Origin of the sequence: Rahnella selenatireducens, from assembly GCF_046449555.1 — a bacterium.
Lineage (GTDB): Bacteria > Pseudomonadota > Gammaproteobacteria > Enterobacterales > Enterobacteriaceae > Rahnella > Rahnella selenatireducens.
Map to the genome: position 1 here is coordinate 573,848 of NZ_JBKEZJ010000001.1, position 57,671 is coordinate 631,518.

The following is a 57,671-nucleotide window of genomic DNA, read 5'->3' on the forward strand; positions in this document are numbered from 1 at the left end:
CAGGTCAAGGTGCCGTCTTCTTCGTTGCGGGTTTCGACTTCAACCGGCAGCGCAATGTGGTCGGAATATTTGCTGATGATAGAACGCACGCGCCAGTCATCCAGGAACTCGTCCTGATCTTCACGCAGGTGCAGGGTGATTTCGGTCCCGCGATCGGCTTTTTCGATATCAGCCAGGGTGTATTCGCCTTCTCCGGCGGATTCCCAAAACACGCCTTCATCTGCGCTGGCGCCTGCCGCACGGGTGCGCACGGTCACTTTGTCTGCCACGATGAAGGCAGAGTAGAAGCCCACACCAAACTGGCCGATCAGCTGGCTGTCTTTAGCCTGTTCTGAACCGACAGATTGCAGGAAAGCCTTGGTGCCGGATTTCGCGATAGTCCCGAGGTTGTCGATGACTTCATCGCGAGTCATCCCGATGCCGTTATCGCTCAGCGTCAGGGTGCGTTTTTCTTTATCAAACGCCAGACGCACATGCAGCTCGCCGTCGCCTTCATACAGTTCAGGCGTAGACAGCGCGCGAAAGCGCAGTTTGTCCGCGGCATCAGAGGCGTTAGAGATTAACTCGCGCAGGAAAATTTCTTTGTTTGAATACAGAGAATGGATCATCAGATGAAGCAGTTGTTTTACTTCAGACTGGAACCCGCGTGTCTCTTGTCCTTTCATACTCATCAAATTACCTCAATCCAGATACTGTTAGTGACCAAATCAGACGTTGAGGAGTAAGTGGGGTTATGCGCAGAGGTTTTCAAGCACAAGGAAAAATTTTTAAGAAGAAATGCAGAGGGATAGCAGAAATAATGCCGGGCGCAGCAAGGTGCGCCCGGCAATAACAGTCAGAACTTGAAAGGATTACGCCCGGCAAGGGAATGCGACAGCGTGGTGCCGTCAACCATATCCAGCTCGCCACCGACCGGCACACCGTGCGCAATACGGCTCGCCAGCACGCCATACTGGCCGCACATTTCTGCGATGTAGTTCGCGGTCGCTTCACCTTCAACTGTCGGGTTAGTCGCCAGAATCACTTCCTGGATGTTTTCACTCTCCAGACGCTCTTCCAGACGGCCTAAACCAATATCGTCCGGCCCGATGCCATCCAGCGGTGACAGGTGACCCATCAGCACAAAATAGCGACCGGAAAACTGACCGGTTTGTTCTATCGCGTGAATGTCCGCCGGGCTTTCGACCACGCAAATCTGACCGTTCTCTTTACGCCGTGGATTGGCGCAAATCGTACAGATTTCCTGCTCGGTAAAAGTACGGCAATCGGCACAGTGACCAATTTCAGACATGGCGCGCGTTAAAGACTGCGCCAGCCGCATTCCGCCGCTGCGATCGCGTTGCAGCAGCTGGAATGCCATACGCTGCGCTGACTTCGGGCCAACGCCCGGCAGGCAACGCAACGCCTCCATTAAAGATTCAAGGAGAGGGCTGGTTTGCATCAGAATGGCATCTTAAAGCCTGGTGGCAATTGCATGCCGCCAGAAACGGCTGCCATTTTTTCTTTCTGAGTTTCGTCGATACGACGGGCGGCATCGTTGAACGCCGCAGCGATCAGATCTTCCAGCATGTCTTTATCGTCTTCCAGCAGGCTTGGATCGATCTCAACGCGACGCACGTTGTGCGCACCGTTGATGGTGATTTTGACCAGGCCAGCGCCTGATTCACCGGTGACTTCCAGCTGAGCGATTTCCGCCTGAGCTTGTTGCATTTTTTCCTGCATTTGCTGGGCCTGTTTCATCAGGTTACCAATGCCGCCTTTTCCAAACATAGTCTTCTCTCTCAGCAATGGCCGCGTCACAACCGCGGCGTTTAAATAGGGCGAATACTTTCTTCATCCAGCTCAGCATCGAAGAAACGACGCAAAGTCTGAATGTTGTTATCCGCAATAATAGACTGACGCGCCTGCGCCAGCTTTTCTTCATAAATGGCCTGACGCCATTCCAGCGGCGTTTTCACCGCCAGATTATCATCTTCCACCACGGTCAGTTCAACCGGAGTCTGATGCTGTGCCGATAAGGCATCCGTCAGTACTTTCTGCGCCGACGGCGAATTCAGGTGCTTTTGCGATGAACGCAGATGCAGGCAAATTTTGCCCGGCTCAGGTTGCTCACAAAATGCATTCAGTGCCAGTTGTTGTACCAGCTTTGGCATTGGCATCTGGCTAATCTGAGCGGCCCATGCGTCACGCTCAATGGCTTCTTCGGCGAGACGTGAAGCCAGTTCCGGCGATTTCTCATGTTCCAGCGCGGCACGTAATGCTTTTGGCGTGGCGACCGGTTCCGGCGCTTCTTCCGGCTCGTTCTGCGCAACCCAGCGGTACGCTTCTTCTTTTACCGGCGCAGCGGGTTCTTTCTTCACGCTGGCCATTGTCTGCGCACGTTCAGTCACCGAAGCGAGGCGCTCCAGTGCTGAATTTGCCGGCCGCGCTTTTCCTGGCGCTGCCGGCTCAGCTTTTTTTGGGGTGGTACTCCCCTGCCTGAGCAACTGGGTTCGCGCCTGCAAAAGCTGGGCCGTGGTGTCCGGCATCTGCGCCGGTTCAGCATTGCCCTGCTGTGGCGGTGACGAATAATTCTGTGGAGCTTGCGGCGCCGGTGCCTGTGGTGGAGCGTACGCAGGTGCCGCCACCTGCTGAGGCGCCGGTTCTGCAATAATCACTTTCGGATGGAAGGCCAGCGCGCGCAGCAACGTCATTTCAACGCCCATGCGTTTGTCCGGTGCGTACGCCAGCTCTTTGCGGCCAATCAGTAATGTCTGGTAGTAAAGCTGGACGTCAGCTGGAGGAATCACCCGCGCCAGCTCACGCAAACGTTGTTCGATCGCGGCGTAATGATTATCGAGGACGGAAGGTAACAACTGAACCATCGCAATGCGGTGCAGCAATGCCAGCGTTTCCACCAGCAGATTTTCCCAGTCCACGCCACGCGATGCGGCCTGTTCCACCTGCGCCATCATCTGGCCGCCGTCCGCACTGACCAGCGCTTCAAGCATGGCCAGCGGCTGTTCGTCGTCAAGCGTACCGAGCATCTGCGCCACGGTTTCTGTCGTCACCGCGCCCTGCCCCATGGCGATCGCCTGGTCGGTAAGGCTCAGCGCATCACGCATACTGCCGTCCGCCGCGCGGGAAAGCAGCTGAAGCGCACGCGGTTCAGTCGTGATGGTTTCTTCAGTTAAAACGTGTTCGAGCTGTTTGCGGATCTGTTCAGCGTCCAGCGCCTTCAGATGGAACTGCAAACAACGCGATAAAATTGTGACCGGTAATTTTTGCGGATCCGTGGTCGCCAGCAGGAATTTAACATGCTCCGGCGGCTCTTCCAGCGTTTTCAACAGCGCATTAAAGCTGTGGCGCGAGAGCATGTGAACTTCATCAATCAGATAAACTTTGAAGCGGCCACGTGCCGGCGCGTATTGCACGTTATCGAGCAATTCGCGGGTATCTTCAACTTTGGTGCGGGAAGCGGCGTCGATTTCGATCAGATCAACAAAACGGCCCTGCTCAATTTCGCGGCAGTTATCACAAACGCCACAAGGTGTGGATGTGATGCCGGTTTCGCAGTTAAGCCCTTTCGCCAGCAAGCGGGCAATGGTGGTTTTCCCCACGCCGCGGGTACCGGAAAACAGGTAAGCGTGATGGATGCGCCCGAGCGACAGGCCATTAGCCAGTGCGGTCAGCACATGTTCCTGTCCGACGACGTCGGCAAAAGTTTGGGGGCGCCACTTACGGGCAAGAACCTGATAGCTCATTAATACCGGGAAAGTCAGGGGATCATGAAGGCAATGCTATCACAGCCTCGCCTGAGCAGGCGAGGCTTGTCTGGATCAATGCCCGTCGAAAGAAACCAGGCTGTAGCAGTTGATGCTTAAATCGTTGAGGCGTTTTTCACCGCCGAGTTCCGGCAGGTTGATGATGAACGCGGCGTCGGTCACTTCCCCACCCAAACGGCGGATCAGTTTCGCAGTGGCTTCAATCGTGCCACCCGTTGCCAGCAAATCGTCGATCACCAGGATTTTTTCGCCAGGTTGAATAGCATCAACGTGGATTTCAAGGCTGTCAGTACCGTATTCAAGATCATACGTTTCGCTTATAGTTTCACGCGGTAATTTGCCTGGCTTGCGAACGGGGACAAAACCCACGCCCAGAACCAAGGCAACCGGTGCGCCAAACAGGAAACCCCGTGCTTCAGTGCCGACCACTTTGGTCACACCGGCGTCGCGGTAACGATCGGCCAGTAACTGAATGCTTGCAGCATAAGCTTTCGGGTCTTCCAGCAAGCTGGTGACGTCACGGAACAGTATGCCCGGCTTAGGATAGTCAGGGATGGTCTTAATACTGTCTTTAATAAACTGTAGCTGCTGTGCGGTAGCGGTCATAATGTTAATTGCCTGATAAAGCTGCTGTTCATACTTAAACGCGGGCGGTCAAATGTCCCCCGTCACGCTCATATAAAGCATGCCGTTTAAGGAAGGAAATTGGGAGCGCACCGACGTACGAGATGCCCAAATCTATGCAAAGCTGCTTTAAAAAGCAACCCGCAGCCGGACATGATCACCTTTTTTATTGCTCAAGGTCAACCACTGGTAATCGCCACATCATGATCAGCAACATAAACATCATGCAGACCAATAGAATACGTACCCATAATAGCGGGACAAAATAAATCGAAATGGCGAAAGTCACTGCGATCAGGATCACTGCTTTGGGTTTTGCCCCTTTTGGCAACGCACGATGTTGCTGCCAGTGGCGAAGGTAACCGCCAAACCATGAACGATGGAGTAACCATTGGTGGAAACGCGGCGATGAACGGGCAAAACACCAGGCGGCGAGCAGCAAAAAAGGCGTCGTTGGTAGCAACGGCAGGACGACACCCAGCGTGGCCAGCACGACGCATATCCAGCCAGCGATAATCAACAGAACACGTTTCATGGAGAGGTTCAGGTTTCAGGATGAGGAAAGATGTGTCCCAGTGTAAACAAGTGTGAGATTGCTGTCATATCCGGATGAGGCTTGTATCGCAGGGGGTTACAGGTAAGCTAGGCGCGTCACCCAAGGAGAGTCGCCGTGAGCACAGAACGAATTTTACATGTCCTTGATCAGCAAATAGAAACGCTGGCGCGGGAAATTGAGCCGATTGGCCACGTTTCGGCCTCTCAGGCACGCTTTGATGTCGCCCTGTTTTCAACCAAAGGCACCCGTCTGCGGGATTATCTGGCTGAAATCAAAATCAATTTGCAGCAACTGAATCAGGAAGTTGTCGAAAAGCGTTCGGCGCAGGTGGCTTTTATTGCCGAACGACTGGTGGCGCAAATTACCGCCATGCAGCGCGAACTGGCGACGCAAACATTACGGAAAACGCACCAGACGACGGAACGCAAAAGCCATGATAACTATACGCGACTGGCGGAAACTCAGCAGTTTGAGCGCCGTCTGGTGGCAATGATTGAAGACAGGGAAACGACGCTCGGACAACTGGCTACTTTCGCCGATCAGCAGCGGGTACAGAAAGAACTGGCTGCGCTGGAAGGCCGTCTGATGCGTTGTCGTCAGGCGCTGGCTAAAATTGAGAGACAAATCGAGCGTCAGGAAAAAGGTTTTTGAATCTTTGTCACATTTTTTGAATCCGGCGTTCAGAGCCCGCCTTTTCTTATCTATAATGATAAGTCCAAAACCTGCTTCTAATAATGTTGGCTAATATGTCAGTAGAAAATGCGCCCCCCGAACTTCAGCTTGCTGTCGATCTGATTTACCTGCTTGAATGCAATGAAATTGCGCCCGAGACGGCTCTTGCAGCACTGGAAATCGTTCAGCGCGATTATCAGGAAAAGCTGAAAAACAGCAAAAACACGCTTTCTATCAGTTATCTTTAAGCCGTCCGGCTGCCTGCTTCAGGGGAACCCGTGGCTTTCCCCTGGATTGTCCGGCGGTAATTAGCTCTACGGCAGCGCGTCCGGTTCGTCTCCCGGCTGTTTCAGCGACCGCTTCACTTCCTGCACTTCGTTCCCGTCCTGGTTATGCAGATACACTTCCAGCTGATTGAAGGCGATATTAATGTCGTTTTCGCGGCAAAGTTTATCAATGCTGCGATTAAGCTCATCGACGGTATAGCTGCGATCCCCCAGTTCACGCACATAAACTCGCAGTTCGTGATCCAGCGTGCTGGCACCGAAATTCAGGAAGAACACCAGCGGCGAAGGATCGTTCATCACGCGCGGATTTTCATGTGCCGCCTGAAATAAGATCTCTTTCACTTTGTCGAGATCCGATCCGTAAGCCACACCGATTTTGATCAGCACGCGGGTCACTGTGTCGCTCAGCGACCAGTTAATCAGCCGCTCAGTAACGAACGCTTTGTTCGGGATGATCACTTCTTTGCGGTCGAAATCGATAATGGTAGTCGCGCGAATACGAATGCGGCTGACCGTTCCCGAGAACGTACCGATGGTGACGGTATCGCCGATACGCACCGGACGCTCGAACAATATAATCAGACCCGATACGAAGTTGGCAAAAATTTCCTGCAAACCAAAGCCCAGCCCGACCGACAGCGCCGCCACCAGCCACTGCAATTTGTCCCACGAAACACCCAGCGATCCGAGTGCAGTTATCGCGCCAATCACCGTAATCGAATAGGTCAGGATCGTGGTGATGGCGTACGACGTCCCCTGCCGCAGTTGCAGGCGCGAAAGCACCACGACTTCCAGCAATCCCGGCAAGTTGCGTGTTAAAACATACGCTACAATCACCGCCAGGAATCCAAGCAGCAAATTTCCAAGCGTGACCGTCTGTTGCGTCACGGTTCCGGCCACTGTGCCGGAGTAATGCCACAGCGAAATGCTGTCGAGGTATGAAATCACCGTCAGCAAATCGGACCAAATCCAGTAAAACACGGTGGCAAAGATGAAGAACAACACCATGGTGGTCAGCCGCAAAGACTGCTGGTTAATCTGATCTAACCCCAGCGGCGGTTCTTCTTCTACCGGCTCATTCCCTTCCGCGCCCTCTTTCGCAACGGCGGTCTGTCGCCTTGCCAGCGCACGCCGATAAGCCAGCCGTCGCGCCGCCACGCTCAGTCCGCGCAGCGCCGTGAGGTAGATAATGTTCCAGAAAATCAACAGATAAAGGCTGTCAATCCAGCGTCCCGCCAGACGCAGCGTGGTGTAAAAGTAACCGGTAACCACCAGCCCGGTCAGGAAAATCGGTGCCAGCGCGATAGCCGTGACCATCACGAGACGAATGCTGTGAGAGTCTTTTTCCCGCCAGCCGTCACGGGCAATCGGGAAGACCAGCACGCTCAGCGCCAGTAAGGTCAGGAATATCACTATCTGCCCGATGATGTCGTCCACCAGCCCCAGCGGCGCTTTTTCACCCCGTACCGACCAGAAGATCAGCGGTAACATTACCAGACTCAGGCGGATCACCGAACGTCGGTAATGTGCGCACGTGGCAACCGGCGTATTAAAGTGGCGCTCATTAATTCCGCCCGGTTTGAGCATCCGGTAACAGAAGCCCATCACAAACTGGAAGACGGCCAGACGCTGCGCCAGCGTCCATAAAAAATCACTCGAATCGATATCGCATTGTGAAAGCCAGTAGCCGACACCCAGCGTCAGAAACACCCCCGGCAGCACATTGAGCGCCAGAAGGATCAGCGCCTGGGGCGTGTGCAGCTGGCTGTCGCGCTTGAGCTGACCGACATCGTTGCTCAGTGATTCGATGCGCTGGTTGATGTATTTCCTTCGCAAGAGCAAAAGTAAAATAACCAGTAAAACCGGGATCGTGGCGGGCAACGAATGCAGCGCGCCCATCATCAGTTCGCCGCGCGGGAAATTAAAACTCAGGCTGCTCAGTTGGTTTTTCACATCGTCAGGCAACGACTTTATGAATTCCCAGTTCATCGGTTTATTGCTGCTCACCCAGAAAATTTGCTGCGTGAGCGTTTCAGTTAGCGACTGGTTAATACTTACCAGCTGCTGTTGGTTAATCTGCAAATTGATTGCCAGAGACAGCTGATTACCGAGTTGTTTATTCAGCTGATCGAGCAGTTCACGGCGCATGTCCACAATCTGATCGAGCGCGTCGTTGATATCTTCGTTAATGTTTTCTTTGCTGGTGGCAACGACGCCCTGAATGTAGCTGTCTCCCTGGAATAACGCGTCACGCTGCTGGTTAATAGTGAACTGTTCGAGACGTAAATCGGCTATGTGCGCGCTCATGTCGGTGATCAGGCCGGACGGCGGAATGGTATTTTGCTGTTGCTGATACAGGATCCGCGAAAGCAATAAGCTGCCTTTCAGCACGGTAATTTGCTCTTTAAGATCATGCTCGGCCTGCGCAGAGCGGTCGAGCCAGTTTTTTACCGTGATATTTTTCTGAACCAGCTGGTTGCCCTCTTCCGTGGCGGCAATCAGACGTTCGCTGAGCTTGCGGTTAATTTCCAGCTCCTGCGCCACCAGCGGATCGTTCTGAATGTTCGAAGTATCGTCCGGCGTCTGGGCTTCTTTCGCCGTCCGCTCAGACAATATCAGCCGCTTGCCATTCACCACTTCCTGCAATAACTGCGCGGTATGTTCGAGCTCATTAATGTGTGCGTTGGTGTAGTCACGTTGCTTTTGCAGTAAATCCTGCAACGTAGTGTTGGCCTCGAGGCTTTTGCGCTGTAAATCAATCTGCGCGCTGAGCAGCGCCTGCTGCGTCACCAGCATGGTTTGTTGTGTATTGCGAAGATCCTGTTGCCCCGGCGACATTCCGTTGAGCTGATTACGGATTTTCTGAATCGCCAGAGAATAGCTGTACATCGCGTTCTGCACGCGTTCGGGCTGGGTTTGCAGCGAAATCAGCTGGGTATTGAACGTCGACAAATCTTCCTGAGAGGACTGGAGATCGTCGAGCGTATCGTTAAGGCGATTCTCCAGCTGACGCAGCGACAACGCGGAAAGCTGCGCTTTATCAACGTCATCTTTGGTGCTGTTCTTTAACTGATCAAGCCCGTCCATCGCCACACGCAGTTTCTGCGGCGCTTCGGCAACCTGCTGATGAAGCTGAGTGACATCCTGTTTAACGCGATCTAACGCATCAAGATATTCCAGCGTATGAATCAAATCCTGCTGCGACAATTTATCTACCGGCGTCAGATTCTTCTGCCGGTTTAACGCATCTAGCTGATTTTGGACTTCATTACGGGTCGGAATATCGTTGCTGGCGGCGTGACCGGAAAGGGAAAATATCAAGAATGAGAGATAAATCACGAGCGCGAAAACACGCCAAATCCTATTTTTTTTCAGGACAGAAACGTTATCTGCAGGAACGGTCATACACCGGATAAACATACGTCAGCTTCAACTCATTTGCCGAATGAATAATATGAAGATGACAATAGCAGTGTTCGACTTTAAAGGAAGGAGAAAAGCGTTTCTGAATACAACATCAGAAAGTGTAATTTCAGGGCTGAAGTGTCAATAAAGATTGCAGACTTATTAATTGCGAGAAAACGATTACACGATTTTGGGCGACAGCATCAGGTAAGAAGAGTGGCGCAACATATCAAGATAAGTATCCACAAATCGCTCTGAATTCCTTTGTAAATCAAAACTTTCCGGAATAAACAACCAGTTTTCCATCAGGCCTGTCAGATATGCACGCAAAATAACGGCAGCCTGACGGGTGTCCAGCGTGGCAGGTAATTGTTTTTCATTAATACATCTCTCGAGAATACGTTCAATTTTACCGTATCCTTCCATGTAGAGCGATTTACGCGCTTCATGAACTGACGTCATCTCCCCAACAAATTCACATTTATGGAATATAATTTCCATCAATGCTTTACGTTGAGGATCAGTCACCGTAGCCACCAGAATGTAAATGAGGATTTCACGCAAAATACGCAGTGGATTATTCGGAAACTTTGTCTGATACTCTAGTTCGAGTACTTTAATCTGGGACTCGTAGGCCTCCCAAATCGCATTAAACAGTTCCACTTTGTTCCTGAAATGCCAATAAATTGCGCCCCGCGTCACACCGGCTGCATTCGCAATATCAGTCAGTGATGTCGACGATACTCCCCGGGCAGAAAACTCACGCACAGCCGCATCCAGTATGTGTTGTCTGGTTTCGAGCGCCTGTGATTTGGTTTTTCGTGCCATAGGGTTATCTTTCAGGGGAGTTTGATTTACATACATTCTTGAATGTATGTAACATAGCATGCACATACTAAGAGCGCAGCAATGGATTTTAAGTCTTGTGATCCATTGGACAATTTGAAATCGGACACTTGAGGTTTATTTATGAACAAAAACAGAGGGTTAACGCCTCTGGCGGTAGTTCTGATGCTATCCGGAAGTTTAGCACTTACAGGATGTAACGATAAAGACGCCCAGCAAGGTGCGCCGCAAGCCCCTCAGGTAGGCGTCGTTACACTGAAAACAGAACCGCTTAATGTGACTACCGAACTTCCTGGCCGTACTGCTTCTTTCCGTATCGCTGAAGTACGTCCGCAGGTTGGCGGCATTATTCTGAAACGAAACTTCGTTGAAGGTAGCGAAATTAAAGCCGGGACCTCTTTATATCAAATTGATCCAGCCACTTATCAGGCCGCGTATGACAGCGCTAAAGGCGATCTGGTAAAAGCGCAGGCTAATGCGCAAATTTCTCGTCTTACAGTGACCCGTTACAAACCTCTGCTCGGCACCAACTATATCAGTAAGCAAGATTACGATACTGCTGTAGCGACCGCAGCGCAGGCCGATGCCGCTGTTGTGACAGCCAAAGCGGCTGTTGAAACGGCGCGTATCAATCTGGCTTACACCAAAGTGACCTCCCCTATCAGCGGACGTATTGGTATTTCCTCTGTGACCGAAGGCGCGCTAGTTTCTACCGGTCAGACAAACGCAATGGCGACCGTGCAACAACTCGACCCTATCTATGTTGACGTGACCCAGTCGAGCAATGACTTCCTGCGTCTGAAACAGGAACTGGCTGACGGTTCTCTGAAACAGGTTGACGGTAAAGCACAGGTCAAACTGCTGGTGGATAACGGTAAGGAATATTCACAGGCGGGTACATTAGAATTCTCTGATGTGACCGTAGATGAAACGACCGGCTCCATTACGTTGCGTGCCATTTTCCCTAACCCACAAGGTTCGTTGCTGCCGGGCATGTTCGTGCGCGCACGTCTTGATGAAGGGGTAAACAACAACGCTCTGCTGGTTCCTCAGCAAGGTATCACCCGTAACCCACGGGGTGATGCGACAGCGATGGTTGTAGGTGCTGACAATAAAGTTGAACTTCGCACTGTCACCACAACGCAGGCAATCGGCGACAAATGGGTCGTGACAGATGGCCTGAAAAGTGGCGATAAAGTTATCGTGACAGGTCTGCAAAAAATTAAGCCAGGCGTACCGGTTACTGCACAGGAAGTTGATCAAAACGCAGCAGCACCCGCTACAGCGACGAAGTCTTAATAGGAGCCGGTAATTCATGGCTAAGTTTTTTATAGATCGTCCCATCTTTGCATGGGTGATCGCCATCATCATCATGTTGGCGGGGGCACTGGCAATTCTTAAATTGCCTATTGCACAGTATCCAACCGTTGCACCACCGGCTATCCAGCTGACCGCAACTTACCCGGGTGCGGATGCGCAGACGGTACAGGATACGGTCACGCAGGTTATCGAACAGAACATGAACGGTATCGACAACATGATGTACATGTCGTCGACCAGTGACTCTTCTGGTACGGTGCAGATCACCCTGACCTTTGCTTCTGGTACCGACGCGGATATCGCGCAGGTTCAGGTACAGAACAAACTGCAGCTGGCAACGCCGTTGCTGCCGCAGGAAGTTCAGCAACAGGGTATCTCCGTTGAGAAATCGAGCAGCAGCTTCCTGATGGTCGCGGGCTTTATTTCCAACAACGGTTCGATGACCCAGGATGACATCGCCGACTACGTCGGTTCGAACATCAAAGACCCTATCAGCCGTACTGCGGGTGTGGGTGACGTTCAGCTGTTTGGTGCCCAGTACGCTATGCGTATCTGGATGGACCCAAACAAACTGAACAACTACCAGCTGACGCCGGTTGATGTCATCAACGCGATCAAAATTCAGAACAACCAGATTGCAGCAGGTCAGCTCGGTGGTACACCGCCGGTTCCTGGTCAGCAGCTGAACTCCTCTATCGTGGCGCAGACCCGTCTGAAGTCCGCGGATGAATTCGGCAAAATCATTCTGAAAGTAAATCAGGACGGCTCTCAGGTTCGCCTGAAAGATGTGGCTAAAATTGAACTGGGCGGCGAAAACTACGACGTTATTGCCCGCTTCAACGGACAACCGGCATCAGGTTTAGGGATCAAACTGGCAACCGGCGCTAACGCCCTTGATACAGCCGCATCGGTCAAGGCAACGCTGGCTAAGCTTCAGCCATTCTTCCCGGCAGGCTTAGAAGTTGTTTATCCATATGACACAACACCGTTCGTTAAAATCTCGATCAAGGAAGTGGGTAAAACACTGTTCGAAGCAATCGTTCTGGTGTTCCTGGTTATGTTCCTGTTCCTGCAAAACTTCCGCGCAACGTTGATCCCAACCATTGCGGTTCCGGTGGTATTGCTCGGTACATTTGCGATTCTGGCAGCCTTCGGGTACTCGATAAACACGCTGACGATGTTCGGGATGGTGCTCGCGATAGGCTTGCTCGTCGATGACGCCATCGTGGTGGTAGAAAACGTCGAGCGTGTCATGGTCGAAGAAGGCCTGCCGCCGAAAGAAGCCACCAAGAAATCCATGGAGCAAATCCAGGGTGCACTGGTGGGTATCGCGATGGTGCTGTCCGCAGTATTCATCCCGATGGCCTTCTTCGGCGGTTCGACCGGTGTTATCTACCGTCAGTTCTCCATCACTATCGTTTCGGCCATGGTGCTGTCAGTTCTGGTGGCGATGATCCTGACGCCTGCACTGTGTGCAACCATGCTTAAGCCAGTTGCCAAAGGCGAGCATCACGAGAAGAAAGGTTTCTTCGGCTGGTTTAACAAGAAATTCGAACAAAGCACGCACCACTACACCGACAGCGTAGGCAACATTCTGCGCAGCACCGGTCGTTATCTGGTGATTTATCTGCTGATCGTAGTCGGCATGGCGTTCCTGTTTATCCGCCTGCCAACCTCCTTCCTGCCGGAAGAGGATCAGGGCGTATTCCTGACCATGGCGCAGTTGCCAGCAGGTGCGACTCAGGAACGTACGCAGAAAGTGCTCGATGAAGTCAGCAACTATTACCTGACCAAAGAAAAAGCTAACGTGAACTCCGTGTTTACCGTTAACGGCTTTGGCTTTGCGGGTCGTGGTCAGAACACGGGCATCGCGTTCGTCAGTCTGAAAGACTGGTCTGAGCGTAGCGGCTCTGAAAACAAAGTTCCTGCAATTGCAGGCCGCGCTATGGGTGCCTTCAGCACCATTAAAGATGCACTGGTGTTCCCGTTCAACTTACCGGCAATCGTTGAGTTAGGTACGGCGACAGGCTTCGACTTCCAGCTGATTGACCAGGCTAACCTTGGGCATGACAAACTGACACAGGCACGTAACCAGTTGCTGGGCATGATAGCTCAACATCCGGACTTGCTGACTCAGGTTCGTCCAAACGGTCTGGAAGATACACCACAGTTCAAAATCGAGATCGATCAGGAAAAAGCAACGGCACTGGGCGTTTCGATTTCCGACATCAACACCACATTAGGTGCTTCGATTGGTGGTAGCTACGTGAACGACTTCATCGACCGTGGCCGTGTGAAGAAAGTGTACGTGCAGGCTGAAAATAAATACCGCATGCTGCCATCTGATATTAATAATCTGTATGTCCGCGGTAGCGCAGGTCAGATGGTGCCGTTCTCTGCATTCTCGAGTGCCAAATGGGAATACGGTTCACCACGTCTGGAACGTTATAACGGTCTGCCATCGATGGAACTGCTGGGCCAGCCTGCTCCGGGTAAAAGTAGTGGTGACGCAATGGCAATGATGGAGTCTCTGGCTTCTAAACTGCCAAACGGTATCGGCTACGACTGGACAGGTTTGTCTTATCAGGAACGTCTATCCGGTAACCAGGCTCCGGCGTTGTACGCAATATCTCTGATTGTCGTCTTCCTGTGTCTGGCAGCACTGTATGAAAGCTGGTCAATACCGTTCTCGGTTATGCTGGTCGTTCCACTCGGTGTCGTCGGTGCGCTTCTGGCGGCAACAATGCGTGGTCTGAGCAACGACGTTTACTTCCAGGTAGGTCTGTTGACCACCATCGGGTTGTCTGCGAAGAACGCCATATTGATTGTCGAATTCGCTAAAGACCTGATGGATAAGGAAGGCAAAGGTCTCATCGAATCAACGCTGGAGGCAGTTCGTATGCGTCTGCGGCCGATTCTGATGACCTCACTGGCCTTTATCCTCGGTGTAATGCCGCTGGTTATCAGCTCCGGTGCAGGTTCCGGTTCTCAGAACGCAGTAGGTACCGGCGTAATGGGCGGGATGATCACAGCGACGCTGCTGGCGATCTTCTTTGTTCCGGTCTTCTTCGTGGTGGTTCGCCGCCGCTTTGGTAAGAAGAACGAAGACATCGAACACACCCATAAAGTAGAGCATCCGACGCTGTAACAGGATCCGCCCCACAGAAAAGGCCGCTTATGCGGCCTTTTTTTTCGCCTGGGTGTTGAACAGGAAAACAGATCGGTGCATACTAATTGTTATAGTATAACATAACATTTAGAGGCATTATGAAACCCGCGATCCATCCTGCTTACCGCACTGTGGTTTTTCACGACACCAGCGCAGACGAATATTTCAAAGTCGGTTCAACCATTTCTACTGACCGAACCATTGAGCTGGAAGGCGCAACGTATCCGTATGTGACGATTGAAGTCTCATCAGCATCACATCCGTACTACACCGGTAAGCAGAAAGAATATTCAAAAGAAGGCAGTACCGCGCGCTTCAATCAACGTTTTGGCAGCTTCCTCGGTAAGAAATAAACAACTTCAGGGAAAATGAAATGCAAGTACTCAGTTCATTACGGTCGGCTAAAAACCGACATCCGGATTGCCGCATAGTCCGCCGTAAAGGCCGGATTTACGTGATTTGCAAAAGCAATCCACGCTTCAAAGCTGTACAGGGTAAAAAGAAGAAACGTTAATATTTTCTACTGCCCCGTTGCCCATAAAATAAAAGCCCCCGCCGCTTGCCCGACGGGGCTTTTTCTATGATTAAGACATGATGTAAACCTCCTCACAGCATAACCGTGAGGAGGGAAATCTTATTTCATGCTGGCGACAATCGTCTCAACGTTATGTCTGAAAGCTTTCACGTAAGTGGTTGCCGGGCCTTGCGGACCTGACAAGGCTTCCGGATACAACTCTCCGCCCGGTTGCGCGCCGCTGGCGGCAGCAATTTGCTTAACCAGACGTGGATCGGTTTGGTTCTCGATGAAGTAAGTTTTCACTTTCTCTTCTTTAATCTGCTTAATCAGTGAAGCCACACCACTGGCACTGGCTTCCGCTTCGGTAGAAAAACCGACCGGTGCCATAAAGCTGACGTCATATTCCTGACCAAAATAACCGAATGCGTCATGACTGGTCAGCACTTTACGTTTTGACTGAGGGATCCCCGTGAATTCCGTTTTCGCCCAGGCATCCAGCTTTTGTAACTGCTCAATGTAAGCCGTGCCACGCTGGCGGAAATAATCCGCATCTTCTGGATCGGCTTTGATTAACGCATTCATCACATTGGTCGCGTAAATCACGCCGTTCGCCATGCTGTTCCAGGCATGAGGATCGGTGATTTGCTTGCCGTCTTCTTCCATTTTGCGGGAATTAACGCCTTCAGATGCCGTCACCAGATGGCCTTTATAGCCGGAAGCTTTCACCAGTCGATCAATCCATCCTTCCAGCCCCAAACCGCTGACAAACACAACGTCAGACGCATTGATGGCCTTGCTATCTTTAGGTGAAGGTTCAAAACTGTGCGGATCACCATCCGGCCCGACCAATGTGGTCACCTTGACGTGTTCGCCCCCAACTTCCTGGACGATGTCACCCAGAATTGAAAAACTGGCTACCGCGTCGACGGTTTTCGCCATCGCCAGCGGGCTCGACAGCAGGGCAGCTACTGCGAGCGATACAGGTAATACTTTCATCATGTCCCCTTAATAGTGGTACTTCTTAACAACGCGAGGCCGTTAACATCCCGCCACGCTTTCCAAATAAAACTGAAATGAAGAAAATAACGGTCGCACTCAGCACAATCGCCGGTCCAGCCGGCAACGACGCGTAATAAGACCAGATCAGCCCGACCACGCTGGCGATGACACCAATGATCATGGCGCTCAGTAAGGTATGCGGTAAATCCCGCGCCCAGAAGCGTGCGCTGGCGGCAGGCAACATCATTAAACCGACTGACATCAGCGTGCCAAGGATCTGGAAACCGGCAACCAGATTGATGACGACCAGCGCCAGAAAAATACCGTGGATCGCCGCCAGCCATTTCCCTGCGCTGACGCGAAGAAATAAGGAGTCGAAAGATTCAATCACCAGAGCACGATAAATGCAGGCCAGCACCAGCAATGACAGGCTGGTGATAATGCCGACCATAATCATGGCGGAAGAATCGATGGCCAGAATCGAGCCGAACAAAACGTGCAGAAGGTCTACGCTTGAACCGCGCAGCGAAACCAACGTGACACCGAGCGCCAGCGAGCCGAGATAAAAACCGGCAAAACTGGCGTCTTCTTTAAGCTGCGTTCTGCGGCTCACCAGCCCGGATAACATGGCAACCGCCAGCCCTGCGATAAACCCGCCAATCCCCATTGCGACCAGCGACATGCCTGAAATCAGATAGCCGATAGCGGCACCGGGTAATACCGCATGCGAAAGTGCATCGCCAACCAGACTCATACGACGTAATAAAAGGAAAACACCCAGCGGCGTGGCGCTGATTGATAATGCGATACAAGCGATTAAGGCACGGCGCATAAAACCAAATTCAATAAAGGGATCGGCCAGCAAATGAAAAAGCATCATGAATTTGCGACTCCCGCCGCCAGAGAAAAAGGTTCTGCCGAGACGCAGGCATGAGCCTGATGAGGGAAATGTCCGAGAACGTCGTGCGCACTTCCCCACAAATTTTGACTGGCGCTGAGATAAAGCACGCGGGGAAAATGCCGCGCAACCATTGAGATGTCGTGTAAAACCGCGATCACGGTTTTACCTTCCTGATGCCACTGCGCAATAACTTTCAGCAGCAGCTCAGTCGTCTGGCTGTCGATGCCGGTAAACGGCTCATCGAGCATAATTAACGGTGCCTGCTGAACCAGCAAACGCGCGAACAGCGTGCGCTGCAACTGGCCGCCGGAAAGGGAACCCACAGGAAGCTGTGACATTTCTGTCATGCCGACCGTCTCCAACGCCTTTGCCACCGCCGCAGCAGACTGGCGGTTAATTCCGCCAAACAAACCGCTTTGAGGCCAGCAGCCCATAGCGACCAGATCAAAGACACTGATAGGAAATCCGCGATCCAGTTCGGCCTGCTGCGGTAAATACGCCAGCCGCGGACGTTTGCCGCCGGTAAACGTAATATCGCCCGCAACAGACTGTTGCAGCCCGGCGAGTGTTTTCAGAAACGTCGATTTCCCTGCGCCGTTCGCGCCAATAATGGCCGTCAGTGAACCACTTCGAAACTGCCCGTTCAGCGGCATAGCAACCGCTTGCCGGTCATAACCGACTTCGACATTATTAACAAAAATCATGGTAGAGAAATCGCCCAATAAATCGCAGCCCATAAAATGACGAGCGCAGCCAGTACAGCAAAGCAACGTACCGGCGAAGAAAGCGTAAAGAGTGTTTTGGTCATGGCTCCTCCAATAGTTATAATATAACATCACAAACCAACCTGCGGAGCAATACGTGAACTGTTTCAGTTTTTTACCAGCTGGAGGATTTCAGAGGTTGCCGCAGCACCGGGCTACGGGAAAAAATGTCAGAAAAGGGTAAAAATTGATGTACTGATGGTAATTTGCATTATAATCAGAAAGTTATGAAATTTCTTTCCGGGATTTTTTTTCACTGGTCAAAACACATCCTGTTAAAAATGTGCAATAATGAAGAGGTAAGTGAGTAAGAGGTAATTAATGTTGAAGAAAATCATCCCTTACGATATTAATGAGAAAATTCTAACGCTTCAGGAACTGCAACAGATAATTGGCTGCAATTTATCTGAAATTGAAGCTCCGTTAATTGGCGATTTATGTTATTTCTCAGAAAATGCGCAGTATGAACCAAATTCTTTGCAAATCGTGTCAATAACGCAAATTGACCAAAACTATTATTCAATGACTTACCGTTTTCGCTGGACAGTCTTCAATGGTTGTCTGGACATTAATGCCGAAGAGTTCATGACGCAAAGTGTCACATTCCATGTTAAACCTGCGGGTTTAGAGTTTGATATTATTGAACTGAACAAAGGAACACCGGCAGACGAATTGTAAGTTTGAGTAATACGTTTGCACAGCTTTCTGAAAATGAATTATATTTAAATTACCGACCGTATATAAATCGTGTAAACCTCTTATCAAAGACATTGTCCAATGTGATGGTCTTTGAAATTTTAGTAAGTTCATAGCGTTTGTAGTGAGAGCCGTTTCCTGTAAGCCATCAAGTTTTGTTGTTTACTCACAGAGTGTTATCAACACCGAATAAACCATTACGGAGGGGATGATATGGATGAGTACTCGCCTAAGCGGCACGATATCGCTCAGTTACGCTACCTGAATGAAATGCTGTACGATGAAGGGATTGCGACGCTGGGTGACAGTCATCATGGCTGGGTCAACGACCCAACCTCGGCTGTAAACCTGCAGCTCAATGAACTGATTGAACACATTGCGTCTTTCGTGATGAGTTTTAAAATTAAGTATCCGGATGATACCCATTTAAGTGACCTGGTTGAAGAGTATCTGGACGATACCTACACCCTGTTCAGCAATTATGGAATTAACGACTCTGACTTACGCCAATGGCAGAAAACCAAGAAGCGACTATTCAGAATGTTCTCAGGGGACTACATCTGTACCCTGATGAAGACTTGAGTAATAATTTATATGCAGTCATCAGATAAAAATGAAAAGGCGAAGATGAACAAAATCGACTATTTGATGCGTTTAAGAAAATGCACCACTATTGATACACTTGAACGTGTCATTGAAAAAAATAAGTACGAACTTTCCGACGACGAACTCGAATTGTTTTACTCGGCAGCAGACCATCGTTTAGCAGAGCTAACGATGAACAAGCTGTACGATAAAATCCCAGTAGCCGTTTGGAAATTTGTACGTTGATCGATAAAGCAGGGTCGAAATAATTTTCGACCCAACGCTTATTATTTATACAAAATAACGTTAGAATTATTTAACAATCTCATTCAGATAATTCCCTCTGCTTTCTGTTTGATCTGCTTGTGAAATGTCTGCAACAAAAACTGAAAACATTGTTCCGTTTTCGGCGATCTCAATGGCGCGGGTTTCCGCATCATCGCAACCGTGCGACTTAATGTTGGCTGCTGCAAATAAATCACCGTTAATTCTTTATCGTTAAGTGTTGCAGTATATAACTCCGGTAATATTGCCACCGCTAGCCGCGAACGAACTAAACCATACAACGTTTCCTGAAAATCTACGCGATATCCCACACGTAAATTAAACCGATGACTCTCAATCATCGAAGTCACCAGCCGGCTTACATTTCCCTTTGAAAACATAGCAATATCCCTTTTCGCCAGCTGTCGCCACGGAATATTATGCCCTTCTGCCAGCGCATCATCGCACCGCATCACTGCCACAAAAGGATCCTCAAGCAGAGGATAAATAGCAACAGAACCCGGCACAGTACTGTCGGTTGCTCCGATACCAAAATCCACAGAACCGTTCTCAAGTTCCAGTAATAAAGCATCGTTTGTCAGGTCGTGAAATTCCACACGCATATCAGGGAAATATTCGGATAATAATTGCGGAACCGCCGGAAATAACAGTGTACTGACCGAAGGCACAAGCCCGATACGCAAAGTCCCGTCGCCGCCCTGCCGCATAATTTGCTGCATATCATCAAATACGCCATGCGCCGTATTCAATAAGCGCTCTGCATATGGCAAAACAGCTTCGCCCTGCTCTGTCAGACTTACGCCCTGCGCGGTCCGGTGCAACAACTTTCCGCCCAGCACAGATTCAATTTGCCGCAGCGCGCTGCTCAGCGCGGGCTGACTGATTGCGAGTCGGATCGCCGTTTCTGTAAAACTGCGCAACTGCGCGAGCGTGACAAAATACTGGATTTGCTTGAGCGAGAGTGCAGGCAACCGGCGCCAGGGTTCAGACATATTTGCAGCCTTTCCGCGAAAAATAGAAAACGTTTGCTCAGCATAACCGCATCTTATAGACGGATAAAATAATTCATCTGTGCAAAGCCGTTTCCTCTGCCTACATTAGCCCGATAACACTGCAAATCCGGATACTGAAATGACCGATAACATCGCTTCTGCTTCCCTGCGCCAGCGGGCTGTGAACGCTGCCTTAGGGAAAATCCCTTTCGACCGCCTTCTGATAAATACGAAAGTCATCGATATGGTGACGGGAGAAATTCGCGAAGCCGACGTCGGGATCACCGGAAATATGATCGCCAGCGTTCATCCGTGTGGAAAATTTACGCAGGCCAGCAACGTAGATGATTTAACAGGCTGCTATCTGTCGCCGGGCCTAATCGATACACACGTCCACATTGAAAGCTCACACCTGCCGCCGGAAAAATACGCGGAAATCGTCGTCGCTCAGGGTACCACTACAGTGTTCTGGGATCCGCATGAACTGGCGAATGTACTGGGCGTTCCGGGCGTTCAGTACGCCGTTCAGGCAAGCCGGAATTTGCCCTTACGGGTAATTTGCGCGGCACCTTCCAGCGTGCCTTCAACGCCGGGCCTGGAAATGTCCGGCGCTGATTTTAAAGGTCAGGAAATGCAGACCATGCTGAGCTGGCCGGAAGTGGCGGGTGTCGCAGAAGTCATGGACATGTACGGTGTGCTCAACGGCAGCGAGAGAATGCTTGAGATCCTTGATACAGGGCTTAAAAGCGGCAAACTCATTGAAGGCCATGCGCGCGGTCTGAAAGACGAGCAGCTCCAGGCGTATCTGGCGGCGGGCGTCACTTCCGATCACGAACTGACTTCCGCAGAAGATGCCCTGGAAAAATTGCGCGCTGGTCTGACGCTTCAGATTCGCGGCTCGCATCCCTATCTGTTGCCGGACATCGCCGCCGCGCTGCTCGCGCTCCCGCATTTGTCTTCGCAAATTACGTTATGTACCGACGATGTCCCACCGGACCATCTGCTGGAAAAAGGCGGGCTTATTGCACTGATTAAACTGCTCATTTCTTATGGTCTGCGCGTTGAAGATGTGTTGCGAATGGCTACATTCAATGCGGCGATCCGCATGAAACGTTCAGATTTAGGGCTGATAGCCGCAGGCCGAACCGCTGACATTATCGTTTTTGATTCGCTGGAAAACCTGCATCCGGAAGCCGTATATGTTGCCGGCGCTCGCGTTGCCAGCAACGGCAAACTTCTGTTTACGCCAGCGGCAGCCAGCGGCGTGGTTCCTCCACGCGATACGATGCAACTTAAGCCGCTCAGCGAAGATGATTTCCGCCTGAAAATACCCGGTCTGAACAGCGGTAAAGCGCGTCTGCGTAACATCAAAGGTGCGCGGTTCACCCAGTGGAGTGAAGTCACGGTCAGCGTACAGGACGGCGCCGTTCAGCTTCCTGATGGCTTCAGCCTGATTTGGGTTCAGCATCGCCACGGCAGGCACGACGCAACGCCAAAAATGGCTCTGCTTGAAGGTTGGGGAGAATTGCGCGGTGCGATTGCTACGTCTTACTCGCACGATTCACACAATCTGGTAGTTATCGGGCGCGAACCGGCCGACATGGTGCTGGCGACAAACCAGCTTATTGCCAGCGGTGGCGGCATGGCTTTAAGCCAACACGGCAAACTTCTGGCCAAAATTGAGATGCCGATTGCCGGTATGCTTTCTGATTTGCCCGCAGAACAGCTGGCGAAAGAATTTAAGAATCTGCGCGAACTCAGCGCACAGATCGCCGACTGGGAGCCGCCTTATCGCGTCTTTAAAGCGATTGAAGGCACCTGCCTGGCGTGTAACGCAGGGCCGCATTTAACCGATTTAGGCCTGACCGACGGCGGTTTACGTGAAATCGTCAATCCGGTTCTGGAAATCTGGCCCGATAATGACTGATTCGTTCTCAGCGCTAAAAACACAAAAATGATAGCAAGCACAACATTATAAAAAGCATTTTCAGGGGAGTTTGTATGAGTGAAAGTTCGGTAAAAAATGTCACATCTGCGACTGACGGCGGCTGGCTGGAACGCCGCTTTCAGTTACGCCAGCGCCAGACCAAAGTCAAAACGGAATGTCTGGCCGGCATAACCGGATTTCTGGCCGCGGCGTATCTGCTGGTTGTTATCCCGGGATTGCTGGCAGTGGGCGGAATGGACAAAGGCGCGGCTACCACGGGCGTGATTGTGGTGTTTGTTCTCGGATCTTTGCTGATGGCCTTTTACGCCAACCTGCCGTTTATGGTGGGCCCGGGGATTGGTGGCTCGGTTCTGGTCGGTATTACGCTGGCTGGCGACGGCGTCACCTGGCCGGTCGCGCTGGGTATCGCCTGCTGGTCGGGGATTTTATTCTTTATCATGACCGTGTTCGGCTTACGCGAAATTGTCACCCGCTCGGTTCCGCAGTCAATCAAATTAGGGCTGACGGCGTCCATCGGGATTTTTGTCGCCCTTCTCGGCTTTCGTAATGCCGGGCTGGTAATGGCGAACGCAAAAACATCGGCTCTCGGGCTGGGTGATTTTACTGCGCCGGGTGCGCTGATTGCCCTGCTTGGATTGCTGGTTGCCATCGGATTACAGGCAAGAAAAGTGCCGGGTGCCATTCTGTGGGCTATTTTACTGGCGACTGTTACGGGTATTCCGTTCGGCGTCACGCATCTGCCTGAACACTGGCTTTCCCTGCCGCACTCTGTCGCACCACTGCTGGGAAAAGTTGACCTAACAGGCGCAATCAATATCGCTTTCCTGCCATTTCTGTTTATCTTTTTTGCGTCTGAATTTTTTTCAACAATGGGTACTACGCTGGCCGTCGGCGGCGAGGCCGGATTGCTGGATGAACATGGCAACATGAAACACATTAACCGCCCTTTCATGGTTGACTCCATTGCTGCCGCACTGGGACCGGTTGTCGGTATTCCTGCGGCGACGGCGTTGATTGAATCTTCCGCCGCAGCCGAAGCGGGTGGTAAAACCGGTCTGACGGCGCTGGCCGCGGCGGTCATGTTCCTGCTTATGCTGTTATTCACGCCGGTTGCGCTGATGATCCCCAAGGAAGCTACGGCGCCAGCGCTGATTTTGATCGGCCTGAATATGTTCAGTAATCTGAGAAAAGTTGATCTGGGCAATTTTACCGATGCGTTACCGGTGCTGATGATGGTCATGATCACGCTGATTTCGAACAGCTTCGGTACCGGTATCGCCGGCGGCTTACTGTTTTACATCATCATTAAAATCGTGGCAGGAAAAGGGCGCGAAGTTCCGCTGGAGTTGTATATTCTGGCTTTTCCGCTGGTGTACTACTTCGCCACGCTAGTGCATCACTGATTTCATTTCACCCAATAACAGGCGCGGAAATACCATGCCTGATATTTTCAGGCAGACGCAAAGTTTATCTTGATAAGTGAACGGTATTGCAGAAGAGGTAAAACGGAAGGGCCTGAAATTGGTGGAGGCCCTGCCAGCTACATCCCGGCACACACGACACCTGCCATGGCTGCTTCCTTCCGGACCTGACCGAGTTAACAAGTTAGTGTTGCGGGAGAACCAACAGGGCCCCCATTGTCGTTGTTGGCTCCGCGTCTCTGCACAAGAGAATCGAAGCGGTGGGCATTATCTGTGATGACCAGAGCAAAAGCAAGTTAACCGCCGACAACCGTTGTTTTCTTAAACAATACGCCTGAATCAGGCCGGACAGAATCCCGATTTTTACGTCATACTGTCCGGCAAACACTGAGGAGGATGTCATGTCGGAACCCGATAACTTTCGCCAACGCGTATTCCAGATTATCGCCGCCATCCCAAACGGACACGTCACTACGTACGGTAACGTGGCGCAGCTCGCAGGATCTCCGCGCGCGGCGCGTCAGGTCGGCGGCATACTCAAGAAACTTCCGGAAGGCAGCACCCTTCCCTGGCATCGCGTGATTAACCGTCACGGCGAGATTTCCCTGCAAGGCGAAGATTTTAAACGTCAGCGTCAGGCGTTACTGGCTGAAGGGATTGTCTTTAAGAAAGGCAGAGTCGATTTAGAGAAGTACGGCTGGAAATGGTAGAACTCCGCCCATAAAAAAGCACCGCCGGGGCGGTGCCAGAATAAGAGAGACAGTCTTTACATCAGTAAGTTGACTGCGATGGCACTGCGCTGATCGGTGCCGGCGAAGTGCCCAGCCCCGGGTTAGACGGATTGCTCAGCGGACCTGAAGCATCCGGCTTGGTGGCAACAGGTACGGCGACAACCGGCACCAGTTGCAGATCGGCACGGGTACCCTGCCCATGGTTAATCACTTCCTTAATGCTGTCGGTGACGAAGGTCATCTGACCATTAACGGTCACCGCTGCGCTCAACAAAACGCGGGCATTTGGCGCAATTTCCTGCGGGTTATACGGCAAGATGAACGTAAACGGCGCCTGTTTACCCTGAGTTCTTGCGACTTTCTGCGAAATCACGCGTGAAGGCGCATCCGCTATAGACGCATCAGACAATGTGACGGTCAGAACCGCATCAGACGGTAAAGCCACTCGCTGATTGATAAATACGCTACCAGACACGTTTGGGCCGGTGATCGCAGGTTCAGTCGACGGACTGGCCGCCGTATTAACAGGGGGCTGTTGCGCCGGATCCTGGTGGTGCGGTGCGCACCCGGCAAGAGTCAGAGACAGCGCGGTTCCACCTACTATCTGCCAAAGTTTCATTGATCGTACTCCCTTTTTATTAGTCGCTTGTCGACAAGCTGTAATAAACGCCGACGATGAATTTAGTGACTTTAACCAGCTTACCTATTAATCATGGCACAAAAATCTGAAGTTTTCCTCCCGACGACAAAACAGGGCTTCTGAGCATCAGGAAGATCCACTATGATTAACAGGTTAGACCTGTGCCGGAGACCGCATTTTTTTCGCCCGGCATGCATCAACCGGTTACTTTCATGAGGCCACTATGAGTCAGGCATTAAAAAATCTGCTGGATCTTTTAGATCTGGAAAAAATCGAAGAAGGGCTGTTTCGTGGTCAAAGTGAAGATCTGGGTTTACGTCAGGTCTTTGGTGGTCAGGTTGTCGGTCAGGCCCTGTATGCCGCCAAACAAACCGTACCGGTCGATCGTGGCATTCACTCGTTTCACAGTTACTTTTTGCGTCCGGGCGATAGCAGTAAACCGATTATTTATGACGTTGAAATCCTGCGCGACGGCAACAGTTTCAGCGCACGTCGGGTGAAAGCCGTACAGCACGGTAAGCCGATTTTTTATATGACGGCTTCTTTTCAGAGTCAGGAAGAAGGCTTCGAACACCAGAATACGATGCCGGACGTGCCACCGCCGGAATCACTGGTGTCAGAATCCGATATTGCTAAAAATCTGGCGCACCTTATCCCGGAAAAATTCCGCGAAAAGTTTATCGGCCATAAGCCAATCGAGATGCGTCCGGTGAAATTCCATAACCCGCTGAAGGGCAGTGTTGAAGAACCACACCGCGCAGTATGGTTCCGCGCGAACGGCGAAATGCCTGACGATCTGCGGATCCATCAGTATTTGCTGGGCTACGCATCAGATTTCAATTTCCTGCCAACGGCGCTACAACCTCACGGCATTGGCTTCCTGGAACCGGGAATGCAGGTGGCGACCATCGATCATTCGATGTGGTTCCACCGCCCTTTCCGCATGGACGACTGGCTGCTGTACGCCGTTGAAAGCACCTCAGCTTCTGGCGCCCGCGGTTTTGTTCGCGGCCAGTTCTATACACGCGAAGGGGTTTTAGTGGCTTCTACGGTGCAGGAAGGCGTGATCCGCCAAAGACCGGTCGAATAACACCGTTTTTCACAAAAAGCAGACATAAAAAAGGGGCGATAGTGATATCGCCCCTTCTGTTTTTTCATCTTTATTATTTTGTACTGCTTAATTAGAGAGTTAGCGCACTACTTTCTCTGAAATCAACTTACTGGTTGTAAGCATTCTCGCCGTGGCTGTTCACGTCCAGACCTTCACGTTCCTGCTCTTCAGGAACACGCAGACCTACAATCATGTCAGCCACTTTGTAACCGATGAAGGCCACAACGCCAGACCAGACCAGTGTAACGCAGACGCTGAAGAACTGAACCCAGACCTGATGGCCCATGGTGACGCCTTCTGCATAACCCACACCGCCCAGAGAGCTGGAAGTGAATACGCCAGTCAGCAGACAACCTACAATACCGCACACGCCGTGAACACCGAACACATCACACGTATCGTCCACACGCAGCCATTTTTTCAAGGTAACCACACCCCAAAGACCGGTGATGCCGCCTACCAGACCGATAATCAGAGCACCACCCACGCCGACAGTACCGCACGCCGGAGTGATAGCAACCAGACCTGCGATAGCACCGGAGCTTGCGCCCAGCAAAGAAGGCTTACCGCGAACCATCCACTCAACCAGCGTCCAAGACAGGATTGCACCTGCGGTCGCAATAACGGTGTTGAGGAATGCCAGGGCTGCAATGGAGCTCGCCGCACTTGCAGAACCAGCGTTGAAACCGAACCAGCCCACGTACAGGATTGAAGCGCCGGTGAAGACCATCGGCAGGTTGTGTGGTTTGAACGCTTCTTTGCCAAAGCCTGCGCGTTTGCCCAGCAGATATGCACCCACCAGACCTGCGATAGCGGCGTTGATGTGAACAACCGTACCACCCGCAAAGTCCAGCGCGCCATCAGCCGCCAGGAAACCGCCTGCCCAGACCATGTGAGCCATCGGGATGTAAGAGAAGGTCAGCCAGATCACAGTGAAAATCAGCACCGCAGAGAAACGAACACGTTCAGCGATACCGCCCACAATCAGCGCTACAGTGATGCAGGCAAATGAACATTGGAACGCAACGTGAATCATCTGGGAGAAGGTGCCTGTGACAGAATCCAGGCCGATGCCTTTCATCATCACATTGCTGAAGCCGCCGAAGAAGGCGTTACCTTCACTGAATGCGAGGCTGTAGCCGTAAAGGATCCACAGAACACAAACCAGCGCGAAGGTCACGATAACCTGAGTCAGCATGGACAGAACGTTCTTAGAGCGCAGTAAGCCGCCGTAAAACAATGCCACGCCAGGTACGGTCATAAACAGTACCAAGGCAGTACAGATCATCATAAATGCGTTGTCAGCACCGTTTGCGGCTGCCGGTGCTGCTGCCATGGCAAGCGAAGGCAGCAATGCAACCGCGCCAAGCCCCATCATGGATAAAAGTTTTTTCATTATTAACCCACCCCTGTTTCTCAAAACTGTTTTTTCTAACCTGATTTATATCAAAGCGATTTATATCAGAGATAAAGGCCTGAAATTACAGTGCTGCTTCGTCAGTTTCACCCGTACGAATACGGATGACGCGTTGCAATTCTGCAACGAAAATTTTGCCATCACCGATCTTGCCGGTGTAGGCCGCTTTGCTGATCACGTCGATCACTTCATCCAGCTGATCGTCAGCGATAGCAATGTCGATTTTTACTTTTGGCAGGAAGTTCACGCTGTATTCCGCACCGCGGTACAACTCAGCGTGACCTTTCTGACGGCCGAAACCTTTAACTTCTGTTACGGTCAGCCCCTGAATTCCAACAGCAGACAGTGCTTCACGCACGTCTTCCAGCTTAAAAGGTTTGATCACCACAGTAACCAGCTTCATATTGCCACTCCTCGAATTAAGGGCTTGCCGCGAGAAACCTCGCGCCCGATACGGAATGGTTAAAGCAAAGGGTGTGCCAGAGTTGAAATCACGTAAATATTCATGCGATTCCCGCGTAATACGGCATTTTCAGATTATTCGTGACCCGGCGCACAGTTGTGAGACCGTATTCATCCTAACCCCGCACGCACCATTTAAGTGCCTGTCGCTGCTTTTTAGTGCAGAGGAATTCAGCGGAACGTTTTGCCTGCATGGTTCAGGTGCGTGAGACGCTAAAAGGGAGGATTAAAAGGGCAGGAAGAAATGAACTGGCGCAGCAATCAGTTTGCGCCAGCTGAAAGATTATACGTTTTCTGTTGCTGTAATAACCGCACTGGTTGACGCCAGTTCCTGCCCGGCGAGCTGCAACTGATACATCTGATAATAACGACCTTTTTCTGCCAGAAGCTGTAAATGATTACCTTGTTCAACCGCCTGGCCCCGATGCAATACCAAAATATTATCGGCATCGACAATCGTTGAAAGACGGTGAGCAATCACCACCAGAGTAGTTTGCTGACGGATAGCCCGCAGCGCACGCTGAATTGCCTGCTCGGTTCCGGAGTCAATGTTAGCCGTTGCCTCGTCAAGGATCAGAATTTCTGGTGCCTGCACCAAAACACGCGCCATCGCCAGCAACTGTTTCTGGCCAACGGAAAGATTATTCCCCTGTTCACCCAGACGCGTATTCAGCCCTTCCGGCATTTCACGCACCAGTGGCGAAAGCTGCACGATATCCAGCGCGTGCCAGACCTGAGCTTCATCAATGTCCCGCCCCAATGTCACATTGGCGAACACCGATTCCGCCAGCACCACCGGATCCTGCTGAACCATTGCGATACCTTTACGCAAGCTGGTATGCGACAGGTCCGCAAGATTGCGTCCGTCCACGCGGATTTCACCTTTATTAAGCGGGTAATATCCCATGAGCAGATTCGCCAGCGTACTTTTCCCGCTACCGGTATGCCCGACCAGCGCCACAAACCCGCGCGACGGAACGTGCAGGGAGATATTTTCCAGCACCCATTTGTCGTGCTGATAAGCGAAGCTGACGTCCATGACTTCAATTTCTCCGCTGGTGAGTAATTTGTCGTCCGGACCGTATTGCTGCTGGGTTCTGTCCATCAGATCAAAAATACGCTCACCGGCAACGACCGCTTGCTGCAAAATAGATTGCTGCGAAGTCAGTTCAATCAGCGGTTCGTTGAGGCGGCCGAGATAGTTAATGAAGGCATATAACACGCCCACACCAATTGAGCCTTCGGCACTGAATCCGAAAAGCAGCAATAAGCCGCACAGAATCAGCGACGAAAACAGGCTGAGCAATGGACGCAGCAAAAAACCTTCCAGCCTCAGCGTTTGCATACGTGCCATGTAGTGTGACTGGCTTGCGCGCGTGAGGCGTTCGCCGAATCTTTTCTGCTGACGAAATTGCTGGATGACGTTCATGCCATTAATGACTTCGTTAAACCCGTCATTAATGTCCGCCAGATAAGCGCGCACCTTGCGGACAACCGGCGTGCTATAGACCTGATACAGCCCCATCACGACAAATACTGCCGGGAAAATGCAAATAGCCACAGAAGCCAGCCGCCAGTCGAGACTAAACATCGCGATCAACATTGCGCCAATCAGAGCGATGCTCCGCAACACTGTAGATACTACAGTCACATACAAATCACGGATGACTTCAGTATCATTAGTCACCCGGGAAATAAGCTGTCCGACGGGCTGCGTATCGAAAGCGCTGAGCGGCTGCCGGAGTGCGGCGTCCATCACATCGGTGCGTAAACGCTGGACCACGCCAACAGCGGCACGGTTAAACAGCAACGCCTGAAAATAGTGCAGGCTTGCGGCAAGAAATTGCAGGGAGATAAAGCAAAGTGCCAGCAAGCTGACTTTCCCCCACGGCAACTCCCCTTTCGCGACATAGTGATCAATAAAGAAACTGATCAGAATAGGCCCGGTCACTTCCGCCGCGGCGGCAACCCACAACATCACGACAGCATAGGAAAGTGGCTTACTGTAGGGTTTTCCGTATTTGAGAAGTCGTTTAAGCGTTGGCCATAACTTCTGAATTTTATTTGTTTTTTGTTCAGCCACGTTTTTCCATCTCCATTTCCTGCGGCACGTCGTCCAGCGCAGCTTCAAGCTGCTGATAGCGGAACATATCCCGGTACCAGCCGGGATGCGCTACGAGCTGATCGTGATCCCCACGTTGCGAAATACTTCCATGGTTGAAGACCAGAATTTCGCTTGCTTCGGTCAGGGCTGAAAGTCGGTGAGCGCTGATAATCACCGTGCGGTCACTTCCCCACTGCCGTAAGTTATGCAGGATCTGATGTTCCGTACGGCCATCAACTGCCGACAGCGCATCGTCAAGGATCAGGATTTCTGCTTTCATCAGCAACGCACGGGCGATGGAAATACGTTGTTTTTGCCCGCCGGAAAGCATTACGCCGCGCTCACCGACTTCGGTTTCGTATCCCTGAGGCAACCGCAGAATATCGTCATGTACGCTGGCAAGCCGCGCCGCTTCTTCAATTTCTTCCTGAGTGGCTTCCGGGCGCCCAAGTGCGATGTTTTGCGCCACTGTGTCGGAGAACAAAAAAGGTGTCTGGCTGACAATCGCCAGACGCGCGCGCCAGTCGTCGAGCTGAATGTCTTTAAGAGATAACCCGTGATAGCGCACGTCCCCTTCTGTGACGTCAAACTGACGTTGGAGTAGAGCCAGAAGCGTACTCTTCCCGGAGCCGGTCGGGCCGCACAACCCGAGCATTTTGCCCGGCTGGAGGGTGAATTCAACAGCATTCAGTGCAGACTGATGATTTTCAGGATATTGGAATCGGGTTATCCGAGCCTCGAGTACGGCCCGGCCAGCCGGTAACGGTTTTGTCCCGTCAGCTACAGCAGGGGCTTCCTGCAACAAACTTCGGATACGGCTGTACGCCGCACTTCCGCGTTCAACGATATTGAACATCCAGGCCAGCGCCAGCATCGGCCAGATCATCAGCCCGAGATACATCACAAAACTGGTTAATTCGCCGAGCGTCAGGTGACCGTTGACCACCATCCAGCTCCCGCCGCCAATCGCCAGCAGGTTTGCCATGCCGATAGACACATAAATGGTCGGATCAAAACGCGCATCAACACGGGCGACGCGCATGTTTTTAGCGCCAGTATCTGCCGCAACATCGGCAAACTGCGAGGACTGATGATTCTCCAGCCCAAAAGCTTTGATCATCCGGATACTGGTGAGGCTTTCCTGCGCCTGGTCATTCAATGAAGAGAATGCCGCCTGCGCCGTTTTGAAACGGGAATGTAGCTGGTCGCCATAGCGCTTGATGATGATCGCCATCACCGGCATTGGCACCAGAGAAAGTAGCGTCAGCTCCCAGCTAATCTGCGTTGCCATTACAATCAGCACCGCGAGCCCCATGACCAGCGAATCAACCAGCGTCAGAACGCCCTCTCCTGCTGCAAAGACCACGCGGTCAACGTCGTTGGTCGCACGGGCAATTAAATCACCAGTGCGATGACGCAGATAAAAGGCCGGATGCTGGCGGCTGAGCTGCCGGAAGAAATCCTGCCGCAGTTCGACCGCAAGCTGATAGGACGCCCCGAATAACAGCACACGCCAGACGTATCGCAACAAATACACCACAACAGCCGTGCCCAGCATCAGGCCAAGCCACGCGAAAAGCACACTGGCAGACATTTGTTTTGACGTTACGCCATCAATAATTACGCCTACCAGCTTGGGTGGTAGTAATTGCAGTATGGCAATAATGATCAGTAAGCCCACGGCACCCAGATACCGGCGCCATTCGCGTCGGAAGTACCAGCCTAATTGTGCAAACAATCTCACGCAGTGTTTTCCATACAAATAATAATGATTTTATTGAGTTAAGCAGGTTTGATAAACCCCGCTTTCTCTTCAGGACGACAAGGATACCAGAGTTAACATGCGTTTCTGATGAAACTTTTTACTGCAACTTTTGCATTAAATTGGCAATGCGGTGGTCGATTTTATGCGTTCCATCGCAAAACTTGAGGTCACATCGTTCAGTCCTGGAATGCCGTTCACAAGCCGCTTGTAAAAATTGTCATAGCTTTTCATATCGGAAACTTGAACCTGGAGTAAATAATCGTATTCCCCCGCCATCCGGTAAAACCCGAGCACTTCGGGAAAAGCTTCAACCTGCTGTACAAATCGCTGATACCACTCACTGTTGTGATGCTGAGTTTTAATCAGGACAAACGCCGTCAGGCTTAGTCCGAGTTTTTCGCCATCCAGCAAGGCCACTTTTCCACAAATAATGCCGTCGTCTTCGAGACGTTTTATCCTTTTCCAGCAAGGCGTAGTGGTGAGGTTTACCGCCTCTGCCAGCTCATTCAGAGAAAGCGTGCAATCCTTCTGCAACAATGACAACAGTCTGAGGTCAATTTTATCTACCATAACGCACTCCGGGAGAATAATTTTCTACAACACGTGTAGTTCATGGGTTAAAGGGTAACTTATTTCTCTGCCGCTTGCGTTATTCTTAATCCCACAAAACTTCTTCTGCGAGCTCTCAATATGCAAAACGCCTGGGTTAATCACGCTATCAAAGAAATCGACGCGGATTTTCAGCGTTCAGCCGATACACATTTAATTCGTCTCGCCCTGAACGATTTCCCCGGAATTTCGCTGTATCTGAAAGATGAGAGCACGCATCCGTCCGGCAGCCTGAAACATCGTCTGGCGCGTTCCCTGTTTTTGTATGGTCTGTGCAACGGCTGGATACGTGAAAATACGCCGATCATTGAGGCATCGTCGGGCAGCACGGCTATTTCTGAGACCTATTTCGCGCGCCTGCTCGGCCTGCCTTTTATTGCCGTGATGCCTGCCTGTACCGCGCCACGCAAAATTCAGCAGATTGAATTTTATGGCGGCCGCTGCCACTTTGTTGAAAACTCCGGTCAGATTTACGCCGCTTCCGAACAGCTTGCCCGTGAACTGAACGGGCATTACATGGATCAGTTTACCTTTGCTGAGCGTGCTACCGACTGGCGGGGAAACAACAATATCGCTGACAGTATTTTCCGGCAGATGTCACGCGAGCCGCATCCGGTTCCGCGATACCTGGTAATGAGCGCCGGAACAGGCGGCACCTCAGCCACGTTGGGCCGCTACATCCGTTATCAGGGGCATGACACCGAACTGGTGGTTGTCGATCCGGAAAACTCAGTATTTTATGATTACTATCAGCAACGTGATGCCAGCGTAACCGCGCAGTGCAGCAGCCGTATCGAAGGGATTGGCCGCCCGCGCGCCGAGCCTTCTTTTATTCCCAGCGTTATCGACAGTATGATGCAGGTGCCTGATGCTGCCAGCGTCGCGACGCTTCACTGGCTGGAAAAAGTGCTTGGCCGTAAAGTGGGCGGTTCAACCGGAACAAATGTCTGGGGCGCACTGCAACTGGCTAAACAAATGCGAGAAAATGGCGAGACAGGTTCAATCGTCACGTTACTTTGCGACAGCGGCGAACGTTATCTGAATACTTATTTTGATGAGAACTGGGTCGCGAAGAACATCGGGGATATTTCGGTGTACGCACACCAGCTTGAAGGTCTTAACTAATAGCTATAATTCCTCGAAATTATTCGATCTACAACAAGGCAGCAAATGAACGAATCCCGATGAACTTACACGAGTAACTGATTCGGGTAAGAGAGTGCAGCTAACGCAATTGTAGTTCGAAGGATGAAGAGGAAAAAAGCCGGGACAGATAATCCCGGCTTGCTGCAAAACCTTAATATTCGGGGGAATAGGTGAGGTTTGGTGTGTGCAGCCAGTGTTGCAAAAAGTGAGACACCGCCTGATTCCGGCAATGACCGATGATTTGGAGATGGGGGGATTGTTCCTTCAATACAGGCAATGCGTTACCCATGATCAGCCCCATTCCGACGCTCTCCAGCATTTCCCGGTCATTCATCGCATCGCCAAAGGCCATGCATTCAGACATTTTAATCTCCAGCCCCGCCGTCAGAAGTGCCAGCGCGCTGCCTTTGTTACAGCCCGCAGGCTGCACATCCAGGCAATCATGCGCCGAAAAACACAGGTCCAAACGATTGCCGAAATGCGCTTTCAGCTGCGGAACCAATTTCAGCAAGGTTTCATGCGGGGCGCAGAAACACACTTTGCTGTTGCCTACATCGGGCAATGTGCGCAGATTCTGCAAATGATAACGGAAACCGCTGAACTGATGCGGGATCAGCAAGTCGGGATCGTCCAGAGCGGTAAACCAGCCGTCATCACGAAAAACATGCTGACTCGCCGGTGTATCCCAGGCTGTGTGCAGCAATTCATGCGCACAATCCTCCGGTAAATCACTGGCGTGGAGTAAATGTCCGGACAAGTCATGAATACGTGTGCCATTGCCGGTAATCAGAAAACCTTCCATCCCGATATTTGCCAGAATATCTTTCATTTCAAGATAATGGCGTCCGGTGGCAAAGGTGAGACGCATGGGTTTTTCTGCCAACTGGCGCAGCGTTGCCAAAGTTTTATCGCCCAGGGTATGGTCGGGTAAAAGAAGTGTGCCATCCATATCGAATGCAGCTAAACGGTACATATTTCCTCTCTGGGCGGGAATGATTTTCACGCTCAAAGTATGGACTGCGATTTGCGGAACTAATAGTGAACAGTTTATGAATACTCTTCCGGGTTTAGTTCACACTTTGGTTTTCAGCCCCGCGCAAGCAGCAAAAGTCTGCGATATGCTGAAGTAAATCTCATACCATAATAAATAAGGTTCCGTATTTCCCATGCGATTGCAAAACCGGCTAAACCAGTATCAGCGCCTGTATGTGAAAACAGGGCAGGAATCTGTTTTACTCACGGTGACTGAACTGGCAGGCATTTTCTGTTGCAGCGAACGCCACACGCGCACATTGCTGAGCCATTTTAAAGATGCGGGGTGGATAAACTGGCACTCACAGTCCGGTCGCGGAAAACGCGCGTCGTTGTGCTGCCTTAAATCACCCGACGATTTACGCGGAGCTTATCTGCAGGAATTGCTCAGAAACGGTGAACATTCGTCGGCTTTGCAATTCAGCCAGTTGGATCCCACACATCTCAATACCCTGCTTGCGCCGCACCTTGGCGGACAATGGCAGGAAGATGCCCCGACGCTGCGGATCCCGTATTACCGCCCTCTCCAGTTTCTGGATCCCTTAACGCTGACCGGCCGCGCAGAACAACACCTGGCGCATACTATTCATGCCGGTCTGACGCACTTTGTCCCCGGAAACCCGACGCCGCAGCCGGATCTGGCTCATCACTGGCAAACCAGTGATGACGGCAAAACCTGGCAGTTCTTTTTGCGCAGTCAGCTTTTCTGGCACAACGGAGAACCGTTGAAAACATCGCAACTGCTGGCGCGTTTTGAGCAATTACGTCATTCAGCGCGAGGGAAACACAATCTGGCTTCGGTGATCCGCCTTTCCCAGCCACATGCAAAGTGTCTTCAATTCGATCTCGATACCCCTGATTACTGGCTGGCACACCGGTTTGCCGATCTCAATTGCCTGCTCTCGCATCCTGAAAATCCGCACATCGGCGCGGGACCTTTCCGGCTGGCGCATTTTTCTCCCGAACTGATCAGGCTGGAACAGCACACCCTTTATACCCTGCAACATCCTTATCTTGCGGCGATAGAATTTTGGATCACGCCGCAGTTATTCGCGCAAAAGAATAATGTGAGCTGTCAGCATCCGGTGAGGATCATTCTGGGAGAAGAGGAAGAATTGTCGCGCGTCAAACCGGTCAGACGCAGCACCAGCCTGGGATTTTGTTATATCGCCACCAATCTGCGGCGGGGCGTTCTGAATGAAGCGCAGGCACGGAAAATTGTCCGGCTGATCCAGCGTAGCGGCATGCTGGATAATCTTCCGATTGATCATGATCTGGTGAAAGCCAGCAAAGAAATGCTGCCAGGCTGGCCCATTCCGTTGCATGACGATACCGACGTTCCCCTGCCAGAAAAACTGAGGCTCCTGTTTCATCCGCCGGTGGAATTTGAACTGGTCGCTCAGGCTTTGCAGCAAAAACTGGCTGATGAGGGCTGCACGCTGGAAGTCGTTTATCACGAGGGGCGTTTGTGGGAAGACGGAGAACTATTGAAATCCGCCGATCTGCTGCTCGGCGATCGTCTGATCGGTGAATCGCCGGAAGCCACACTGGAAAACTGGTTGCAGCAGGATCCGCTCTGGCAGGAAATTTTGCGCGAAGATGATCTGCACAATCAGCAACAGCGCCTCCTCCATATTCAGCAAATTCCGCTCGAAAACCATCGCGCCGATGAACTGCGCGATCATTTTTATCAGTGGATGCAAACCGGGATCGTGACGCCTTTATTCAATTATCAATATCAGGTCAGCGCACCACCGCGGATCAGCGGGGTTCAGCTCACGGCGTGGGGCTGGTTTGATTTTTGTCAGGCCTGGGTTCCGCCACCTTTGTTATCCGAAAACGCGTGAACGAGCTGTTTCGCTACACTCTGACGTTAAAGAAAAGTACCATTAACCCAATTTTACTGCGCAGGACGTAGTCGTTTTCGTAATACAGGTAAACAGAATGAAAAGAGCAGTGGTGGTTTTCAGCGGCGGACAAGACTCTACAACCTGTCTGATTCAGGCATTGAAGCAATATGACGAAGTTCACTGTGTCACGTTTGATTACGGTCAGCGTCATCGTGCTGAAATCGAGATTGCACAAAAGCTGTCCGTGGAATTAGGTGCCCGTGCGCACAAAGTGCTGGACGTCGGCTTACTCAATGAACTGGCGGTCAGCAGCCTGACGCGCGATAACATCCCCGTGCCGAACTTTGGCGATGAAAATGACGGCGGCCTGCCGAGCACTTTCGTTCCCGGCCGTAATATTTTGTTCCTGACGCTGGCAGCCATTTATGCCTATCAGATTCAGGCAGAAGCCGTGATTACAGGCGTTTGTGAAACTGACTTCTCCGGTTATCCGGATTGCCGTGATGAGTTTGTCAAAGCCCTGAATACGGCAGTTTCGCTGGGCCTGGCGCGCGATGTGCGCTTTGAAACCCCGCTGATGTGGCTCAATAAGGCCGAGACCTGGGCGCTGGCAGATTACTATCAGCAACTGGATTTGGTGCGTCACCAAACGCTGACCTGCTATAACGGGATTGCGGGGGACGGCTGCGGTGAATGTGCGGCCTGCCATTTACGCGCTAACGGCCTCCAACAGTATCAGCTTGATAAAGAGGGCGTTATCTCCAGCCTGAAGAAGAAAACCGGCCTGCGTTAACCGTCAGACGGCAGTCTTTTGGACGGGCGAGCCGAAAGCCGCCCGTTTTTATTTTAACTGTACAGCCGCGAATCAGTCGTTCTCAAGTTCCAGCTCGCGTAATCTTTCCAGTAACTCACCTTCCAGCGGCAACGCTTTTTGTGTCCGCAGATCGATACACACAAACGTCAGCGTGGCATCTGCCACCACTTCACCTTCACAGGTCACCACTTGTTCGAGAACCCCGCTTCGCCCGTTGAGTTGCTGCAGGCTGCTGTCGATACGCAGAACGTCGCCGAGCACAGCCGGTTTGCGATAATTGATATTGATATTCACCACGATGAAAGCGATTTTGTTTTCGCTCATCCACTGGAAGCCGGACTGATTATCCAGCCATTCCCAACGTGCCGTCTCCAGAAATTCAAGATAACGCGCGTTGTTAACATGCTGGTAAACATCGATGTGAAAACCGCGAACTTTAATAAACGTATGCATAGTGGAAAAAAACTCCTGATAGTCGCCTGAGGCATACAACCAAACTGGTCAGATGTCTTTAGAGATTAGCAGAAGAAAACGGCGGCAACCGTTCAGGAATTGCCACCGCGACATCCGTCACAGTTTCAGACGGTCCTTGTTACGTTCGAACAGTGCGGCACCGATCCCCGGCACTTCGCGCAACTGTTCGATGTCGGTGAATTGCCCGAGTTCTTCACGGTAGCTGATAATGGCCTGCGCCTTTTTCATCCCTACGCCATTCATCACTTTGGCAAACTCTTCCGCTGTTGCAGTATTGATGTTGACGGTACTTTCATCTGTAACCGCTACCTGTTCCTTTTTCACCTGCGGGCCTGAGACTTTGCCCGCTGCGGTCACGGGCGCAGCCGTCGTGGTTGCCACGCTACTGGCAGCATTCGGTGCCGCCTGCAACATCACAGGTAAAGTAGAAAGCCCCAGAGCCAGAGCCAACGAAAGTGAAGTAATGCCTAATTTTTTCATGCTGTATCCTCCATGTGTTTGACAGCACGGAGAGAGTGCATCAGGGCGAAACGACGAACAATGGGCAACTTTCAAATATGGAAAAGGCCGCGAAAGCGGCCTTTGTTTGTTGCAACGCGTTGCAAAACTTTGCGGCGTTTACTGGTTTTGTGCAGCTGAACCGTATTTGATTTTTGCTTCCTGACGCAGATTTGTCAGCAGCGCATCAAAGGTCACGTTTGCGGAAGTTTGTTGCATCTCCTGCGTGAAACGTGCCACGTCGGCTTCAGGAATAACCCCTGGAGTCACGCTGTTCAGTTTAACCAGAACGCTGTTACCTTTTTCATCCTGAGACAGACCATAAACCGGCTGGTCTTTCTGCGGATGTGGCAACGCATAGACGTTTTCTTCGAACGCTGAAGGCTGCTGGCTGCGCTGTACTTTCTGTACTGCGCCAAAGCTCAGACCTGCGGCTTTCATCGCGTCATCGCCTTTACCGTCTTTCAGGGCGGTCAGCAGTTTTTCTCCATCAACCCGCGCCTGATCCTGTGCTTTTTGATGTTTAAGCATCGTCGTCACCTGATCTTTCACGTCAGCGAACGGTTTAACCCCTTCAGCTTTATGCGCATCGACACGCACCACGAAAGCGCGATCGCCGTCTACGGTGATGATATCAGAGTTGCTGCCCGGTGAACCGTCCTGACCAATCAGACCGCCTTCAAAAATCGCCTGCACAACAGGTTTAAAATTAATACCTGCGGGAATTTGATTCTGAGTGAACCAGTCGGTATGAACCGCTTTGGTTCCTGCAACCTGCTCAGCAGAAGCTAAAGACTCGTTATCATTGGTCGCGGCTTCGCTGACTTTTTGTTGCAGCGCGTAGTAAGCATCCAGTGATTTTTCCTGCTTCAGCTTGTCGGTAATCGTGTTACGGACTTCAGCCAAAGGTTTCACCTTCTCAGGCGTCACATCTTCAAGGCGTAAGATGAAGAAACCACTGTCAGATTTAATGACGCCAGACACCTGACCTTTTGTGGTCAGATTCGCGTTTTTAAATTCCGGCAGAGTTGTTTCAGGTTCCATCCAACCCAAATCACCGCCTTGTTTTGCACTCAGTGCATCGGTGGATTTGGTTTTCGCCAGCTGTGCGAAATCAGTGCCTTTCGCCAGTTCTGCTGCCACAGCGTCGGCGTCAGCCTGAGTTTTCAGAACGATAACGCTGTAACGACGACGTTCCGGCTGACCGAATTCGTTTTTGTGCTGATCGTAATAAGCGCTGATATCCGCGTCAGTCACGTCAGTTTTGCCCTGCATCGCCGCTGCATCCATTTCGATGTAGCTGATCTTGACTTGCTCAGGGGAAATAAAGCTGTTTTTGTTCTGGTCGTAGAAAGCCTGTAACTCAGCGTCATTCACCTGTTGCTTCGCCGCCAGTGAGTCTGTGTCCAGTGTTGCAGTTTGTACATCGCGGCTTTGCAGGATCAGCTCGCCCAGCGATTTGCTTTCCGCTGGCAGAACAAAATCGGACTGACCGAAGGCTTGCTCAAGCTGCTGGCTGATCAGCTGACGTTTCATCAACTGTGCAAAATTATCCGCAGTGTAACCCATGCTCTGGATGCTTTGCAGATATTTAGCGTTATCGAAACGGCCATCAGTCTGGAATTGTGGGGTGGCAAAAATCGCGTCTTTAATCTGCTGATCGCTGACGGTGAAGCCTAATTTTTTGGAATACTGTTCCAGCAAAGTGACGTCAATCAGGTTGCTCAGGGATTCCTGACGCAGTTGCTGCATATAACCTTCGCTGCCGGCCAGTGCTGAGAACTGATCACCGAGCTGTTGTTGTAACCGGCTGCGCTGATTCTGCACCGCCTGCTCCAACTGAGCACGCCCGATTTCCTGACCATTCACTTTCGCTGCATAGTCGCCTGAACCGCCGACCAGGTAGTTGCCCACCCCTGTCAAAATAAAGGACAGAATAATCAGGGCCAGAATGATTTTGAGCACGACGTTATTGGAAGCCGCGCGTAAATTGTCCATCATAGTGAGGCAACACTCCGCTGTAATAAAAAAAGCGCACCGTTTTCGATGCGCCTTATATCTTACCTTACCAGCCCGATGACGTCAGGTTATTGTTTAACAACCAGACCTGAATGAAAAAGCATCAGTGATACCGCTCACACAGTTTCGACGTCAGTCAGCAGGTAATTAACCGTTAACGGCATCTTTCAGCGCTTTACCTGCACGGAAGCCAGGAACTTTAGCCGCTGCAATACTGATTTCTTTACCGGTCTGTGGGTTACGGCCGGTACGTGCTGAACGTTCACGCACTGAGAAAGTACCGAAACCAACCAGAGCTACTTCATCCCCAGCTTTCAGGGTGTCAGTTACAGATGCAAGAACAGCATCCAAAACACGTCCCGCTGCGGCTTTAGAAATATCAGCACCGGCAGCAATTTTGTCGATCAATTGTGACTTATTCACTCTTTTCATCCCCTCTTAAAATTCGATCATCACGGCGCATTTTCCCTACGGACGTGACCGCGCTGCTGTTATATCAATCTTGTCAGGGCTATGCAAGCGACTGAAAGCAGCCTGAAACCCTCTGACAGTTGACTAACTTAACGGCACAAAAAAAAGCTGGCAAGTGAGATTTCACCTGCCAGCCTGAGTTTTATTCAACTGTGTAAGTCGAGGTCACTATTTTGCTGCAACCGGCAACGCGCCGTAAGCCGGATTTTGCAGTGCGATGTTCAGAACATCATCAATGCGTTTAACCGGGTGGATCTCAAGATCTGCCAGCACGTTCGCCGGAATTTCTTCCAGATCGCGTTTGTTGTCATCTGGGATCAGAACAACTTTGATGCCGCCACGATGCGCTGCCAGCAGTTTTTCTTTCAAACCGCCGATCGGCAGAACCAGACCACGCAAAGTAATCTCACCGGTCATTGCCACATCCGCACGCACCGGGTTGCCGGTCAGACAAGACACCAGCGCGGTACACATTGCTATACCGGCACTTGGACCATCTTTTGGCGTTGCCCCTTCAGGTACGTGAACGTGAATATCACGTTTTTCGTAGAAGTCAGGGTTAATACCCAGTTTGTCCGCACGTGCACGCACAACGGTCAGCGCAGCCTGAATAGACTCCTGCATGACTTCACCCAGAGAACCGGTGTAAGTCAGCTTTCCTTTACCCGGTACGCAGGCCGTTTCAATGGTCAGCAGTTCGCCGCCCACTTCGGTCCACGCCAGACCGGTAACCTGGCCCACACGGTTTTCGGTGTCAGCACGGCCATAATCGACCTTCTGCACGCCGAGGAAATCTTTCAGATTGTCGCCGTTGATTTCAATGTGCTTGATGTCTTTATCCATCAGCAATTGTTTAACCGCTTTTCGGCAAAGTTTAGACAATTCACGTTCTAAACTACGCACACCCGCTTCACGTGTATAGAAACGGATAATGCCGATAATCGCGCTGTCATCAACAGTCAGTTCGTTCTTCTTAAGCGCATTACGTTCAAGCTGTTTGGGCAAGAGGTGCTGTTTGGCAATGTTCAGTTTTTCGTCTTCGGTGTAACCGGAGAGACGAATCACTTCCATACGATCCAGCAACGGTGCAGGAATGTTCATCGAGTTCGAGGTCGCTACAAACATCACGTCTGACAGGTCGTAATCGACTTCCAGATAGTGATCGTTGAACGCCACGTTCTGTTCAGGATCCAGCACTTCCAGCAATGCTGAAGCCGGGTCACCGCGCATATCAGATGACATCTTGTCGATTTCATCCAGCAGGAACAGCGGGTTTTTCACCCCAACTTTCGCCATTTTCTGAATCAGTTTGCCTGGCATAGAACCGATGTAGGTACGACGGTGACCGCGGATTTCCGCTTCATCACGTACACCACCCAGCGCCATACGCACATACTGACGGCCCGTCGCACGCGCGATGGACTGGCCCAGTGAGGTTTTACCTACACCCGGAGGCCCGACCAGGCACAGGATTGGTCCTTTGATTTTGCTGACGCGTGTCTGCACCGCAAGATATTCAAGGATACGGTCTTTGACACGTTCGAGGCCAAAGTGATCGGTATCCAGAACTTCCTGGGCTTTGCGCAGGTCTTTTTTCACTTTGCTGCGGGCGTTCCATGGCACCTGAAGCATCCAGTCGATATAACCACGAACAACCGTGGCTTCGGCGGACATCGGCGACATCATTTTCAGCTTTTGCAGCTCAGCTTCGGTTTTTTCACGCGCTTCTTTCGGCATTTTAGCCGCTTCGATTTTGCGTTTCAGCGCCTCGTGCTCATCAGGCGTGTCATCCATTTCGCCAAGTTCTTTCTGAATCGCTTTCATTTGCTCATTCAGATAGTACTCGCGCTGGCTTTTTTCCATCTGTTTTTTGACACGATTACGAATGCGTTTCTCAACCTGCAACAGGTCAATTTCCGATTCCATCATCGCCATCAGATATTCCAGACGCTCGGTGATATCAAACATTTCCAGCACGGATTGTTTGTCAGCGAGTTTCAGCGGCATATGTGCAGCGATGGTGTCAGCCAGACGTGCAGCATCTTCAATGCTGTTAAGCGAAGTCAGCACTTCCGGCGGGATCTTTTTGTTCAGTTTGATATAACCTTCAAACTGATTAATCGCTGTGCGAACCAGAACTTCCTGCTCGCGTTCATCCACGGCCGGAGATTCAAGGTATTCGGCCTGGGCAGCAAAATGCTCGCCACTGTCAGAAAGTGTCGTAATACGCGCGCGTTGTAACCCTTCCACCAGCACTTTTACAGTACCGTCCGGGAGCTTCAGCATTTGTAATATTGAGGCTACCGTACCCACGGAGAAGAGATCGTTAACGCCCGGCTCATCGGTTGACGCTTCTTTCTGCGCCACCAGCATGATTTTTTTGTCGTGATCCATCGCGGCTTCGAGGCACCGAATCGATTTTTCCCTGCCAACAAACAACGGGATCACCATGTGCGGATAAACCACCACATCGCGCAGAGGCAATACGGGGATTTCTATGCGTTCAGAACGCTCAGGGTTCATAGAGCTCTCTCTTAGTTTAGCTTCCGCCAGGTTAAGGAAATCTCGTGAAACACGAGTCAGACGGGTTTCAGCAAGTCGTTAACTGAGTATATGGGGATGAATGTCCGACATTCAACGATAAGAATGTGCGAAAAAAAAATGGGGGACAAAATCCCCCATTTCGTGGCTAACTCTCTGGATAGATTGGCTAATTATTCGCCAGATGCTTGTTGTGCTTCTGGTTTGCCATAAATCATCAGAGGTTCTGACTGGCCCGCAATCACGGATTCATCAATCACCACTTTCTCGACATCTTCAAGAGATGGCAGATCATACATCGTATCCAGCAATGCGGCTTCAACGATTGAACGCAGACCACGAGCACCGGTTTTACGGATCATGGCTTTTTTCGCAATCGCGACCAGCGCTTCATCACGGAATTCCAGTTCAACGCCTTCAAGATTGAACAATGCCTGATATTGCTTAGTCAGGGCATTTTTCGGCTCTTTCAGAATTTGAATCAGAGCTTCTTCATTCAGTTCGCTCAGTGTTGCTACGACAGGCAGACGACCAATGAACTCAGGGATCAGACCAAATTTAATCAAATCTTCTGGTTCAGCCTGCGCCAGCAACTGACCCTCTGTTGCTTTCTGCTCTTTGCCTTTCACTTCTGCACCAAAACCGATACCGGTATTGGTATTGATACGCTGACCAATCACTTTATCCAGGCCGGCAAACGCGCCACCACAGATAAACAGGATTTTCGAGGTATCAACCTGCAGGAATTCCTGCTGAGGGTGTTTGCGTCCGCCTTGCGGAGGCACGGCAGCCACAGTCCCTTCAATCAGTTTCAAAAGTGCCTGCTGAACACCTTCACCGGACACGTCACGTGTGATCGATGGGTTGTCAGACTTGCGGGAAATCTTGTCGATTTCATCAATATAAACAATACCGCGTTGCGCTTTCTGTACGTCGTAATCACATTTCTGCAGCAGTTTCTGGATGATGTTTTCGACGTCTTCACCCACATAACCGGCTTCGGTAAGCGTGGTGGCATCGGCCATCGTGAATGGCACATCCAGGAAACGCGCCAGGGTTTCAGCCAGCAGCGTTTTACCGCTACCGGTCGGCCCGATCAGCAGAATGTTGCTCTTGCCTAATTCGATACCGTTGCTGGTATCGCCATTACGCAGGCGCTTGTAGTGGTTGTAAACTGCCACTGCCAGCACTTTCTTCGCAGGCTCCTGACCGATAACATAATCGTCAAGATGCTGACGAATCTCATGCGGTGTCGGTAAAGCGCTGCGTTCACGGTGTGGCGCGACTTCTTTGATCTCTTCGCGAATAATGTCGTTACATAAGTCGACACACTCATCGCAGATATACACTGACGGCCCGGCAATCAGCTTACGAACTTCATGCTGGCTTTTGCCGCAAAAAGAGCAGTACAGCAGCTTTCCTGAACCGTCTTTGCGCTTATCTGTCATCAGTAAACCTCTTCTTTAATATCAGTCCCGAAGCGTAACAAACACTACGGCACGACCCTATTACACAACAGCCGCATCATTGGCTGATGTCTGTTCGTTCCCGTTATCACTCAAAGTGAGCAACGTTTGTTTAACTGGCAAACGCTGCCCCTGAGACATCCTTATGAGTATAACTATAGACCATCAGCCCGGCAGAACTAAGCCGTCAGGCGCGATGGGTAAATACAGAATCGACTAACCCGTACTCTACAGCCTCGTTCGCAGACAGGAAACGATCTCGTTCAGTGTCACGCTCTATTTCTTCGAGAGATTTGCCCGTATGTTTCGCCATCAGCTCATTCATGCGGGATTTCACTTTCAGAATTTCTTTCGCGTGGATCTCGATATCGGTTGCCTGACCCTGGAAACCACCCAACGGCTGATGAATCATCACACGGGAGTTTGGCAGGCAGAAACGTTTGCCTTCAGCACCCGCAGTCAACAGGAATGCACCCATTGAACACGCCTGTCCCATGCATATGGTGCTGACGTCTGGTTTGATAAATTGCATGGTGTCGTAAATCGACATCCCTGCCGTGATCACGCCGCCCGGTGAGTTGATATAAAGATAAATGTCTTTTTCCGGGCTTTCTGCTTCCAGGAAAAGCATCTGGGCAACAATAAGGTTAGCCATATGGTCTTCAACCTGGCCAGTCAGGAAGATGATACGTTCCTTAAGCAGACGGGAGAAGATGTCGTATGAACGCTCGCCCCGCGAAGTTTGCTCAACCACCATGGGTACCAACGCCATGTTTGGTGCAAATTGCTCTCTTTCACCACTGTATGACATAACCGTCTCCTAATAGATTCTGTTTGGCGATCTTTAAAACCGATTCTACTTGAGATAGGCACACATGACTATGCTCAAGCGGCCAAGTCGCCATTTACACGTCTGACGGTCGTTATCAGTCAGATTTTAACTGCAAATTTACCTGGGTTCTTCATTATCAATTGGGGGATTTATCCCCTTTTTTCAAGCCTGACAGAAAATTTCTTTTCTCTTTCACCCCGACCGGGTAGATGAAAGGCCATATTGGTGAAATAGAATGAACAGGTCTACGTGAGCTGTGCTTTATATTGATAAATATAGTGCAAAAACAACAGCCAAAAACAAAAAGATCTGATTTTTAGGAAATAAAAAGCCCGCAGTAAAAACTGCGGGCTTCAGCGTCAAACCTGTAAACAGGTTCAGCAACGTGCAATCAGATTATGCAGGTTGAGTCTGGTTCATCAGCTCAGTAAAGGTGGTGGCTTTTTCAGTCACTTTCGCTTTAGACAACAGAGTTTCGACCGCTTGTTCTTCCAGCGCGACGTTACGCATGTTGTTCATCAGCTCTTTATTTTTGCTGTAGAACTCAACAACTTCCTGTGGATCTTCGTACGCAGAAGCCATTTCTTCGATCAGCGCTTTAACGCGATCTTCGTCTGCTTTCAGTTCGTGCTGGCTGATCACTTCGCCCAACAGCAGACCAACAACGACGCGGCGTTTAGCTTGCTCTTCGAACAACTCGCGTGGCAGTTCCAGCGCTTGTTTTTCGTTGCCACCAAAACGCTGTGCAGCCTGGCGACGCAGAACGTCAACTTCGCCATCGATCAGTGCAGATGGCACGTCGATTTCGTTGGCGCTGACCAGACCGTCAATTGCCTGAGTTTTGATGCGGTTACGTACAGCACCTTTCAGTTCGCGTTCCATGTTTTTACGCACTTCTGCACGCAGACCTTCAACAGAACCATCAGCCACGCCGAAACGTTTGATGAATTCTGGCGTCAGCTCTGGCAACTCACGCTCTTCAACTTTCTTCAGGGTAATTGCGAACTTAGCTGCTTTACCTTTCAGATTTTCAGCGTGGTAATCTTCAGGGAAGTTCACGTCGATAGTGAATTCTTCACCGGCTTTGTGACCGACCAGGCCATCTTCGAAGCCTGGGATCATGCGGCCCTGGCCCATAGCCAGTACGAAATCAGAGGCTTTGCCGCCTTCGAATTCTTCACCGTCGATAGAACCGGAGAAATCAACGGTAACGCGATCTTCGGCAGTCGCTGCAGCGTCAGTTTCTTTCCAGTCAGCTTGTTGCTTACGCAGAGTTTCCAGCATGGTATCAACATCAGCGTCGTTAACTTCAACAACAGGTTTTTCAACTTGGATGTTTTCCAGATCTTTCAGCTCAACTTCCGGGTACACTTCAAATTCTACGGAGAAATTGAAGTCTTCACCCTGCTTGTACTCACCCGGGATGTAGTTAGGTGCGCCAGCTGGATTGATTTTTTCTTTGATGATCGCATCAACAAAGTTGCGTTGCATCAGATCACCCAGTACGTCCTGACGTACTGAAGCGCCATAGCGCTGTTCGATGATGTGGCTTGGTACTTTACCTTTACGGAAGCCGTCAATACGTACTTTTTTAGAGACGTTGATCAGTTCACTGCTCACTGCTTTTTCAATGCTTTCAGCAGGAACAGTAATCGTTACGCGGCGCCCAAGGCCTTGAGTGGTTTCAACAGAAACTTGCATCTTGTTACCTCAAAAAAAAATCACAGTGCTCGGTCAACTCCAGAAGTCGTTCTCAAGATGAGAAGCACAATTGCGCAAACTTACCTTGAAAACGACTTCTAAGAACCGGGACAGTTCTGTTATCAGAACGTAGCCCTGTATTCGAGAGCGTCCGAAACCATTCCGGAAAAATTAGACGCGACATTATAGCGACGCATGCGCACTGAGTCGAGGACGGTATCTCTACGCGCGGGAGGGAAACTCACACGGGACTCGATCCTTCGAAAAATGCGGCCGATGCAAAGGCGTAAACCACCTTGTCGTCTGCCTGTCAGAGGAAAAACAAAAACGGCCCGGGGGCCGTTTCTTGAAATTCGCCTCTACTAATACCGCATCTGGTAAGGAAAGTTCCAGTTTTACCGTATCAAATGCTGATATTTGTACCTTTTGTGAATCAGATCGTCCGTATCAGGCCATTGTGCCTGCGCCGCGGCAAGGGGGGGAGGCAGGAACAGTATCCTGCAAACCCTCCCATTCTTTAAGGGTGTAGGTGTGTAATGCCAAAGCATGCACACTGCCTGCCATCTCTTCTGTTAATTTCCCGTAGATTGCACGATGACGAGCCAGAAAGCGCTCTCCGATAAATTTATCGGAGACCATTACGACTTTGAAATGGCTTTCTGAGCCAGCCGGTACGTTATGACGATAGCTTTCGTCAGTCACTTCCAGGAACGCAGGGGCGAATGCCTCAACTAATTTTGCTTCTATTTGCTCACGGATCATAGCAATCTCCTCACACTGCATCAGCAGAGAACTGCGCCTGTCTGGTACGCGTATGTACTTAAAACTCTCTACATTTAAATAATAGGCTGCTTTGCAGCTCTGCGTTAATCACATTAAAAAATTTATGCAGTTGATTGATAAAAATGGCACTCAGTCTGTCAAAGAAAATGCGGCTTCGCTACGCCGGAGTCAGTGATACTGCATACTTGCTGAAAAAAAACGCTAAATATCCATTTTTACAGATTGTTGGGACTTCCACCCGCAAATGGCGATGTTATGATGTCGGCAAATTTTTGAGCATTACTCCTTTATTAATATTGAGAAAACACACATGTTAAAAAAAATCATTTTCCCGATGCTGGCACTGTTCATGCTGGCCGGATGCGCCACCAGCACTAACACGCTGGATGTCTCCCCGAAAATTGTTCTGCCTTCACAAGATCCAACACTTCAGGGTATCACGATCAGCATCAACGGAGCTGACCAGCGCAAGGATCAGGCACTGGCCAAAGTTAACCGTGACGGCCAGCTGATCTCCCTGACGCCTTCGCGCGATCTGCGTTTCCTGTTGCAGGAATCTCTGGAAAAACAAATGACCGCACGCGGTTATATGGTCGGTGCTGACGGTGCTGTTGATCTGCAGATCGTCGTCAATAACCTGTACGCGGATGTTCAGGAAGGAAACCTGCGTTACAACATCACCACTAAAGCCGATATTTCTATCATCGCTACAGCGAAAAACGGCAGCAAGCAGGTGAAGAACTATCGTTCAACGTATAACGTTCAGGGCGCACTTTCTGCCACCAATGCCAAAATCACCAACGCGGTTAACACCACGCTGGGCGATGTCATCAGCGACATGGCTTCCGACACCAGCATCAGTGACTTCATCAAGGCTAACGCCCGATAAGCTCCGGCTGAAATCTGTGTGACTTAATCTGCCCGGCCTGTCCGGGCAGATTGCTTTTAGAACAAGCATTTCTTCCTTTATTCTCCCCGCTTCCTTTATTATGCCCCTGCTTCACTCTCTCACCGGTTCGCAGGAACACATTTTCATGATCAGTCAGTACTTTAAGATTTTCACGCAACGCAATACCGTCATTTTGCTGCTTCTGGGCTTTGCTTCCGGCTTACCTCTGGCGCTGACGTCCGGCACATTGCAGGCGTGGATGACCGTCGAAAATGTCGATCTGAAAACTATTGGGATTTTCTCGCTGGTCGGCCAGGCCTATGTATTCAAATTTCTGTGGTCGCCGATGATGGACCGCTATACCCCGTCATTCCTCGGGCGTCGTCGCGGCTGGCTGATTCTGACGCAATTGCTGCTGGTCGCGGCGATTTTCGCCATGGGCTTTATGGATCCCGGTAAAGATTTGTTCTGGCTGGCGGCGCTGGCGGTGCTGATTGCCTTTGCGTCTGCTTCGCAAGACATCGTGTTCGACGCGTATAAAACGGATTTACTGCCGCCTGAAGAACGCGGAAACGGTGCTGCAGTTTCCGTACTGGGCTATCGCCTGGCGATGCTGGTTTCCGGCGGGCTGGCGTTGTGGCTGGCAGACCGTTATCTCGGCTGGCAGTACATGTACTGGCTGATGGCGGTGCTGATGCTGATGGGCGTTTTCGCCACACTGATATCGCCGGAACCGCAAAACTCTCAGCCTGCACCGCGCACGATTGAAATGGCCGTCGTGGCACCGCTTAAAGACTTCTTCGGCCGTAACAATGCCTGGCTGATTTTACTCCTCATCGTGATGTACAAAATGGGCGATGCGTTTGCAGGCAGCCTGAGCACGACATTTTTAATTCGCGGCGTTGGGTTTGACGCCGGAGAAGTCGGGCTGGTAAACAAAACGCTCGGTCTGATGGCCACAATTATTGGCGCACTCTTTGGCGGAATGCTGATGCAGCGTCTGAGTTTATTCCGTGCGCTGATGCTGTTTGGTATTTTGCAGGCTGTTTCGAACGCGGGTTACTGGATCCTCGCCATTACAGACAAAGATTTGTATACCATGGGCACGGCGATTTTCTTCGAAAATCTGTGCGGCGGTATGGGGACGGCAGCGTTTGTGGCCCTGCTGATGACACTTTGCAACCGTTCGTTCTCCGCGACACAGTTTGCCCTGCTCTCGGCGCTTTCTGCTGTGGGGCGCGTGTATGTCGGCCCAATTGCCGGCTGGTTCGTGGAAGCTTACGGCTGGCCGTGGTTCTACCTTTTCTCGATTGTCGCAGGCGTTCCGGGGTTGCTGCTGCTGGCCGTTTGCCGCCAGACACTCGAATACACCCAGAAAACAGACACTTTCCTGCCGCGAATTCACTTCGCTAAACTTTACGGTTGGGCGCTGCGCTGTATGCTGGGCGGAAGTTTGCTCCTGGTCGCGTGGCTGGTGACGCTGATTGTAAACAGTTCTGGCTGGGCATCGTGGCACGGTCTCGCCGGGATTTTGCTGGAGGCAGGCGTTTTCGTTTGTCTTATGGGGATTATTTTAGGCAGTTTGCTCGATTTTCTCTCACTCCGGCGCACCGCACGTTCCTGATTTACCGCCATTCATTATGAAAATGAATGGCGCGTTTCATTTAACAATTGATCTATAAATATCACCCAATAAATTTAATTCAGGGAAAATTATATTTGTTGGGATAATTTTTCTCCGGTTCTTTTTGAGCGTTTTATTTCACTTGAAATCTACATTAATTTAACATTAATTAAACCTATCGCCGGGATTATGGACGGCCATAATTATTTGAAAATGTATCACCCCTTGTTTTTCATCACTATAGAAAAAAATCCATACGCAACATATTGTTGCCCACTGTAAATTGTCACGATCCGTGACATGTGTGACTCCGTTAACATAAAGTGTCAACAGCCCTTTGACACTTGTTTAAGCGTGTTTACAGTCCTGCAACCTTCCCGTAAAATGCCCGCACACCTGAAGCGACAATAGAGCCCTAGTTATTGAGGTCGTTAGATGAGACTTAAGAAATACAATAAAAGTATTGGGATGTTGTCCTTATTTGCCTCCGCGTTAATGTTGAGCGGCTGCAATACGGCATTGATGGATCCCAAGGGAGCAATTGGACTTGAGCAGAGAACGCTGATTTTAACAGCGATTGGTTTAATGCTGATCGTCGTTATTCCAGTTATTATCATGGCTTTTGCATTTGCGTGGAAGTATCGTGCTTCCAACACAAATGCTAAGTACAGTCCGGATTGGTCCCACTCCAACAAAATTGAAGCCGTCGTCTGGACTGTTCCAATTATTATCATTGCCATTCTGGCAACGATTACATGGAAAACCACCCACGCGCTTGACCCGTTCAAGCCAATCGTGACTGACCAAAAACCGATGACGGTTGAAGTGGTTTCTCTGGACTGGAAATGGTTGTTCATTTATCCGGAACAGGGCATAGCGACCGTTAACGAACTGGTTATTCCTAAAGATGTGCCTGTTCAGTTCAAAGTCACTTCAGACTCTGTCATGAACTCGTTCTTCATTCCTCAGCTCGGCGGACAGATTTATGCGATGGCCGGTATGCAGACTCAGTTGCACTTGATTGCAAATGAAGCGGGTACCTATAAAGGCATCTCAGCAAGCTTCAGCGGCCGCGGTTTCTCAGGTATGAAGTTCAACACCATCGCGACCCCAACCCGTGCCGATTTCGACACCTGGGTAGCGAAAGTGAAAAGCGCACCGAACCAGCTGGCAACCACTGATGACTTCAACAAACTGGCAGCACAGAGCATCGACAACCCGGTCGAATACTTCTCTGTGGCGAAACCAGGTCTGTTCAAAGAAATCATTGGCAAATACTCCATGCATGACATGAAGGCCGCACCAGAAGGTCATACCATGCCAATGCCTGCAGGCAGCGACATGAAAGGCATGGATATGGGTGGACAGTCTCACGCAGCCGGAGCCGAGGAATAAACGATGTTCGGAAAATTAACGCTTGATTCGGTTCCGTATCATGAACCGATTATCATGGTCACCGTTGCCGCGATTATTATTGGTGGCCTGGCAGTAGTTGCCGGCATCACCTATTTCGGCAAATGGAAATATCTGTGGACCGAGTGGCTGACCTCCGTCGACCACAAAAAATTAGGTATCATGTACATCATTCTGGCTTTCGTCATGCTGTTGCGTGGCTTTGCCGATGCCATCATGATGCGTAGCCAGCAGGTGCTTGCTTCTGCGGGTGAACCTGGCTTCCTGCCGCCTCATCACTACGACCAAATCTTTACAGCGCACGGCGTGATCATGATCTTCTTCATGGCGATGCCTTTCGTAATTGGTCTGATGAACGTCGTGGTTCCTTTGCAAATCGGCGCACGCGACGTGGCATTCCCGTTCCTGAACAACGTCAGCTTCTGGTTCACCGCTGCTGCTGTGGTTCTGATCAACATCTCTCTGGGTGTGGGTGAGTTCGCGCAGACCGGCTGGTTGGCCTATCCGCCGCTGTCAGGTAAGGAATACAGTCCGGGAGTCGGGGTCGATTACTGGATCTGGAGCCTCCAGATATCCGGTGTCGGGACCTTGTTGACCGGTGTTAACTTCTTTGCGACCATCCTGAAGATGCGCGCTCCTGGTATGCCGCTGATGAAAATGCCGGTATTTACCTGGGCCGCACTGTGCACCAACGTGTTGATTATCGTGTCCTTCCCGATTCTGACCGTGACTGTTGCACTGCTGACTTTAGACCGTTATCTGGGCACCCATTTCTTCACGAATGATATGGGCGGCAACATGATGATGTACATCAACCTGATTTGGGCCTGGGGCCATCCGGAAGTGTACATTTTGGTTCTGCCAGTCTTTGGTGTGTTCTCGGAAGTTACCGCAACCTTCTCCAAAAAACGTCTGTTCGGTTACACCTCGCTGGTATGGGCAACCATCGCCATCACTGTGTTGTCGTTCATCGTTTGGCTGCACCACTTCTTCACCATGGGTTCAGGCGCTAACGTCAATGCATTCTTCGGCATCATGACGATGATCATTTCTATCCCGACCGGGGTAAAAATCTTCAACTGGCTGTTCACCATGTATCAGGGCCGTATCACACTCAACGCCGCAATGCTGTGGACCGTTGGCTTCATCATCACCTTCTCTGTGGGTGGTATGACCGGCGTTCTGTTGGCGGTTCCGGGTGCTGACTTCGTGCTGCACAACAGTCTGTTCCTGATTGCCCACTTCCATAACGTTATCATCGGTGGTGTGGTCTTCGGTTGCTTCGCAGGCCTGACTTACTGGTTCCCTAAATCCTTCGGCTTCACGCTGAACGAAAAATGGGGTGTGCGTTCATTCTGGTTCTGGATCATCGGTTTCTTCGTTGCGTTCATGCCACTGTATGCACTGGGCTTCATGGGTATGACCCGTCGCGTCAGCCAGAATATCGATCCTGAGTTCCACCCGCTGCTGGTTGTTGCTGCGTGCGGTGCTGCCCTGATTGCTATCGGTATCCTGTGCCAGCTGATCATGATCTTCGTTTCTGTTCGCGACCGTGACCAGAACCGTGACCTGACCGGTGACCCGTGGGGTGCACGTACTCTGGAGTGGGCAACCTCTTCTCCTCCTCCGTTCTACAACTTCGCTATCGTGCCGCAAATTCACGACCGCGATGAGTTCTGGGACATGAAAGAGAAAGGCACCGCTTACAAACAGCCTGCTAAATATGAACCGATTCATATGCCACGTAACAGCGGCGCCGGTTTCATCATCGCTATGCTGAGTCTGGTTTGTGGTTTCGCATTAATCTGGGATATCTGGTGGTTGGCGGCAGTGAGTTTCGTTGCGCTGGCTGCGACCTGGATTGCGAAAAGCTTCGACGAAGATGTTGATTACTACGTGCCAGTTGAAGAAGTGGAACGTATTGAGAACCAACATTATGAACAAATCCGTAAAGCAGGTGTGAAACATGGCAACTGATACTCTGACTCACCACGATGAGGCCCATGCTGAGCATGGGCACCACGACGCAGGTGCAACCAAAGTCTTCGGCTTCTGGATCTACCTGATGAGTGACTGCATCCTGTTTGCGAGCCTGTTCGCAACGTATGCAGTACTGGTAAACGGGACCGCTGGCGGTCCCTCTGGTAAAGACATTTTTGAACTGCCGTTCGTGCTGGTAGAAACCTTCTGCCTGTTGTTCAGTAGTATTACTTACGGCTTTGCAATGCTGGCCATGAATAAGGGTAACAAAGCAGGCGTTAACGGCTGGTTGTTCCTGACTTTCCTGTTCGGTTTGGGCTTCATCGGGATGGAACTCTATGAATTCCATCACCTGATTGCTGAAGGCTTTGGCCCGCAGCGCAGCGGTTTCCTGTCCGGCTTCTTTGCCCTGGTCGCCACCCACGGTCTGCACGTGACCTGTGGTCTGATTTGGATCCTGACCATGATGGTTCAGGTTGCACGTCGCGGCCTGACAGACGTTAACAAAACCCGCCTGATGTGCCTGAGCTTGTTCTGGCACTTCCTGGACGTGGTGTGGATCTGCGTGTTTACCGTTGTTTATCTGATGGGAGCGATGTAATGAGTCATTCTGCTACTTCCCATGGTGGTGCAAGCCACGGCAGCCTGAAGTCATATGCAATTGGCTTCATCCTGTCGGTTATCCTGACGGTGATCCCGTTTGCTATGGTCATGACTGACACAGCATCACATTCACTGATCCTGGGTACAGTGGTTGCATCCGCTATTATCCAGATCGTTGTCCATCTGGTGTTCTTCCTGCACATGAATACGTCGTCGGAAGAGCGCTGGAACCTGGTGGCGCTTCTGTTCACCGCTGTGATTATCTTTATCGTCGTTGTGGGCTCATTGTGGATTATGTATAACCTCAACCTCAATATGATAGTCAGTTAAAGAGCCGAGCTGCACGTGATGATTAAGCAATACCTGCAAGTAACGAAACCAGGAATTATTTTCGGCAACTTAATTTCTGTCATCGGGGGATTCCTCCTTGCTGCCAAAGGCAGCATCGACTTCCCACTTTTTCTCGCCACACTGGTGGGTGTATCGCTGGTCGTCGCATCGGGTTGTGTATTTAACAACTTCATCGACCGCGACATCGACCGGATCATGGAAAGAACGAAGAACCGGGTCCTGGTGAAAGGGCTTATTCCGCCGAAAACAACCCTGGTTTACGCGACCATTCTGGGTATTGCGGGCTTTGCGTTGTTGTATATCGGAGCTAATCCGCTGGCCATGTGGTTGGCGGTTATGGGCTTTGTGATTTATGTCGGCGTTTACAGCCTGTACATGAAGCGCAACTCGGTTTACGGCACGCTGATCGGCAGCTTGTCTGGCGCAGCGCCACCGGTGATTGGTTACTGTGCTGTTTCCGGCCAGTTTGATACCGGTGCGCTGATCCTGCTTCTGATTTTCAGCCTGTGGCAGATGCCGCATTCGTACGCGATTGCCATCTTCCGCTTCAAGGATTATCAGGCAGCAGGCATCCCGGTTCTGCCGGTGGTGAAAGGTATCTCTGTCGCCAAGCATCATATTACCGTCTACATTCTGGCGTTTATGATTGCAACGCTGATGCTCACGCTGAGCGGCTACGCAGGGTATAAATACCTGATTGTGGCGGCGGCGGTTAGTATCTGGTGGCTGGGCATGGCACTGAGAGGTTATAAAACGGAAAACGACGTGGTCTGGGCGAGAAAATTGTTTGGTTTCTCCATCATCACGATCATGTCGCTCAGCTTCATGATGTCTGTAGATTTTAACTCTACACCGGCATCATTACTGACCTACGTTTGGTAATACAAGCCGGAAGCTTAACCCGCTGAAATCACATTAAAAGGTCAGTAGCGATACTGGCCTTTTCTTTTGGTGAGCCGGTCAGGCAAAACCCGTAATATCTGCTAAAGATCCATCGTTTTACCCAAACTGGCTAAAAGCACTACAATAGCCGGATTGTTATTTTGAGGTAGTAATGTGAACGATAACCAGATGACCCCGCAGGAAAGTCGGGCGACATGGGGGCTAGGGACAGTATTTTCTTTACGCATGCTTGGCATGTTCATGGTCCTGCCGGTCTTAACCACCTATGGCATGAAGCTCTCCGGCGCCAGCGAAACACTGATCGGTATCGCCATCGGTATCTACGGGCTGGCACAAGCCGTTTTCCAGATCCCGTTCGGGCTGCTTTCTGATCGCGTTGGCCGCAAACCACTGATCGTTTTTGGTCTGGTCATCTTTTGTATTGGCAGCATTGTTGCCGCCTCCACCGAATCCATCTGGGGCGTGATCATTGGCCGCGCCCTGCAAGGTTCCGGCGCGATTGCCGCCGCCGTCATGGCTTTACTGTCTGATCTGACGCGTGAACAGAACCGCACCAAAGCGATGGCGTTTATCGGCATTAGCTTCGGGATTACTTTTGCGATTGCGATGGTTCTCGGCCCGATTATTACGCATGCGTGGGGCTTACACGCGCTGTTCTGGGCGATTGCTGCGCTGACTATTTTGGGCATCATTATTACGCTTGCCGTGGTCCCCTCCCCTGCCACGCATATTCTGAACCGTGAATCGAGTATGGTGAAAGGCAGCTTCGGCAAGGTGCTGGGCAACGCCAAACTGCTGAAACTCAATTTCGGCATTCTGTGTCTGCATATCCTGCTGATGTCGAGTTTTGTGGTGTTACCGCAAGTGATGGAACACGCTGGTTTCCCGCCAAGCGAACACTGGCGCGTTTACCTGATCACCATGCTGACGTCTTTCGTTGCCGTTATTCCGGTCATTATCTACGCCGAGAAAAAGCGCCACATGAAGCAGGTTTTCATGGGTTGCGTGGTGGTGCTGTTGCTGGCTGAAATTGTGCTGTGGGCCGCCGGTCTGCATTTGTGGGCTGTGATTGCCGGTATCCAGTTGTTCTTCCTGGCGTTTAACGTGATGGAAGCCATTCTGCCGTCGCTAATCAGCAAAGAATCTCCGGCAGGATACAAAGGCACCGCGATGGGCCTGTATTCCACCAGCCAGTTTATTGGTGTGGCGATCGGCGGGAGTCTGGGCGGATATGTTTTCGGTCACGCCGGTGCCGGTGCGGTCTTCATGGTGTGCGCAGCGATTGCCGTTGTCTGGCTGTTCGTGAGCGCCACAATGAGCGAGCCACCGTATGTCAGCAGCCTGCGTATTACGCTGTCTGAACTGGCGGTGAAAGATTCGGCCCTTCAGGCGCGCATACTGGCTCAGCCGGGTGTGGCAGAAGCCGTGGTGGTTCCGGAAGAGTTCAGCGCTTACGTAAAAGTTGATACCAAAAAGACCAACCGTAAGGCACTCGAACAACTGGTCAGCCTTGCGTGATGTAGGTGACAAAGAAGGTGTGCTCATGAAAATGGCACACCTTTTCATTTTTATGCCCACCGCTGTGATACCCCTCACTTAAAAAATTTCCCCAATCGTTATCCTCAGGAATTCCTTAACAAAAATTTTGTCAGTGATGACGGCCCTATGGCCTTTTGAGGATCCTATGAAAA

General features: G+C 51.0%; 53 protein-coding genes, 1 other RNA gene and 1 other annotated feature (2 of these 55 running past the window's edge). Of the genes, 25 read left to right on the forward strand and 29 right to left on the reverse strand.

Annotated features, from left to right (window positions below):
* The 6 genes from htpG to ACLBVC_RS02800 all read right to left on the reverse strand — a co-directional run.
* Positions 1-665, reverse strand: partial view of a molecular chaperone HtpG gene (gene htpG, locus ACLBVC_RS02775; protein WP_410148094.1) — the start only. Its footprint begins 1,201 nt before the window's first position; 665 of the gene's 1,866 nt are visible here — the first part of the coding sequence; the start codon lies at positions 663-665; the stop codon falls past the left edge of the window.
* Positions 666-835: 170 nt separating this feature from the next.
* A complete protein-coding gene (gene recR / locus ACLBVC_RS02780) occupies positions 836-1,441 on the reverse strand; it encodes a recombination mediator RecR (protein WP_410147930.1) in 606 nt (201 codons plus the stop codon).
* The gene (locus ACLBVC_RS02785) at positions 1,441-1,770 is read right to left on the reverse strand and encodes a YbaB/EbfC family nucleoid-associated protein (RefSeq protein WP_013576599.1); all 330 of its coding nucleotides are present in this window, start codon (positions 1,768-1,770) and stop codon (positions 1,441-1,443) included. Before ACLBVC_RS02785 ends, recR begins: the two co-directional genes overlap by 1 nt.
* Before the next feature lie 41 nt (positions 1,771-1,811).
* Positions 1,812-3,743, reverse strand: a complete 1,932-nt coding sequence (gene dnaX, locus ACLBVC_RS02790; protein WP_410147932.1) for a DNA polymerase III subunit gamma/tau — start codon at positions 3,741-3,743, stop codon at positions 1,812-1,814.
* Positions 2,415-2,479 (reverse strand) — a sequence feature (DnaX frameshifting element). Its footprint overlaps the gene before it by 65 nt.
* Before the next feature lie 75 nt (positions 3,744-3,818).
* On the reverse strand, positions 3,819-4,370 hold the full coding sequence (apt, locus tag ACLBVC_RS02795) for an adenine phosphoribosyltransferase (RefSeq protein WP_104923034.1): 552 nt from the start codon (positions 4,368-4,370) through the stop codon (positions 3,819-3,821).
* 184 nt (positions 4,371-4,554) lie between these two features.
* Complete coding sequence (locus ACLBVC_RS02800; protein ID WP_410147933.1) at positions 4,555-4,923, reverse strand: DUF454 family protein; 369 nt, start codon at positions 4,921-4,923, stop codon at positions 4,555-4,557.
* Positions 4,924-5,058: 135 nt separating this feature from the next.
* Here ACLBVC_RS02800 and priC point away from each other — a divergent pair, with 135 nt between their 5' ends.
* Both priC and rsmS read left to right on the forward strand, forming a co-directional pair.
* The gene (gene priC, locus ACLBVC_RS02805; protein WP_410147934.1) at positions 5,059-5,595 is read left to right on the forward strand and encodes a primosomal replication protein PriC; all 537 of its coding nucleotides are present in this window, start codon (positions 5,059-5,061) and stop codon (positions 5,593-5,595) included.
* A gap of 95 nt (positions 5,596-5,690) precedes the next feature.
* Entirely contained in the window at positions 5,691-5,864 is a 174-nt protein-coding gene (gene rsmS, locus ACLBVC_RS02810; protein WP_101075801.1) for a pleiotropic regulatory protein RsmS, read from the forward strand.
* A 66-nt stretch (positions 5,865-5,930) separates the two neighbouring features.
* Here the strand turns inward: rsmS and mscK are convergent, their stop codons facing one another.
* Both mscK and acrR read right to left on the reverse strand, forming a co-directional pair.
* Positions 5,931-9,308, reverse strand: a complete 3,378-nt coding sequence (gene mscK, locus ACLBVC_RS02815) for a mechanosensitive channel MscK (protein ID WP_410147935.1) — start codon at positions 9,306-9,308, stop codon at positions 5,931-5,933.
* A 180-nt stretch (positions 9,309-9,488) separates the two neighbouring features.
* Positions 9,489-10,136, reverse strand: a complete 648-nt coding sequence (acrR, locus tag ACLBVC_RS02820) for a multidrug efflux transporter transcriptional repressor AcrR (RefSeq protein ID WP_410147936.1) — start codon at positions 10,134-10,136, stop codon at positions 9,489-9,491.
* Between the two features lie 141 nt (positions 10,137-10,277).
* Here acrR and ACLBVC_RS02825 point away from each other — a divergent pair, with 141 nt between their 5' ends.
* The 4 genes from ACLBVC_RS02825 to ykgO all read left to right on the forward strand — a co-directional run bounded on the left by ACLBVC_RS02825 (position 10,278) and on the right by ykgO (position 15,157).
* Positions 10,278-11,453, forward strand: a complete 1,176-nt coding sequence (locus tag ACLBVC_RS02825; RefSeq protein WP_410147937.1) for an efflux RND transporter periplasmic adaptor subunit — start codon at positions 10,278-10,280, stop codon at positions 11,451-11,453.
* A 16-nt stretch (positions 11,454-11,469) separates the two neighbouring features.
* Entirely contained in the window at positions 11,470-14,622 is a 3,153-nt protein-coding gene (gene acrB, locus ACLBVC_RS02830; protein ID WP_410147938.1) for a multidrug efflux RND transporter permease subunit AcrB, read from the forward strand.
* A gap of 119 nt (positions 14,623-14,741) precedes the next feature.
* On the forward strand, positions 14,742-14,996 hold the full coding sequence (locus tag ACLBVC_RS02835; RefSeq protein ID WP_101075513.1) for a type B 50S ribosomal protein L31: 255 nt from the start codon (positions 14,742-14,744) through the stop codon (positions 14,994-14,996).
* 20 nt (positions 14,997-15,016) lie between these two features.
* On the forward strand, positions 15,017-15,157 hold the full coding sequence (ykgO, locus tag ACLBVC_RS02840) for a type B 50S ribosomal protein L36 (protein WP_410147940.1): 141 nt from the start codon (positions 15,017-15,019) through the stop codon (positions 15,155-15,157).
* Positions 15,158-15,277: 120 nt separating this feature from the next.
* On the opposite strand, the gene ACLBVC_RS02845 is transcribed toward ykgO, so the two are convergent.
* The 3 genes from ACLBVC_RS02845 to ACLBVC_RS02855 are packed head-to-tail and all read right to left on the reverse strand — an operon-like array spanning position 15,278 to position 17,797.
* Positions 15,278-16,156, reverse strand: a complete 879-nt coding sequence (locus tag ACLBVC_RS02845) for a metal ABC transporter substrate-binding protein (protein ID WP_410147941.1) — start codon at positions 16,154-16,156, stop codon at positions 15,278-15,280.
* Between the two features lie 25 nt (positions 16,157-16,181).
* Positions 16,182-17,039: a metal ABC transporter permease gene (locus ACLBVC_RS02850; protein ID WP_195814290.1), complete on the reverse strand. Its 858-nt coding sequence runs from the start codon at positions 17,037-17,039 to the stop codon at positions 16,182-16,184.
* Entirely contained in the window at positions 17,036-17,797 is a 762-nt protein-coding gene (locus ACLBVC_RS02855) for a metal ABC transporter ATP-binding protein (protein ID WP_410148095.1), read from the reverse strand. Before ACLBVC_RS02855 ends, ACLBVC_RS02850 begins: the two co-directional genes overlap by 4 nt.
* Before the next feature lie 348 nt (positions 17,798-18,145).
* Here ACLBVC_RS02855 and ACLBVC_RS02860 point away from each other — a divergent pair, with 348 nt between their 5' ends.
* The 3 genes from ACLBVC_RS02860 (at position 18,146) to ACLBVC_RS02870 (ending at position 19,351) form a co-directional block, all read left to right on the forward strand.
* On the forward strand, positions 18,146-18,502 hold the full coding sequence (locus ACLBVC_RS02860; RefSeq protein WP_410147942.1) for a hypothetical protein: 357 nt from the start codon (positions 18,146-18,148) through the stop codon (positions 18,500-18,502).
* A gap of 231 nt (positions 18,503-18,733) precedes the next feature.
* Positions 18,734-19,102 carry an Hha toxicity modulator TomB gene (gene tomB, locus ACLBVC_RS02865; protein WP_104923047.1) on the forward strand — a complete coding sequence of 123 codons (369 nt, stop codon included), beginning with the start codon at positions 18,734-18,736 and terminating at the stop codon, positions 19,100-19,102.
* A gap of 45 nt (positions 19,103-19,147) precedes the next feature.
* Positions 19,148-19,351, forward strand: a complete 204-nt coding sequence (locus ACLBVC_RS02870; RefSeq protein WP_056771138.1) for an HHA domain-containing protein — start codon at positions 19,148-19,150, stop codon at positions 19,349-19,351.
* Positions 19,352-19,434: 83 nt separating this feature from the next.
* On the opposite strand, the gene ACLBVC_RS02875 is transcribed toward ACLBVC_RS02870, so the two are convergent.
* A complete protein-coding gene (locus ACLBVC_RS02875; RefSeq protein WP_410147943.1) occupies positions 19,435-20,382 on the reverse strand; it encodes a LysR family transcriptional regulator in 948 nt (315 codons plus the stop codon).
* A 139-nt stretch (positions 20,383-20,521) separates the two neighbouring features.
* On the opposite strand from ACLBVC_RS02875, the gene ACLBVC_RS02880 reads away from it, so the two are divergent.
* Together ACLBVC_RS02880 and ACLBVC_RS02885 are read left to right on the forward strand one after the other, a co-directional pair.
* Complete coding sequence (locus ACLBVC_RS02880) at positions 20,522-22,309, forward strand: adenine deaminase (RefSeq protein ID WP_410147944.1); 1,788 nt, start codon at positions 20,522-20,524, stop codon at positions 22,307-22,309.
* A 74-nt stretch (positions 22,310-22,383) separates the two neighbouring features.
* Positions 22,384-23,733, forward strand: coding sequence for an NCS2 family permease (locus tag ACLBVC_RS02885; RefSeq protein ID WP_410147945.1), 1,350 nt, complete (start codon positions 22,384-22,386; stop codon positions 23,731-23,733).
* Positions 23,734-23,861: 128 nt separating this feature from the next.
* On the opposite strand, the gene ffs is transcribed toward ACLBVC_RS02885, so the two are convergent.
* Positions 23,862-23,958, reverse strand: an RNA gene (ffs, locus tag ACLBVC_RS02890) — signal recognition particle sRNA small type.
* A gap of 194 nt (positions 23,959-24,152) precedes the next feature.
* Between ffs and ACLBVC_RS02895 the strand changes: the two genes are divergently transcribed.
* Entirely contained in the window at positions 24,153-24,461 is a 309-nt protein-coding gene (locus ACLBVC_RS02895; protein ID WP_410147947.1) for an MGMT family protein, read from the forward strand.
* Positions 24,462-24,522: 61 nt separating this feature from the next.
* Here ACLBVC_RS02895 and ACLBVC_RS02900 read toward each other — a convergent pair whose 3' ends face one another.
* Positions 24,523-25,101 (reverse strand): YbaY family lipoprotein, encoded by a 579-nt coding sequence (locus ACLBVC_RS02900; protein ID WP_410147949.1) that lies wholly within the window; start codon positions 25,099-25,101, stop codon positions 24,523-24,525.
* 244 nt (positions 25,102-25,345) lie between these two features.
* Between ACLBVC_RS02900 and tesB the strand changes: the two genes are divergently transcribed.
* Positions 25,346-26,212, forward strand: coding sequence for an acyl-CoA thioesterase II (tesB, locus tag ACLBVC_RS02905; protein WP_165059308.1), 867 nt, complete (start codon positions 25,346-25,348; stop codon positions 26,210-26,212).
* Positions 26,213-26,339: 127 nt separating this feature from the next.
* Here the strand turns inward: tesB and amtB are convergent, their stop codons facing one another.
* The 5 genes from amtB to ACLBVC_RS02930 form a co-directional block, all read right to left on the reverse strand.
* A complete protein-coding gene (amtB, locus tag ACLBVC_RS02910; protein WP_101075501.1) occupies positions 26,340-27,629 on the reverse strand; it encodes an ammonium transporter AmtB in 1,290 nt (429 codons plus the stop codon).
* An 85-nt stretch (positions 27,630-27,714) separates the two neighbouring features.
* Complete coding sequence (glnK, locus tag ACLBVC_RS02915) at positions 27,715-28,053, reverse strand: P-II family nitrogen regulator (RefSeq protein WP_009639071.1); 339 nt, start codon at positions 28,051-28,053, stop codon at positions 27,715-27,717.
* Positions 28,054-28,395: 342 nt separating this feature from the next.
* Positions 28,396-30,195 (reverse strand): SmdB family multidrug efflux ABC transporter permease/ATP-binding protein, encoded by a 1,800-nt coding sequence (locus tag ACLBVC_RS02920; RefSeq protein ID WP_410147950.1) that lies wholly within the window; start codon positions 30,193-30,195, stop codon positions 28,396-28,398.
* On the reverse strand, positions 30,188-31,960 hold the full coding sequence (locus ACLBVC_RS02925) for a SmdA family multidrug ABC transporter permease/ATP-binding protein (RefSeq protein WP_410147952.1): 1,773 nt from the start codon (positions 31,958-31,960) through the stop codon (positions 30,188-30,190). Before ACLBVC_RS02925 ends, ACLBVC_RS02920 begins: the two co-directional genes overlap by 8 nt.
* 135 nt (positions 31,961-32,095) lie before the next feature.
* Positions 32,096-32,551, reverse strand: coding sequence for an Lrp/AsnC family transcriptional regulator (locus tag ACLBVC_RS02930; RefSeq protein ID WP_104923057.1), 456 nt, complete (start codon positions 32,549-32,551; stop codon positions 32,096-32,098).
* A gap of 120 nt (positions 32,552-32,671) precedes the next feature.
* Between ACLBVC_RS02930 and ACLBVC_RS02935 the strand changes: the two genes are divergently transcribed.
* Positions 32,672-33,715 carry a PLP-dependent cysteine synthase family protein gene (locus ACLBVC_RS02935; RefSeq protein WP_410147953.1) on the forward strand — a complete coding sequence of 348 codons (1,044 nt, stop codon included), beginning with the start codon at positions 32,672-32,674 and terminating at the stop codon, positions 33,713-33,715.
* A 172-nt stretch (positions 33,716-33,887) separates the two neighbouring features.
* On the opposite strand, the gene cof is transcribed toward ACLBVC_RS02935, so the two are convergent.
* Positions 33,888-34,709: an HMP-PP phosphatase gene (gene cof, locus ACLBVC_RS02940; protein WP_410147955.1), complete on the reverse strand. Its 822-nt coding sequence runs from the start codon at positions 34,707-34,709 to the stop codon at positions 33,888-33,890.
* 193 nt (positions 34,710-34,902) lie between these two features.
* On the opposite strand from cof, the gene ACLBVC_RS02945 reads away from it, so the two are divergent.
* The gene (locus ACLBVC_RS02945; protein WP_410147956.1) at positions 34,903-36,615 is read left to right on the forward strand and encodes an SgrR family transcriptional regulator; all 1,713 of its coding nucleotides are present in this window, start codon (positions 34,903-34,905) and stop codon (positions 36,613-36,615) included.
* A 97-nt stretch (positions 36,616-36,712) separates the two neighbouring features.
* Complete coding sequence (queC, locus tag ACLBVC_RS02950; protein WP_410147958.1) at positions 36,713-37,411, forward strand: 7-cyano-7-deazaguanine synthase QueC; 699 nt, start codon at positions 36,713-36,715, stop codon at positions 37,409-37,411.
* A gap of 72 nt (positions 37,412-37,483) precedes the next feature.
* Here queC and ACLBVC_RS02955 read toward each other — a convergent pair whose 3' ends face one another.
* The 9 genes from ACLBVC_RS02955 to bolA all read right to left on the reverse strand — a co-directional run bounded on the left by ACLBVC_RS02955 (position 37,484) and on the right by bolA (position 48,196).
* Positions 37,484-37,885, reverse strand: a complete 402-nt coding sequence (locus ACLBVC_RS02955) for a YbgC/FadM family acyl-CoA thioesterase (protein ID WP_195823647.1) — start codon at positions 37,883-37,885, stop codon at positions 37,484-37,486.
* A 117-nt stretch (positions 37,886-38,002) separates the two neighbouring features.
* Positions 38,003-38,386: a ComEA family DNA-binding protein gene (locus ACLBVC_RS02960; protein ID WP_152327877.1), complete on the reverse strand. Its 384-nt coding sequence runs from the start codon at positions 38,384-38,386 to the stop codon at positions 38,003-38,005.
* A gap of 138 nt (positions 38,387-38,524) precedes the next feature.
* On the reverse strand, positions 38,525-40,405 hold the full coding sequence (gene ppiD / locus ACLBVC_RS02965) for a peptidylprolyl isomerase (RefSeq protein WP_410147960.1): 1,881 nt from the start codon (positions 40,403-40,405) through the stop codon (positions 38,525-38,527).
* A 165-nt stretch (positions 40,406-40,570) separates the two neighbouring features.
* A complete protein-coding gene (gene hupB / locus ACLBVC_RS02970) occupies positions 40,571-40,846 on the reverse strand; it encodes a nucleoid-associated protein HU-beta (protein ID WP_013576637.1) in 276 nt (91 codons plus the stop codon).
* Between the two features lie 216 nt (positions 40,847-41,062).
* On the reverse strand, positions 41,063-43,417 hold the full coding sequence (gene lon / locus ACLBVC_RS02975) for an endopeptidase La (protein ID WP_410147962.1): 2,355 nt from the start codon (positions 43,415-43,417) through the stop codon (positions 41,063-41,065).
* A gap of 191 nt (positions 43,418-43,608) precedes the next feature.
* Positions 43,609-44,883, reverse strand: coding sequence for an ATP-dependent protease ATP-binding subunit ClpX (gene clpX, locus ACLBVC_RS02980; protein WP_410147963.1), 1,275 nt, complete (start codon positions 44,881-44,883; stop codon positions 43,609-43,611).
* Positions 44,884-45,088: 205 nt separating this feature from the next.
* Complete coding sequence (clpP, locus tag ACLBVC_RS02985; protein ID WP_104923067.1) at positions 45,089-45,712, reverse strand: ATP-dependent Clp endopeptidase proteolytic subunit ClpP; 624 nt, start codon at positions 45,710-45,712, stop codon at positions 45,089-45,091.
* A 417-nt stretch (positions 45,713-46,129) separates the two neighbouring features.
* The gene (gene tig, locus ACLBVC_RS02990; protein ID WP_410147964.1) at positions 46,130-47,434 is read right to left on the reverse strand and encodes a trigger factor; all 1,305 of its coding nucleotides are present in this window, start codon (positions 47,432-47,434) and stop codon (positions 46,130-46,132) included.
* Between the two features lie 447 nt (positions 47,435-47,881).
* Positions 47,882-48,196, reverse strand: coding sequence for a transcriptional regulator BolA (bolA, locus tag ACLBVC_RS02995; RefSeq protein WP_410147966.1), 315 nt, complete (start codon positions 48,194-48,196; stop codon positions 47,882-47,884).
* Between the two features lie 331 nt (positions 48,197-48,527).
* Between bolA and ACLBVC_RS03000 the strand changes: the two genes are divergently transcribed.
* The 9 genes from ACLBVC_RS03000 to ACLBVC_RS03040 form a co-directional block, all read left to right on the forward strand.
* Positions 48,528-49,106, forward strand: coding sequence for a lipoprotein (locus ACLBVC_RS03000; RefSeq protein WP_410147967.1), 579 nt, complete (start codon positions 48,528-48,530; stop codon positions 49,104-49,106).
* A 145-nt stretch (positions 49,107-49,251) separates the two neighbouring features.
* Entirely contained in the window at positions 49,252-50,730 is a 1,479-nt protein-coding gene (gene ampG / locus ACLBVC_RS03005) for a muropeptide MFS transporter AmpG (protein ID WP_410147968.1), read from the forward strand.
* Positions 50,731-51,165: 435 nt separating this feature from the next.
* Complete coding sequence (gene cyoA, locus ACLBVC_RS03010) at positions 51,166-52,125, forward strand: cytochrome o ubiquinol oxidase subunit II (RefSeq protein ID WP_195814311.1); 960 nt, start codon at positions 51,166-51,168, stop codon at positions 52,123-52,125.
* Between the two features lie 3 nt (positions 52,126-52,128).
* The gene (gene cyoB / locus ACLBVC_RS03015) at positions 52,129-54,120 is read left to right on the forward strand and encodes a cytochrome o ubiquinol oxidase subunit I (RefSeq protein WP_410147969.1); all 1,992 of its coding nucleotides are present in this window, start codon (positions 52,129-52,131) and stop codon (positions 54,118-54,120) included.
* Positions 54,110-54,724: a cytochrome o ubiquinol oxidase subunit III gene (locus tag ACLBVC_RS03020; protein WP_195814313.1), complete on the forward strand. Its 615-nt coding sequence runs from the start codon at positions 54,110-54,112 to the stop codon at positions 54,722-54,724. Before cyoB ends, ACLBVC_RS03020 begins: the two co-directional genes overlap by 11 nt.
* The gene (locus ACLBVC_RS03025) at positions 54,724-55,056 is read left to right on the forward strand and encodes a cytochrome o ubiquinol oxidase subunit IV (protein WP_410147970.1); all 333 of its coding nucleotides are present in this window, start codon (positions 54,724-54,726) and stop codon (positions 55,054-55,056) included. The genes ACLBVC_RS03020 and ACLBVC_RS03025 overlap by 1 nt, the downstream gene beginning before the upstream one ends.
* Before the next feature lie 18 nt (positions 55,057-55,074).
* The gene (cyoE, locus tag ACLBVC_RS03030) at positions 55,075-55,959 is read left to right on the forward strand and encodes a heme o synthase (protein WP_410147972.1); all 885 of its coding nucleotides are present in this window, start codon (positions 55,075-55,077) and stop codon (positions 55,957-55,959) included.
* Between the two features lie 174 nt (positions 55,960-56,133).
* Positions 56,134-57,498: an MFS transporter gene (locus ACLBVC_RS03035; RefSeq protein ID WP_410147973.1), complete on the forward strand. Its 1,365-nt coding sequence runs from the start codon at positions 56,134-56,136 to the stop codon at positions 57,496-57,498.
* A gap of 166 nt (positions 57,499-57,664) precedes the next feature.
* On the forward strand, positions 57,665-57,671 hold the 5' end (the start) of the coding sequence (locus tag ACLBVC_RS03040; RefSeq protein ID WP_410147974.1) for a Gfo/Idh/MocA family protein. Its footprint extends 1,292 nt past the window's final position; the window shows 7 of its 1,299 coding nt (coding positions 1-7); the start codon lies at positions 57,665-57,667; its stop codon lies beyond the right edge, outside the window.

Coding starts and splice junctions, on each gene's coding strand:
- tesB (WP_165059308.1), top strand. CDS start 25,346: ATGAGTCAGGCATTAAAAAATCTGCTGGATCTTTTAGATCTGGAAAAA.
- ykgO (WP_410147940.1), top strand. CDS start 15,017: ATGCAAGTACTCAGTTCATTACGGTCGGCTAAAAACCGACATCCGGAT.
- queC (WP_410147958.1), top strand. CDS start 36,713: ATGAAAAGAGCAGTGGTGGTTTTCAGCGGCGGACAAGACTCTACAACC.
- ACLBVC_RS03025 (WP_410147970.1), top strand. CDS start 54,724: ATGAGTCATTCTGCTACTTCCCATGGTGGTGCAAGCCACGGCAGCCTG.
- ACLBVC_RS02835 (WP_101075513.1), top strand. CDS start 14,742: ATGAAACCCGCGATCCATCCTGCTTACCGCACTGTGGTTTTTCACGAC.
- bolA (WP_410147966.1), bottom strand. CDS start 48,196: ATGATCCGTGAGCAAATAGAAGCAAAATTAGTTGAGGCATTCGCCCCT.
- acrB (WP_410147938.1), top strand. CDS start 11,470: ATGGCTAAGTTTTTTATAGATCGTCCCATCTTTGCATGGGTGATCGCC.
- ACLBVC_RS02935 (WP_410147953.1), top strand. CDS start 32,672: ATGCAAAACGCCTGGGTTAATCACGCTATCAAAGAAATCGACGCGGAT.
- tomB (WP_104923047.1), top strand. CDS start 18,734: ATGGATGAGTACTCGCCTAAGCGGCACGATATCGCTCAGTTACGCTAC.
- ACLBVC_RS02930 (WP_104923057.1), bottom strand. CDS start 32,551: ATGGTAGATAAAATTGACCTCAGACTGTTGTCATTGTTGCAGAAGGAT.
- ACLBVC_RS02875 (WP_410147943.1), bottom strand. CDS start 20,382: ATGTCTGAACCCTGGCGCCGGTTGCCTGCACTCTCGCTCAAGCAAATC.
- recR (WP_410147930.1), bottom strand. CDS start 1,441: ATGCAAACCAGCCCTCTCCTTGAATCTTTAATGGAGGCGTTGCGTTGC.
- mscK (WP_410147935.1), bottom strand. CDS start 9,308: ATGACCGTTCCTGCAGATAACGTTTCTGTCCTGAAAAAAAATAGGATT.
- ppiD (WP_410147960.1), bottom strand. CDS start 40,405: ATGATGGACAATTTACGCGCGGCTTCCAATAACGTCGTGCTCAAAATC.
- ACLBVC_RS02885 (WP_410147945.1), top strand. CDS start 22,384: ATGAGTGAAAGTTCGGTAAAAAATGTCACATCTGCGACTGACGGCGGC.
- ACLBVC_RS02860 (WP_410147942.1), top strand. CDS start 18,146: ATGTTGAAGAAAATCATCCCTTACGATATTAATGAGAAAATTCTAACG.
- dnaX (WP_410147932.1), bottom strand. CDS start 3,743: ATGAGCTATCAGGTTCTTGCCCGTAAGTGGCGCCCCCAAACTTTTGCC.
- ACLBVC_RS02785 (WP_013576599.1), bottom strand. CDS start 1,770: ATGTTTGGAAAAGGCGGCATTGGTAACCTGATGAAACAGGCCCAGCAA.
- cyoB (WP_410147969.1), top strand. CDS start 52,129: ATGTTCGGAAAATTAACGCTTGATTCGGTTCCGTATCATGAACCGATT.
- acrR (WP_410147936.1), bottom strand. CDS start 10,136: ATGGCACGAAAAACCAAATCACAGGCGCTCGAAACCAGACAACACATA.
- ACLBVC_RS02850 (WP_195814290.1), bottom strand. CDS start 17,039: ATGATGCTTTTTCATTTGCTGGCCGATCCCTTTATTGAATTTGGTTTT.
- ACLBVC_RS02800 (WP_410147933.1), bottom strand. CDS start 4,923: ATGAAACGTGTTCTGTTGATTATCGCTGGCTGGATATGCGTCGTGCTG.
- ACLBVC_RS03020 (WP_195814313.1), top strand. CDS start 54,110: ATGGCAACTGATACTCTGACTCACCACGATGAGGCCCATGCTGAGCAT.
- ACLBVC_RS03000 (WP_410147967.1), top strand. CDS start 48,528: ATGTTAAAAAAAATCATTTTCCCGATGCTGGCACTGTTCATGCTGGCC.
- ACLBVC_RS02880 (WP_410147944.1), top strand. CDS start 20,522: ATGACCGATAACATCGCTTCTGCTTCCCTGCGCCAGCGGGCTGTGAAC.
- ACLBVC_RS02870 (WP_056771138.1), top strand. CDS start 19,148: ATGAACAAAATCGACTATTTGATGCGTTTAAGAAAATGCACCACTATT.
- cof (WP_410147955.1), bottom strand. CDS start 34,709: ATGTACCGTTTAGCTGCATTCGATATGGATGGCACACTTCTTTTACCC.
- cyoE (WP_410147972.1), top strand. CDS start 55,075: ATGATTAAGCAATACCTGCAAGTAACGAAACCAGGAATTATTTTCGGC.
- ACLBVC_RS02845 (WP_410147941.1), bottom strand. CDS start 16,156: ATGAAAGTATTACCTGTATCGCTCGCAGTAGCTGCCCTGCTGTCGAGC.
- amtB (WP_101075501.1), bottom strand. CDS start 27,629: ATGAAAAAACTTTTATCCATGATGGGGCTTGGCGCGGTTGCATTGCTG.
- ACLBVC_RS02955 (WP_195823647.1), bottom strand. CDS start 37,885: ATGCATACGTTTATTAAAGTTCGCGGTTTTCACATCGATGTTTACCAG.
- ACLBVC_RS02895 (WP_410147947.1), top strand. CDS start 24,153: ATGTCGGAACCCGATAACTTTCGCCAACGCGTATTCCAGATTATCGCC.
- ACLBVC_RS02960 (WP_152327877.1), bottom strand. CDS start 38,386: ATGAAAAAATTAGGCATTACTTCACTTTCGTTGGCTCTGGCTCTGGGG.
- lon (WP_410147962.1), bottom strand. CDS start 43,417: ATGAACCCTGAGCGTTCTGAACGCATAGAAATCCCCGTATTGCCTCTG.
- apt (WP_104923034.1), bottom strand. CDS start 4,370: ATGACCGCTACCGCACAGCAGCTACAGTTTATTAAAGACAGTATTAAG.
- ACLBVC_RS02945 (WP_410147956.1), top strand. CDS start 34,903: ATGCGATTGCAAAACCGGCTAAACCAGTATCAGCGCCTGTATGTGAAA.
- ACLBVC_RS02825 (WP_410147937.1), top strand. CDS start 10,278: ATGAACAAAAACAGAGGGTTAACGCCTCTGGCGGTAGTTCTGATGCTA.
- cyoA (WP_195814311.1), top strand. CDS start 51,166: ATGAGACTTAAGAAATACAATAAAAGTATTGGGATGTTGTCCTTATTT.
- ampG (WP_410147968.1), top strand. CDS start 49,252: ATGATCAGTCAGTACTTTAAGATTTTCACGCAACGCAATACCGTCATT.
- glnK (WP_009639071.1), bottom strand. CDS start 28,053: ATGAAGCTGGTTACTGTGGTGATCAAACCTTTTAAGCTGGAAGACGTG.
- tig (WP_410147964.1), bottom strand. CDS start 47,434: ATGCAAGTTTCTGTTGAAACCACTCAAGGCCTTGGGCGCCGCGTAACG.
- clpP (WP_104923067.1), bottom strand. CDS start 45,712: ATGTCATACAGTGGTGAAAGAGAGCAATTTGCACCAAACATGGCGTTG.
- clpX (WP_410147963.1), bottom strand. CDS start 44,883: ATGACAGATAAGCGCAAAGACGGTTCAGGAAAGCTGCTGTACTGCTCT.
- rsmS (WP_101075801.1), top strand. CDS start 5,691: ATGTCAGTAGAAAATGCGCCCCCCGAACTTCAGCTTGCTGTCGATCTG.
- ACLBVC_RS02855 (WP_410148095.1), bottom strand. CDS start 17,797: ATGGGCTGCGATTTATTGGGCGATTTCTCTACCATGATTTTTGTTAAT.
- ACLBVC_RS02900 (WP_410147949.1), bottom strand. CDS start 25,101: ATGAAACTTTGGCAGATAGTAGGTGGAACCGCGCTGTCTCTGACTCTT.